54 protein-coding genes (1 of these 54 running past the window's edge) are annotated in these 54,446 nt (G+C 70.0%); 13 read left to right on the forward strand and 41 right to left on the reverse strand.

Annotated features, from left to right (window positions below; genetic code table 11):
* Positions 1-195: 195 nt before the first annotated feature.
* From VGN45_RS00895 to VGN45_RS00905, 3 genes are read right to left on the reverse strand one after another with little or no spacing between them, the layout of a single operon-like run.
* Positions 196-903: a 2OG-Fe(II) oxygenase gene (locus VGN45_RS00895; RefSeq protein ID WP_327458322.1), complete on the reverse strand. Its 708-nt coding sequence runs from the start codon at positions 901-903 to the stop codon at positions 196-198.
* Entirely contained in the window at positions 900-1,898 is a 999-nt protein-coding gene (locus tag VGN45_RS00900; protein WP_327458324.1) for an NADPH:quinone oxidoreductase family protein, read from the reverse strand. Before VGN45_RS00900 ends, VGN45_RS00895 begins: the two co-directional genes overlap by 4 nt.
* On the reverse strand, positions 1,899-2,681 hold the full coding sequence (locus VGN45_RS00905) for a 2OG-Fe(II) oxygenase (protein WP_327458326.1): 783 nt from the start codon (positions 2,679-2,681) through the stop codon (positions 1,899-1,901).
* 56 nt (positions 2,682-2,737) lie between these two features.
* On the opposite strand from VGN45_RS00905, the gene VGN45_RS00910 reads away from it, so the two are divergent.
* Positions 2,738-3,625 (forward strand): isoaspartyl peptidase/L-asparaginase family protein, encoded by an 888-nt coding sequence (locus VGN45_RS00910; protein ID WP_327458328.1) that lies wholly within the window; start codon positions 2,738-2,740, stop codon positions 3,623-3,625.
* On the opposite strand, the gene VGN45_RS00915 is transcribed toward VGN45_RS00910, so the two are convergent.
* From VGN45_RS00915 to VGN45_RS00930, 4 genes are all read right to left on the reverse strand, one after another.
* On the reverse strand, positions 3,622-4,443 hold the full coding sequence (locus VGN45_RS00915) for a serine protease (protein ID WP_327458330.1): 822 nt from the start codon (positions 4,441-4,443) through the stop codon (positions 3,622-3,624). The two genes, VGN45_RS00910 and VGN45_RS00915, sit on opposite strands and share 4 nt — an antisense overlap.
* 4 nt (positions 4,444-4,447) lie before the next feature.
* Entirely contained in the window at positions 4,448-4,888 is a 441-nt protein-coding gene (locus VGN45_RS00920; protein ID WP_327458332.1) for a DUF350 domain-containing protein, read from the reverse strand.
* A 125-nt stretch (positions 4,889-5,013) separates the two neighbouring features.
* Entirely contained in the window at positions 5,014-6,168 is a 1,155-nt protein-coding gene (rlmN, locus tag VGN45_RS00925; protein ID WP_327458334.1) for a 23S rRNA (adenine(2503)-C(2))-methyltransferase RlmN, read from the reverse strand.
* A gap of 61 nt (positions 6,169-6,229) precedes the next feature.
* Positions 6,230-6,628, reverse strand: a complete 399-nt coding sequence (locus VGN45_RS00930) for a YkvA family protein (protein ID WP_327458336.1) — start codon at positions 6,626-6,628, stop codon at positions 6,230-6,232.
* Positions 6,629-6,682: 54 nt separating this feature from the next.
* Here VGN45_RS00930 and VGN45_RS00935 point away from each other — a divergent pair, with 54 nt between their 5' ends.
* Entirely contained in the window at positions 6,683-7,465 is a 783-nt protein-coding gene (locus VGN45_RS00935; RefSeq protein ID WP_327458338.1) for an SDR family oxidoreductase, read from the forward strand.
* Between the two features lie 155 nt (positions 7,466-7,620).
* Here VGN45_RS00935 and VGN45_RS00940 read toward each other — a convergent pair whose 3' ends face one another.
* The 5 genes from VGN45_RS00940 to VGN45_RS00960 form a co-directional block, all read right to left on the reverse strand.
* Positions 7,621-7,953, reverse strand: a complete 333-nt coding sequence (locus tag VGN45_RS00940; RefSeq protein ID WP_327458340.1) for a DUF2794 domain-containing protein — start codon at positions 7,951-7,953, stop codon at positions 7,621-7,623.
* Between the two features lie 281 nt (positions 7,954-8,234).
* Positions 8,235-9,545 carry a trypsin-like peptidase domain-containing protein gene (locus tag VGN45_RS00945; RefSeq protein ID WP_327458342.1) on the reverse strand — a complete coding sequence of 437 codons (1,311 nt, stop codon included), beginning with the start codon at positions 9,543-9,545 and terminating at the stop codon, positions 8,235-8,237.
* Positions 9,546-9,569: 24 nt separating this feature from the next.
* Positions 9,570-10,982, reverse strand: a complete 1,413-nt coding sequence (locus VGN45_RS00950; protein WP_327458344.1) for a sensor histidine kinase — start codon at positions 10,980-10,982, stop codon at positions 9,570-9,572.
* Positions 10,983-11,777 (reverse strand): response regulator transcription factor, encoded by a 795-nt coding sequence (locus tag VGN45_RS00955; RefSeq protein ID WP_327458346.1) that lies wholly within the window; start codon positions 11,775-11,777, stop codon positions 10,983-10,985.
* A 71-nt stretch (positions 11,778-11,848) separates the two neighbouring features.
* Positions 11,849-13,039: an acyl-CoA dehydrogenase gene (locus VGN45_RS00960; protein WP_327458347.1), complete on the reverse strand. Its 1,191-nt coding sequence runs from the start codon at positions 13,037-13,039 to the stop codon at positions 11,849-11,851.
* Positions 13,040-13,168: 129 nt separating this feature from the next.
* Between VGN45_RS00960 and VGN45_RS00965 the strand changes: the two genes are divergently transcribed.
* The gene (locus VGN45_RS00965) at positions 13,169-13,435 is read left to right on the forward strand and encodes a DUF6356 family protein (protein ID WP_327458348.1); all 267 of its coding nucleotides are present in this window, start codon (positions 13,169-13,171) and stop codon (positions 13,433-13,435) included.
* A 1-nt stretch (position 13,436) separates the two neighbouring features.
* Here the strand turns inward: VGN45_RS00965 and VGN45_RS00970 are convergent, their stop codons facing one another.
* Positions 13,437-14,183 carry a DUF2461 domain-containing protein gene (locus VGN45_RS00970; RefSeq protein ID WP_327458349.1) on the reverse strand — a complete coding sequence of 249 codons (747 nt, stop codon included), beginning with the start codon at positions 14,181-14,183 and terminating at the stop codon, positions 13,437-13,439.
* A gap of 78 nt (positions 14,184-14,261) precedes the next feature.
* On the opposite strand from VGN45_RS00970, the gene VGN45_RS00975 reads away from it, so the two are divergent.
* A complete protein-coding gene (locus VGN45_RS00975; protein ID WP_327458350.1) occupies positions 14,262-15,446 on the forward strand; it encodes a CaiB/BaiF CoA-transferase family protein in 1,185 nt (394 codons plus the stop codon).
* On the opposite strand, the gene VGN45_RS00980 is transcribed toward VGN45_RS00975, so the two are convergent.
* From VGN45_RS00980 to VGN45_RS01040, 13 genes are all read right to left on the reverse strand, one after another.
* Positions 15,443-15,892 carry a hypothetical protein gene (locus tag VGN45_RS00980; protein ID WP_327458352.1) on the reverse strand — a complete coding sequence of 150 codons (450 nt, stop codon included), beginning with the start codon at positions 15,890-15,892 and terminating at the stop codon, positions 15,443-15,445. The genes VGN45_RS00975 and VGN45_RS00980 overlap by 4 nt on opposite strands.
* A 48-nt stretch (positions 15,893-15,940) precedes the next feature.
* Entirely contained in the window at positions 15,941-16,342 is a 402-nt protein-coding gene (locus tag VGN45_RS00985; RefSeq protein WP_327458354.1) for a VOC family protein, read from the reverse strand.
* A 13-nt stretch (positions 16,343-16,355) separates the two neighbouring features.
* A complete protein-coding gene (odhB, locus tag VGN45_RS00990; protein ID WP_327458356.1) occupies positions 16,356-17,573 on the reverse strand; it encodes a 2-oxoglutarate dehydrogenase complex dihydrolipoyllysine-residue succinyltransferase in 1,218 nt (405 codons plus the stop codon).
* Positions 17,574-17,618: 45 nt separating this feature from the next.
* Complete coding sequence (locus VGN45_RS00995) at positions 17,619-20,615, reverse strand: 2-oxoglutarate dehydrogenase E1 component (RefSeq protein WP_327458358.1); 2,997 nt, start codon at positions 20,613-20,615, stop codon at positions 17,619-17,621.
* A gap of 124 nt (positions 20,616-20,739) precedes the next feature.
* Positions 20,740-21,111, reverse strand: coding sequence for a hypothetical protein (locus VGN45_RS01000; protein ID WP_327458360.1), 372 nt, complete (start codon positions 21,109-21,111; stop codon positions 20,740-20,742).
* A 75-nt stretch (positions 21,112-21,186) separates the two neighbouring features.
* Entirely contained in the window at positions 21,187-22,074 is an 888-nt protein-coding gene (gene sucD, locus VGN45_RS01005; RefSeq protein WP_327458362.1) for a succinate--CoA ligase subunit alpha, read from the reverse strand.
* Positions 22,075-22,245: 171 nt separating this feature from the next.
* Complete coding sequence (locus VGN45_RS01010) at positions 22,246-22,857, reverse strand: hypothetical protein (protein WP_327458364.1); 612 nt, start codon at positions 22,855-22,857, stop codon at positions 22,246-22,248.
* A gap of 93 nt (positions 22,858-22,950) precedes the next feature.
* A complete protein-coding gene (locus tag VGN45_RS01015) occupies positions 22,951-23,592 on the reverse strand; it encodes a hypothetical protein (RefSeq protein ID WP_327458366.1) in 642 nt (213 codons plus the stop codon).
* Positions 23,589-24,149: a hypothetical protein gene (locus VGN45_RS01020; protein ID WP_327458368.1), complete on the reverse strand. Its 561-nt coding sequence runs from the start codon at positions 24,147-24,149 to the stop codon at positions 23,589-23,591. Before VGN45_RS01020 ends, VGN45_RS01015 begins: the two co-directional genes overlap by 4 nt.
* 22 nt (positions 24,150-24,171) lie before the next feature.
* On the reverse strand, positions 24,172-24,741 hold the full coding sequence (locus tag VGN45_RS01025; protein ID WP_327458370.1) for a hypothetical protein: 570 nt from the start codon (positions 24,739-24,741) through the stop codon (positions 24,172-24,174).
* Entirely contained in the window at positions 24,741-25,934 is a 1,194-nt protein-coding gene (sucC, locus tag VGN45_RS01030) for an ADP-forming succinate--CoA ligase subunit beta (RefSeq protein WP_327458372.1), read from the reverse strand. The genes VGN45_RS01025 and sucC overlap by 1 nt, the downstream gene beginning before the upstream one ends.
* 89 nt (positions 25,935-26,023) lie before the next feature.
* Positions 26,024-27,328, reverse strand: a complete 1,305-nt coding sequence (locus VGN45_RS01035; RefSeq protein WP_327458374.1) for an MFS transporter — start codon at positions 27,326-27,328, stop codon at positions 26,024-26,026.
* A 110-nt stretch (positions 27,329-27,438) separates the two neighbouring features.
* Entirely contained in the window at positions 27,439-29,631 is a 2,193-nt protein-coding gene (locus VGN45_RS01040; protein ID WP_327458376.1) for a TonB-dependent receptor, read from the reverse strand.
* 176 nt (positions 29,632-29,807) lie between these two features.
* Between VGN45_RS01040 and VGN45_RS01045 the strand changes: the two genes are divergently transcribed.
* Positions 29,808-30,521 carry a TetR/AcrR family transcriptional regulator gene (locus VGN45_RS01045; RefSeq protein WP_327458378.1) on the forward strand — a complete coding sequence of 238 codons (714 nt, stop codon included), beginning with the start codon at positions 29,808-29,810 and terminating at the stop codon, positions 30,519-30,521.
* Between the two features lies 1 nt (position 30,522).
* Here the strand turns inward: VGN45_RS01045 and VGN45_RS01050 are convergent, their stop codons facing one another.
* From VGN45_RS01050 to ftsY, 3 genes are all read right to left on the reverse strand, one after another.
* On the reverse strand, positions 30,523-31,134 hold the full coding sequence (locus tag VGN45_RS01050) for a helix-turn-helix domain-containing protein (protein WP_327458380.1): 612 nt from the start codon (positions 31,132-31,134) through the stop codon (positions 30,523-30,525).
* Positions 31,135-31,214: 80 nt separating this feature from the next.
* A complete protein-coding gene (locus VGN45_RS01055) occupies positions 31,215-31,829 on the reverse strand; it encodes an inner membrane-spanning protein YciB (RefSeq protein WP_327458631.1) in 615 nt (204 codons plus the stop codon).
* Between the two features lie 5 nt (positions 31,830-31,834).
* A complete protein-coding gene (gene ftsY / locus VGN45_RS01060; RefSeq protein ID WP_327458382.1) occupies positions 31,835-32,776 on the reverse strand; it encodes a signal recognition particle-docking protein FtsY in 942 nt (313 codons plus the stop codon).
* Between the two features lie 156 nt (positions 32,777-32,932).
* Here ftsY and VGN45_RS01065 point away from each other — a divergent pair, with 156 nt between their 5' ends.
* Positions 32,933-34,984 (forward strand): NAD(+) synthase, encoded by a 2,052-nt coding sequence (locus VGN45_RS01065; RefSeq protein WP_327458384.1) that lies wholly within the window; start codon positions 32,933-32,935, stop codon positions 34,982-34,984.
* A gap of 163 nt (positions 34,985-35,147) precedes the next feature.
* Here the strand turns inward: VGN45_RS01065 and VGN45_RS01070 are convergent, their stop codons facing one another.
* Both VGN45_RS01070 and VGN45_RS01075 read right to left on the reverse strand, forming a co-directional pair.
* Positions 35,148-36,023 (reverse strand): alpha/beta hydrolase, encoded by an 876-nt coding sequence (locus VGN45_RS01070; RefSeq protein ID WP_327458386.1) that lies wholly within the window; start codon positions 36,021-36,023, stop codon positions 35,148-35,150.
* A 31-nt stretch (positions 36,024-36,054) separates the two neighbouring features.
* Complete coding sequence (locus VGN45_RS01075; protein WP_327458388.1) at positions 36,055-36,579, reverse strand: HAD family hydrolase; 525 nt, start codon at positions 36,577-36,579, stop codon at positions 36,055-36,057.
* Positions 36,580-36,720: 141 nt separating this feature from the next.
* On the opposite strand from VGN45_RS01075, the gene VGN45_RS01080 reads away from it, so the two are divergent.
* Both VGN45_RS01080 and VGN45_RS01085 read left to right on the forward strand, forming a co-directional pair.
* Positions 36,721-37,887: a DegT/DnrJ/EryC1/StrS aminotransferase family protein gene (locus VGN45_RS01080; RefSeq protein ID WP_327458390.1), complete on the forward strand. Its 1,167-nt coding sequence runs from the start codon at positions 36,721-36,723 to the stop codon at positions 37,885-37,887.
* Between the two features lie 16 nt (positions 37,888-37,903).
* Complete coding sequence (locus VGN45_RS01085; protein ID WP_327458392.1) at positions 37,904-38,839, forward strand: Gfo/Idh/MocA family oxidoreductase; 936 nt, start codon at positions 37,904-37,906, stop codon at positions 38,837-38,839.
* 376 nt (positions 38,840-39,215) lie between these two features.
* On the opposite strand, the gene VGN45_RS01090 is transcribed toward VGN45_RS01085, so the two are convergent.
* Genes VGN45_RS01090 through VGN45_RS01105 form a run of 4 tightly spaced genes read right to left on the reverse strand, consistent with a single transcriptional unit; the run spans position 39,216 to position 41,339 of the window.
* Positions 39,216-39,599, reverse strand: a complete 384-nt coding sequence (locus VGN45_RS01090) for a type II toxin-antitoxin system VapC family toxin (protein WP_327458394.1) — start codon at positions 39,597-39,599, stop codon at positions 39,216-39,218.
* A complete protein-coding gene (locus VGN45_RS01095) occupies positions 39,596-39,862 on the reverse strand; it encodes a type II toxin-antitoxin system prevent-host-death family antitoxin (protein WP_327458396.1) in 267 nt (88 codons plus the stop codon). Before VGN45_RS01095 ends, VGN45_RS01090 begins: the two co-directional genes overlap by 4 nt.
* Before the next feature lie 38 nt (positions 39,863-39,900).
* Positions 39,901-40,356: a MaoC family dehydratase gene (locus VGN45_RS01100; RefSeq protein ID WP_327458398.1), complete on the reverse strand. Its 456-nt coding sequence runs from the start codon at positions 40,354-40,356 to the stop codon at positions 39,901-39,903.
* A complete protein-coding gene (locus VGN45_RS01105) occupies positions 40,353-41,339 on the reverse strand; it encodes a threonine/serine dehydratase (RefSeq protein ID WP_327458400.1) in 987 nt (328 codons plus the stop codon). Before VGN45_RS01105 ends, VGN45_RS01100 begins: the two co-directional genes overlap by 4 nt.
* Before the next feature lie 44 nt (positions 41,340-41,383).
* Here VGN45_RS01105 and glpK point away from each other — a divergent pair, with 44 nt between their 5' ends.
* Positions 41,384-42,877: a glycerol kinase GlpK gene (gene glpK, locus VGN45_RS01110; protein WP_327458402.1), complete on the forward strand. Its 1,494-nt coding sequence runs from the start codon at positions 41,384-41,386 to the stop codon at positions 42,875-42,877.
* Positions 42,874-43,953, forward strand: a complete 1,080-nt coding sequence (locus VGN45_RS01115; protein WP_327458404.1) for a phosphotransferase family protein — start codon at positions 42,874-42,876, stop codon at positions 43,951-43,953. Before glpK ends, VGN45_RS01115 begins: the two co-directional genes overlap by 4 nt.
* 106 nt (positions 43,954-44,059) lie before the next feature.
* Here VGN45_RS01115 and VGN45_RS01120 read toward each other — a convergent pair whose 3' ends face one another.
* From VGN45_RS01120 to VGN45_RS01145, 6 genes are all read right to left on the reverse strand, one after another.
* Positions 44,060-45,772: a CHAT domain-containing protein gene (locus tag VGN45_RS01120; protein WP_327458406.1), complete on the reverse strand. Its 1,713-nt coding sequence runs from the start codon at positions 45,770-45,772 to the stop codon at positions 44,060-44,062.
* On the reverse strand, positions 45,772-46,410 hold the full coding sequence (locus tag VGN45_RS01125) for a hypothetical protein (RefSeq protein WP_327458408.1): 639 nt from the start codon (positions 46,408-46,410) through the stop codon (positions 45,772-45,774). The genes VGN45_RS01120 and VGN45_RS01125 overlap by 1 nt, the downstream gene beginning before the upstream one ends.
* An 86-nt stretch (positions 46,411-46,496) precedes the next feature.
* Positions 46,497-47,231 carry a DUF1223 domain-containing protein gene (locus VGN45_RS01130; protein ID WP_327458410.1) on the reverse strand — a complete coding sequence of 245 codons (735 nt, stop codon included), beginning with the start codon at positions 47,229-47,231 and terminating at the stop codon, positions 46,497-46,499.
* Positions 47,232-47,315: 84 nt separating this feature from the next.
* Positions 47,316-49,571: a prolyl oligopeptidase family serine peptidase gene (locus tag VGN45_RS01135; protein WP_327458412.1), complete on the reverse strand. Its 2,256-nt coding sequence runs from the start codon at positions 49,569-49,571 to the stop codon at positions 47,316-47,318.
* 199 nt (positions 49,572-49,770) lie between these two features.
* Positions 49,771-51,933: a prolyl oligopeptidase family serine peptidase gene (locus tag VGN45_RS01140; RefSeq protein ID WP_327458414.1), complete on the reverse strand. Its 2,163-nt coding sequence runs from the start codon at positions 51,931-51,933 to the stop codon at positions 49,771-49,773.
* Positions 51,934-52,021: 88 nt separating this feature from the next.
* Entirely contained in the window at positions 52,022-52,825 is an 804-nt protein-coding gene (locus VGN45_RS01145) for a potassium channel family protein (protein WP_327458416.1), read from the reverse strand.
* A gap of 59 nt (positions 52,826-52,884) precedes the next feature.
* Between VGN45_RS01145 and dapF the strand changes: the two genes are divergently transcribed.
* The 3 genes in view from dapF to VGN45_RS01160 are tightly spaced (at most 5 nt apart) and all read left to right on the forward strand, a layout consistent with a single transcriptional unit that may run on beyond the window.
* Positions 52,885-53,715: a diaminopimelate epimerase gene (gene dapF / locus VGN45_RS01150; protein WP_327458418.1), complete on the forward strand. Its 831-nt coding sequence runs from the start codon at positions 52,885-52,887 to the stop codon at positions 53,713-53,715.
* Positions 53,712-54,308 carry a signal peptidase I gene (gene lepB, locus VGN45_RS01155; RefSeq protein WP_327458420.1) on the forward strand — a complete coding sequence of 199 codons (597 nt, stop codon included), beginning with the start codon at positions 53,712-53,714 and terminating at the stop codon, positions 54,306-54,308. The genes dapF and lepB overlap by 4 nt, the downstream gene beginning before the upstream one ends.
* A 5-nt stretch (positions 54,309-54,313) precedes the next feature.
* A protein-coding gene (locus tag VGN45_RS01160; protein ID WP_327458422.1) for a very short patch repair endonuclease crosses the window boundary here: on the forward strand, positions 54,314-54,446 show its 5' portion. 299 nt of this gene lie beyond the right edge of the window; only the first 133 of its 432 coding nucleotides appear in the window; it begins with the start codon at positions 54,314-54,316; its stop codon lies off the right edge, out of view.

A 54,446-nucleotide genomic window follows, 5' to 3' on the forward strand; every position in this document is an offset into this window, starting at 1 on the left:
CGAAGCCGAAACGGTAAACTCAATCCTCATCCGGGCTCCGCGCCCGGCGCTCCGCCCGCCCGCCCCAACTCCGCGTGTGAACGACGGAGCGAAGACGCGTGCGCACGTTCAAAGGAGCGCGGACCTCCAGGTCCGCGAAACACCTCCCAACCGCAAGACGCGGGCGTGGACGTCCGCGCTCCTTGCTCATGACCCTCACCCCGGCGGCGGGGTCGTGCGCCACCAGCCCGTCACCGACAGGCGCGGCTCCGGCGCGAAGTCGGCGACCTGGGTCACCAGGTGGGGCTGGGGCACGCGGAAGACGTTCAGCGTGCCGAAGGCGGGCACGAAGGTCTGCGTCACGTCGCCGGCCTCGTCCGTGAAGGCCAGAAGCCCGCCCCACTCCGGCCGCCAGCGCGGCGTCAGGTTCAGGACGTAGGCGTACAGGCGCCCGGCGTCCTCGTGCCGGTCGTCGTGGCCGTTCAGGAAGTGGCCCGGCAGATAGCGCGTCGCCTGGGCGTCGACGTAGGCGATGCGGTCGTCGCCGGTCAGCGCCCTCGTCCAGTCGAGCCAGGCCGAGTCGTTGAACAGGGCGTGCAGCCCGTCCAGCGGCGCCGGCAGCGGCAGGCCCAGAGTGCGGGCCAGTCCCAGACGGAGCCGGTCGTAGATGAACTGGAACCCCTCGGCCGCCTCCTCATGCACCATGGCGATCAGGCGCGCCTTCTCGGCCGGATCCTGGGCGTCGAAGACGGCGGCGGGCACGTCGGTCCCGAAGGGCGTGCGGATGGCCCGGTTCCAGACCATGTCGGTGCCGGCGAGCGCCCCATGCAGCCCGCGCGTCGTCTCCTCGCCCAGCGGCATCTCGACCCGCACGCGGCCCGTTTCGGCCAGCCGCGCCGCCGCCTCGGCGGGCGGCGGCGTCATTCGACGGTGACCACGATCTTGCCCAGGGCCGAGCGGTCGCCCAGCGCCTGGATGGCGTCGGCCGCCTTCTCCAGCGGGAAGGTGCGGCTGACGCGCGGCTTGATCCTGCCCTCGCTCCAGAACCGCATCAGGTCCGCGACGTTGGCCGCATGACCGGCCGGATCGCGCATCACCGCCGCGCCCCAGAAGACGCCGACCACCGACACCGACTTCAGCAGGGTCAGGTTCAGCGGCAGGCTGGGAATGCCCGCCGGGAAGCCGACCACCAGATAGCGCCCGCCCCAGTCCATCGCCCGCAACGCCGGCTCGGCATAGTCGCCGCCGACCGCGTCGTAGACCACGTCGGCGCCGTCGCGCCCGCTGGCCAGCTTCAGCTCGCCCGACAGCTCCTTCTGCGCCGCCTTGTCCATCGGCCCGGTCGGATAGATCAGCCCGTTGTCGGCGCCCGCCTCCAGCGCGAACTGCACCTTGTCGTTGGTGCTGGCCGCCGCGATCACGTGCGCGCCCATGGCCTTGCCCAGCTCGACCGCCGCCACGCCCACGCCGCCGGCGGCGCCTAGCACCAGCAGGCTTTCGCCGGCCTGAAGCTGGGCCCGGTCCTTCAGGGCGTAGTAGCTGGTGCCGTAGGTCATCAGCAGGGCCGCCCCCTCCTCGAACGACATGCCGTCCGGCATCTTGACGACCGAGGCCGCCGGCACGGCGATACGCTCCACCAGCCCGCCCCAGCCGGGCACGGCGATCACCCGGTCGCCGACCTTCAGCCCGGTGACGCCTTGGCCGAGCGCCTCCACCACGCCCGCCAGTTCGGCGCCGGGAGAGAACGGCCGCGACGGCTTGAACTGGTATTTGTCCTCAATGATCAGGGTGTCGGGGAAATTGATCCCCACGGCCTTCACCTCGATCACCACTTCGCCCTTCAGCGGCGTGGGGTCCAGCGTCGATTCGACCACCAGGGTCTCGGGCCCACCGGGCGCTTTGGACAGGACGGCGCGCATTCAGACGGACTCCTTGCGGGACGGATCCACCTGGCGGATCCAGCCGGTTATGGACAGGCGGGCGGCGCCCGCGAAAGGGACCACGCTGGACACGGCGTGGGCGCAGGGCACCCGGAAGAGGTTCAGCGCGTTCCAGGCGGGCGTATAGGCCTCGGCCACATGGCCGTCGTCGTCGATGAAGGTCAAAAGCCCGCCCCAGTCGACGCGCCACCGCGGCGTCAGGTTCAGCACATAGGCGTAAAGCCGCCCCGCCTCCGGCTTCCGGTCGTCGTGCTGGGTCAGATAGTGGCCGGGCCGGAACCGGGTCGCCTGGGCGTCGACGAAATTGGGCCGGTCGTCGCCGGTGACCCTGCGGACGAAGTCCAGAAAGCGGGGACCGTTCAGGAAGCCATAGGCCGCCGCAAGCGCCTCCGGCAGGGCCTCGCCCCGGGCCGCCATGTCGCTGACCCTCAGATTGTCGAACATGTAGTGGAAGCCGTCGCGCGCCTCCGCATGGGCGAGGTCGATCAGCCTGGCCTGAGCGTCCGCGGGCATCGCCGCCAGTTGCTCGATCGGCACGTCGACGGTCTGACCTCCGCCCAGCGTGGACAGCCACCAGAGGGTCTCCGCATGCAGCGCGGCATGGACGCGCTGCGCGGCCGATTGCGTCAGGAATCCCGGCACATGGACCCGTCCCGCCCGACCGAAGGCCGCGGCGACCCCATCGGGAGACAGGGTCGGATCGATCGAGATCGGCGATTCGCCGACGGGTCGGGCTTGCACGTCGGTTCCCTGCTCGCGCATGACGGGCCTCATCGACGGACGCTAGCGGGCGGCGAGGCCGCGCGAAAGGGGCTGCAATGGGCGGAGCACTGATCCTGCACGGCGGCGCCGGCGCGCGGCGCAGCCGGGACTATACGACCGAGCGGGCGCACATGACCGAGGTCGTCGCCCGCATGGCCGAGCGGCTGAACGCCGGCGCGGCGGCGCTGGACGTGGCGGTAGAGGCCACCGTGCTGCTGGAGGATTCCGGCCTCTACGTCGCCGGGCGAGGCGGCTCGCCCAACCTGGCTGGGGCGTTCGAGCTGGACGCCAGCCTGATGGACGGCGCGACCGGCCGCGTCGGAGCCGTCGCGGCGCTGCAGGGCTTCCGAAACCCCGTCGTCGCGGCCCGCGCCGTCATGGACCACACGCCGCACGTCCTGCTGGCGGGCGAGGGCGCGGCGCGGTTCGCCGGGGAGCGCGGTCTGGACCGGATCGAAGACGTCGACGCCTGGTTCACACGGGCCGGACAGGGCGAGGACAACCATCCGCCCGGGACGCTGGCCCACGGCACGGTCGGGTGCTGCGCGCTGGACGCGAACGGCCGATTGGCCGCCGCCACCTCCACAGCCGGGGTCTTCGGCAAGATGCCGGGCCGGGTCGGCGACAGCCCGGTGGTGGGCTGCGGCGTCTGGGCCGACGCGCGAGTTGCGGTGTCGTGCACCGGCCAGGGCGAATACTTCCTGCGCACCGTCGCCGCCGCCCGCATCGGCTGGTCGGTCGAGGCCGGGGCTTCCATCGGCGACGCCGCCCGCGCGGCCGTGAACGCGGTCGGGGCGCTGGGCGGCGACGGAGGCCTGATCGCGCTGGACGCCCGGGGCCGCGTCGCCCACCCGTTCAACAGCCAGGGCATGAAGCGCGCCTGGCTGACGCCCGAGGGCGAGGTGCACGTGGCGGTGTTCGAGGACGACGCGGCAGGCCGCTAGGCCGAAAGACAGACCACCTGCGCCACCCGCAGGTCGCGGCGCAGGGCGTCGGCCACGCGGCCGTAGTTGTCGGGCGTCACGGGCTCGCCCAGCATCGGCTCGTCGGCGCGCTGGATGCCGCGCACGGCGGGCAGGAAGGTGTCCGGCGAGGTCGTGTAGACCCGCCCACGCCGCGGCGCCTCGGCGATGGTCACGCCCACGACCCGACCATATCGGTCCAGGGCCGGCGCGCCGGACAGGCCCGACAACGTGCCGCGCAGGCCGTCGGTGCGGGCGATCTCGGCCCAGGCCAGAACGGGCTCGTCCCGCGCGCCCCGGCCCCGCACCTTGAACGTCTCGCGCCCCAACAGGCGCGTCGTCACCTCGCCGGGCCGTCCCTGCGGATAGCCGGGGTGGAAGGCCCTTTGGCCCAGCCGCAGCGGCAGGTCGCTCGGCACGTGAAGCGCCGGCGGGCCGCCGTCGGTCAGCAGCAGGGCCACGTCCGCCCGGGGCGCCAGCCGCACGTCGGCCGCCACGGCTCGCCCGCCGCCGACCACGATGGCCGGCCGGCGGCAGCCCTCGACCACGTGTCTCGCGGTGACCCAACGGCCCTCGCCCGCAATGGAGAAGGCCGTGCCCGCCGCCGGCTGAAACGGGATGTCGGGCGCAGTGACGGTGACCGTGTCGTCGAACGGCGTGACGGGGCCCAGCAGGGCGCCCTCCGCCTCGGCGGGCGGGGGCGGGGCCGGCGGGGTGTAGACGTCCTCGCGCGCCTGCACCGCCGCGACGATCAGGACCCCGACGACCGCGACGTAGACCAGCCAGTCGGGCAGGCGCATGGCGTCAGGCCGCCAGGGCCGAGGCCAGGATCAGCGCCGTCGCCAGCTTGGCCCCCACCAGCAGCACGGCGGCGGACACCTCGCCCTCGCGGATGCGTTGCGGCAGGCCGTTCAGGATCGCGTCCACCACGCGGAAGGCCAGCAGCTGGATCGCCACGGTGGCCGCGCCCCAAAGCCCGATCTCCCGCAATGAGGTGGACGACGTCAACGACACCGCCAACGGAATGGCCAGCCCGACCAACACCCCGGCGAAAGCCACCGCCGCCGCGGCGTTGCCGTCGCGGATCAGCTCGATCTCCTTCCACGGCGTCAGCGCGGCATAGATCACCGCGCCCAGCACCAGCAGCCCCAGCGTCGCCGCCAGATGCAGCAGCATGACGGGGAACCCCGCCGCGAAGGCCTGAACCTCGGCGCTGGCCAGCAGATCGGAGAGAAAGGATTCCATCGGAACGGGAGCCGCGGCGCCCCATGCGCCCGATCCGCCGTGTGCCCCAATCGCGCCCCAATCCGCAAGCGCACCGGGGACACACCCGGTGACCGAAGATTACAGCGGGCGGATCAATCGGCGGCTCAGGCCGCGTCCCGCTCCGCCTTCCTGAGCGCGGACGCCCGCACCTTCTCACTCTCGGACTTCAGCTGGCCGCAGGCGGCCAGGATGTCCCGTCCCCGCGGCGTGCGGATGGGGCTGGCGTAGCCGGCCTTGTTCAGGATGGCGGCGAAGCGTTCGATGGTGGCCCAGTCGGAGCACTGGTAGTCCGTGCCCGGCCACGGGTTGAACGGGATCAGGTTCACCTTGGCCGGGATGCCCTGGATCAGCTTGACCAGGGCGCGGGCCTCTTCCGGGCTGTCGTTGACGCCCTTCAGCATGACGTATTCGAAGGTGACCCGCCGGGCGTTGGACAGGCCGGGATAGGCGCGGATGCCGGCCATCAGCTGGTCCAGCGAGTATTTCTTGTTCAGCGGCACCAGGACGTCGCGCAGCGCGTCGTTCGTGGCGTGCAGGCTGATCGCCAGCATGGCCGCGGTGCGGTCGCCCAAGGCCGGCAGCTGGGGCACCACGCCCGAGGTCGAGACCGTGATCCGCCGCCGCGACAGGGCGATGCCCTCGTTGTCGCTGATGATGTCGATGGCGTCGGCGACGTGGTCCAGATTGTAGAGCGGCTCGCCCATGCCCATGAAGACGATGTTGGACAGGCGGCGGTCTTCCTTGGGCGACGGCCATTCCTCCAGATCGTCGCGGGCGACCTGGACCTGGGCCACGATCTCGGCGGCGGTCAGGTTGCGGACCAGCTTCTGGGTGCCGGTGTGGCAGAAGGTGCAGTTCAGCGTGCACCCCACCTGCGACGACACGCACAGGGCGCCCGCGCGGCCCACGTCGGGGATGTAGACGGTCTCGATCTCGATGCCCGGCGCGGTGCGGATCAGCCATTTGCGGGTGCCGTCCTTCGACACCTGACGCTCGACGATCTCGGGCCGGGCCAGGGTGAAGGAGTCGGCCAGCTTGGCCCGCGTCTCCTTGGCGACGTCGCTCATCATCGCGAAGTCGGTGACGCCGTAGTGGTGGATCCAGCGCCACACCTGACTGGCCCGCATCTTAGCCTTTTCGGGCGGACAGACGTCCGCTTCGATCAACGCCTGACGCAGGCCCTCGCGCGTCAGACCGGTCAGGTTGACGGGGGCGCTCGGCGCCGGCGTGGCGCGCGTCAGGTCGAGGGTCAGGCTCAAGGCAAGTCGATCCGTGTTCGGGGAGGACCGGGCTTATAGCACGAAAGGCGGCGAAGGCGTGTCAGCCTCCGCCCAGCCGCTTCAGCGCCTCGCGCGCCAGCTCGTGATGCCGCTTGCGCACGTTGGCGCCGACGGTGGCCAGAAGCGCCGCGATCACCGCCGCGTCGTCGGTGAAGCCGATGCCGGCGAAGACGTCGGGAATGGCGTCCGCCGGCATGACGAAATAGGCCAGGGCCGCCAGCATGATCCCCTTGGCCGCCGTCGGCGTCTCCGGATCGCGCGCGGCATACCAGACCGACAGGGCGCGGTCGGCGAAGGGCACGCGGCTGGCGACGCGGCGCATCTTGGGCCAGAAGCCCTTGGTCACGCGGGTCTCGTTCACCCGCTGGACGGACGGGACCAGCGCCCGCTGGGGGTCCAGCACGGCGTCCGGATCGATCGGTTTGGCATCGGCGGTCATGGCCGCTAAACCCTCGCGCAACTCAACGGTTCAGCCAACATAGGGACTGCCTCCATGAAACTCGACGGGTCGATCGCGGCGGTGGTGACGGGCGGGGCCTCGGGCCTGGGCGAGGGCACGGCGCGCGCTTTGGCGGCCAGGGGCGTGAAGGTCGCCATCTTCGACCTGAACGCGGAACGCGGCGAACAGATCGCGAAGGAGATCGGCGGCGTCTTCTGCGAGGTGAACGTGACCTCCGACGAGAGCGTCGCGGCCGGCTTCGCCAAGGCCCGCGCCGCCCACGGGCAGGAGCGCCTGACCGTCAACTGCGCCGGGATCGCCACGGGCCAGAAAACCGTCAGCCGCAACCGCGAGACGCAGGAGCCGCGGGCCCACGACATGGCCCAGTTCGAGCGCACCGTCTCGATCAACCTGTTCGGCACCTTCCGCGTCCTGTCGCAGTCGGCGACGGGCATGGTGACGCTGGATCCGATGGAGGACGGCGAGCGCGGCGCGATCGTCAACACCGCCTCGGTGGCGGCCCAGGACGGCCAGATCGGCCAGGCCGCCTATTCGGCGTCCAAGGGCGGGGTCTACGCCATGACCCTGCCGATCGCGCGCGATCTGATGAACGAGGGCGTGCGGGTCAACACCATCCTGCCCGGCATCATGTGGACGCCGATGATGGCGGGCATGGACAAGAAGGTTCAGGACGCGCTGGCCGCCATGATCCCCTTCCCCAAGCGCCTCGGCACGCCGCAGGACTATGCGAACCTGGCCCTGCACCTGGCCGAGAACACCTACATCAACGGCGAGTGCATCCGCCTCGACGGCGCGATCCGGCTGGCGCCGCGGTAGCGTTCCTTCCCCGCTCGCCGGGGAAGGTGGCTTGCGGAGCAAGACGGATGGGGTGGCTCGCGGGGCCTCGATCATAGTCCGACGGTCAGTCTGGTGACGCAGCCACCCCATCCGAGCGCTTCCGGCGCCCACCTTCCCCGGCGAGCGGGGAAGGATCAATCGACGACCGTGAACTTCCTCGCGTCGAACACCTTCAGCACGACGTCCAGCTCGCGCCCCCGCTTCAGCACCTGACCGCCGGAGCCGTAGACGGCCCACTGGCCCTGGCGGCGCTGCAAGGCCGGCCGCTTTTCGATGCGGTAAAGCGGCGCGTCGCCGGAGCGGTGGAAGATGGCGAACTCGGCCGCGTCGTCGTGGCTGAGGACCGAATAATCGCGCCACTGGCCCGCCGCGATGCCCCGGCCATAGACGCGCAGGATGCGCTCCAGTTCGCGTCTGTCGAAAAAGACGGGGCCACGCTGCGGTTCGGTCAGGGCCTCGAGGCTCATGCCTTGAGAGTGGGCACGATTCCCCCGCGGCGCCAGCCCTTCGCGCCTGACACGAAATGGCCCCGTTTCGGACTTTCACGCGCCGCCTTGGCCGATGAATGTCCCCTCATCGGCTCGCCGGGGTTCGGAGTGAACCTGGATCCTGAACAGCCCCCCCAGCCCCCCGGTTCACACCGCTTAGGGCTCCGGCGGGCCGATGCTTCCTCCAAGCGAGACGTCCGCCCCGCCACCCCTCCCCCCTCCAGGCGGCGGCGGGCGTCTTCGTTTCGGGGTCTGCCTCCCTACAGCGTGATCTGAACCTCGCCCTCTCCGCGACGGACCGTCAGCGCGCGCACGCCCTCGGCCGACAGCGCGACCGAGGCGCCGGCCAGATCGGCCACGCCAGCACCGTCAATGCCCACGATCAGATCGCCGGCGCGCAGGCCCGCCGCCGCGGCGACCGAGCCGCTCTCCACCGATTCGACCCGCAGGCCCGGCACGTCGCCCGACGCCGCCGCCAGGGTGGCGCCGCGCGCCAGCAGGCGGTCCTGCCCCATGACCACGCCCTGCGGCGTCGCCATGCGAACCTGCACCTCGCCGCCCATCTCCACGCCGTCGCGAAGCCAGGCGACGTTCAGGCGGCTGTCGGGCGCAGCGACGCCGACGGTGGCGAGGACCGAACCGGCGTTGGCCACCGGGCGCGAGTGGATGCGGGTGATGACGTCGCCGGCGCGCAGACCCGCCTGCTCGGCCGGCGATCCGGGCGCGACGTCCAGCACCACGGCGCCGCGGACGATGCCCAAACCCAGCTCCCGCGCCCGCTCGGCGGTGAGCGATCCCAGGACGGCGCCGATCTCGCCGCGCCGCACCTCGCCGAAGTCGCGCAGCTGGCCGACGACGACCAGCATGATGCGGGTCGGGACGGCGAAGGCGATGCCGTCGTTGCCGCCGCCGCCGCCCGACAGGATGGAGGTGTTGATGCCGATCAGCCGGCCCCGGCTGTCCAGCAGCGGCCCGCCGGAGTTGCCGCTGTTCACCGCCGCGTCGGTCTGGATGTAGTCCTCGACCGCGTCGCCCAGGCCCGACCGGTTCAGGCCGGAGATGACGCCCATCGTCACCGTCTGGTCCAAGCCCAGCGGATAGCCCACCGCGAACGCCACGTCGCCGGTGCGCAGGGTGTCGCTGTCGACGATCTCGACCTGCATCAGGCCGGGAGCCTCGATCTTCAGCACGGCGATGTCGGTGGCCTTGTCCGCGCCGATCAGGGTCGCGTCCAGCAGGCGCCCGTCCAGCATGTCGACGGTGAATTTGGTGCCGTTCTCGACCACGTGCTGGTTGGTGACGATGATGCCCTGTGCCGCGTCGATGATGACGCCCGAGCCGGTGGCGATCAGCTTGGGCTCGCGCGAGGCCGAGGACGGGCCCTCGGACTGACCCAGCGTCGTGACCTGCACCACGGCCGGCAGCGACTTCTCCAGCCCGCCGGCGAAGGTGAAGACGCCGCGCCGCTGGTCATAGGGGGCCGGCGCCGTCTGGGCCCAGGCCAGACCGGCGGGCGCGGCGACGGTCAGGACGGCGGCCAGGCCGAGCGAGAGGCGGACGGTGCGACGCATGAGGTTCCCCTGTTCGGCTCCACGCTAGCGCGTGAAGCGGGCCGTGACGACCGTGCCCGGATCGGCGGCGGAAATCTCCAGACTTCCCCCATGGCGACGCATGACCGCCCGGACGAAGGGCAGGCCCATGCCGTGGCTCTCTTCGCCCTGCGGGGCATCCGCACCGAAGCCCGGCCCCTGATCGGCGACGGCCAGCACGGCGCCGGGTCCGTCGGCTTTGACGGACAGGCGGATTTCGCCGCCTTCGGGCGAGAACTTCACCGCGTTGTCCACCAGATTGACCAAGGCGCGCTGCAGCAGGGAGCGGACGCCGAGCACGACCGCGGGCCCGGCCTCGACGCGGAGGGTCACCGCGCGCGCCTCGGCCAAGGGCTCGTACAGCTCGGCCGTCGCCTGGATCAGCTGGGCCAGATCGACCCGTTCGAAGGCCCAGGCCTGGCCGTCGCGCAGCATCAGGGTCTCGGCCATGGCCTGGCTGAGCCGCGCCAGATCGGCCCTGGCCTCCCCCAGCAGGCGGCGGCGCTGGGCGGCGTCGGGCGCGTCCTCCAGGGCTTCCAGCCGGGCGGTCGCGCGGGCCAGGGGCGTGCGGAAGTCGTGGGCCAGCTGGTCGGAGGAATCGCGCAGCCAGGTCAGCAGGTCGTCCAGCCGGTCCAGCGTCAGGTTCACGTGGCGGGTCAGCGGTTCCAGCTCAGGCGCCACGCCCTCCTCCGGCGCGCGACGGGACAGGTCGCCGACCGCCGCGCCTTCCAGCGCGCGACTGACGGCCGCAAGGGCCGTCGTCAGCCGGCCGCGCGCCACCACGGCTCCCGCCAGCGCGGTGATCAGGATCAACGCCGCCGCCGCCGCGACCGCCAGCACGGCGCGGAACCAGGCGTCGCCCAGCGGCGCCACCACGCGGCCCACGCGCACGTCCAGCGCCCCCACGGACTTGGCCACCACCACCACGTCCACGGCGCGGCCGGGGCACAGCTCGCCCGCCGCCAGACGGACCAGTTGCACGTCCTCGCCCAGCCCCGGCAACGGCGTCGCCGGCCGCTCGGCCAGCGCCGACAGGCCCGCCGGCTTGCCGACCGGCGCGCGGATCAGGCGCACGCCCGCCCCGCCCCGGCCCGTGCGGCAGGTCTCCTCGATCGTGACCGCGTTCTGGGCGGCGCCGGGCCCGTCCTGGAAGGCCGCCAGCCAGGTCGAGAAATAGGCGGCGTCGGCGGCGGTGACGGCGCCCTCGGCCAGGCCGGCCTCGGCGCCCAGTTTCGACGCCATGGCGGCATAGTCGGCCAAGGCCGCCAGCGCGGCCTGTTTCCGCTGCTCGGCGCGCACCGCCATGCCCGTGACGATCAGCGAGCCGGTCAGGGCGATCGCCGCCAGGACGCCGACCCCCACCGACAGCTGCGCCAGGGTGCGCCGCCCCAGCCAGGCCCGGATGCGCCCGCCCGTCACCTAGGCCGCCGGCCCCAGATCACGAAAGACGAGACTCTGGCTGCGGGCCGAGACGATCAGGGGGTGCATGTCGTCCGGCACCTCCGGACACTGCTCCTTCAGCCGCTTGCGCAGAGCCGAGATGCGGGCGTCGATGATGTTGACGAAGTTGTCGGGCAGGAAGTTCCACTCCACCCAGCAGCGGTCCCACAGCATGGTCTTGGTCACCGGCTGACCCCGCGCGCCCATCAGTTCGGACACGATGGCGAACTCCAGCGGCGACAGGTCGACCACCCGGTCATGGCATTTCAGCGTACGGGCGCCCGGCGACAGGCGGAACGGGCCGTTGGCCATTTCGGTCGGCGCGGCGGGAGCGGCCTTGCGGGCCGAGCGGCGCAGCTGGGCGGCGATGCGGGCCAGCAGCTCCTCGTCGCCGACCGGCTTGGCCAGATAGTCGTCGGCGCCGGACAGGAGCCCGTCGACCTTCTGCCGCTCGCCCCCCAGCGCCGTCAGCATCAGGGCCGGGGCATCGGCGGAGGGGCCGGCCGAGGCGCGCACGCGCTTCAGCGTCTCCAGCCCGTCGAGACCCGCCGTAAGCCGGTCCAGGATCAGCACATCATAGGCGTGGCCGGCTGCGGCCTGAAGCGCGCCCTCGCCCGCGTCGAACCGGTCGACCCGCGCGAACCCCGCCCGCCGCAGCCGCGCCTCGACGTGCTCGGCCAGCGCCGGGTCGTCCTCCAGCAACAGGGCCGAGCGCCCGGCGAACACCGGCCCCAGCAGGGCGAAGGCGTCGTCCTCGATCGCGGCGTCGGTCATGCGGAACTCCCCTGAGGCTCGCGGAACGATGACGCGGGACGGTCAGGCGGGCAAGCAGACGGTTCCTGACGTCAGAACGCGCTTTCCCCCGTGATCGCGCGGCCCAGGATCAGGGCGTGGACGTCGTGGGCGCCTTCGTAGGTGTTGACGGTTTCCAGGTTCATGGCGTGGCGCATGACGTGCATCTCGCCGGTGATGCCGGCGCCGCCGTGCATGTCGCGGGCCTCGCGCGCGATGGCCAGGGCCTTGCCGCAGTTGTTGCGCTTCATCATCGAGATGGCTTCCGGGCACCAGTCGCCGGCGTCCAGACGACGGCCCAGAGCCAGCGCGCCCTCGAAGCCCAGGAAGATCTCGGTCTGCATGTCGGCCAGCTTCTTCTGCACCAGCTGGCGCGCCGACAGCGGGCGGCCGAACAGGGTGCGCTGGGCCACGTAGTCGCGCGTCGCGTGGAAGCAGAATTCGGCCGCGCCCATGGCGCCCCAGCTGATGCCGTAGCGGGCCTTGTTCAGGCAGGAGAACGGGCCGCGCAGGCCCTTCACGCCGGGCAGCAGATTGTCCTCCGGCACCAGCACGTCGTTCAGACCGATGTCCCCGGTCACGGAGGCGCGCAGGCTCAGCTTGTCGCCGATCTTGTCGGTGGTGAAGCCGTCCATGCCACGTTCGACGACGAAGCCGCGGATTTCCCCGTCCAGCTTGGCCCAGACCACGGCCAGGTCGGCGATGGGGGAGTTGGTGATCCAGTACTTGGCCCCGTTCAGGCGATATCCGCCCGCGGCCTTCTCCGCCTTGGTCTTCATCGAGGCGGGGTCGGAGCCGCCGTCGGCCTCGGTCAGGCCGAAGCAGCCGACCAGTTCGCCCGCCGCCATGCGCGGCAGCCAGCGCATGCGCTGCTCCTCCGAGCCGAAGGCGTAGATCGGGTACATGGCCAGCGAGCTCTGCACCGACATGGCCGAGCGATAGCCGGAATCCACCGCCTCGATCTCGCGCGCGATCAAGCCGTAGGCGACGTGCGACGCGCCCGCCCCGCCGTATTGCTCCGGCAGTGTCGCGCCCAGAAAGCCCATCTCGCCCAGCTCGGTCATGATGGCGCGGTCGAAGGTCTCGTCGCGGAAGGCGGCGACGACGCGGGGCAGCAGGCGATCGCGGGCATAGCCGCGCGCGGCCCCCTGGATCATCCGCTCGTCGTCGGTCAGACGACCGTCCAGGTCCAGCGGGTCGTCCCAGCGGAAGCCTTTTGCGGGGGAAGCGGCGCCGTCGGCCATGGGCGATGTCTCTCCGATTCGAGCGGATCGGGCCGCACGAAGCGCCGCCCGACCGGGGTTGCGCGCGGTTTAGGCCAGAACGGGCTCCACGGGTAGAGGGCGGCCCCGCTGCGCGCTATGGTGCGGCACATGATCCGGACCCTGAATCGTCTGTTCGCCGAGCACCCGCGGGAAGTGGGCGAAACCTATCTGCATCACATGACCGCGTCGGGCCGGTTCGGCCTGAGGCTGATGAAACTGGCGGGGTGCGCCTTCCTGCACGCCCTGGTGCCGGGGGTGCACAAGGCGACGGTGTCGCGCTCCATCTGCCGCATGGCCGACGAGTTGGACGGTCGGGCGCGTGAGGCGCGCGAATGCCGGATGCGCGACGCGGGGGTTTGGGATCCCGGCCTCTAGATCAGCGACCGTCCAGGGCCTTCCATCCGAAATCCAGCAAAGGCCGCGCAGACGCCACGAAGTCGGCGATGAGGCGCGGCAGGTCCGGCGATCGGACCTCCGCGTCGGTCAGGGGACGGCTGACGATCCAGCGGGTGCGCTTCAGCGCGGGCTCCAGCGCGCCGCCCGCGTGGTCCTCGAACCCCTTGGGCATGCGCTTGACCGGAGCGCCGGGGTCGAGACGCAGGCCCGCCGCGGCCAGGGACGTTTCCACGCGGCCCCAGCCGGCCGGATCGGCGGCGATCGCGGCGCGCACGGCGTCGATGTGGGGGCGTTCGTCCAGATAGAAGCCGGCGGCGGCGAAGGGGCCATGGCCGTGCGGATCGTCGTGCAGGGCGTCGGGGTCGGGCCCGGGCGCGGCCGGTTCGATGTGGACGTAGGCCATGCCGGGCGCCATGCGGTCGTGCGACCCGTCGGGCTTGACGCGGGTCAGGGTGGCCGAGACGTGGGTCTTGTAGGGCCGTTTGTCCTTCGAGAAACGGGTGTCGCGATGAAGGCGGAACTGGCTGGCCCGGGGGTCGCCGGACAGGGGCACGCCGCGAGCGGCGAACTCCGCCGACAGGGCCGCGATCAGGGCGCCGAGCGCGGGCTTCAGGCCGTCGTCATAGGCCGCGCGGTGGGCGGCGAACCAGTCACGGTCGTTGTTCGCTCGAAGATCGGCCAGAAAGGCGAGGTCGCGGGACGTGAAGCCGGCGAAGGTCGTGTCCATGGCCCTCACCGTACGCCGCAGCCCTGAGGCCGTCGAGGCGCCCTTCTCGACCCGGCGCGAACGGTCTAGTCAGGCCGGATGACCCAGGGCCCTCTTCACGGCGTGCGCGTTCTGGACCTGTCCCGCGTTCTGGCGGGGCCGTGGGCGACGCAGACGCTGGCGGATCTGGGCGCCGAGGTGATCAAGATCGAGCGGCCGGGCGCGGGCGACGACACCCGGCTGTGGGGCCCGCCGTTCACGACGAGGACGGACGGATCGCGCGGCGACGCCGCCTATTTCCTGTGCGCCAACCGGGGCAAGAAATCCGTCGAGCTGGACATCGCGACGCCGGAGGGGGCCGAGGCGGTGCGGAAGCTGGCCGCCACGTGCGACGTGGTGGTCGAGAACTTCAAGACCGGCGGGCTGAAGAAGTACGGGCTGGATTGGCCTTCGCTGGAGAAGGTCAATCCCCGGCTGGTCTATTGCTCCATCACCGGCTTCGGACAGGACGGGCCGGACGCGCGCCGTGCGGGCTACGACTACATGATCCAGGCCATGGGCGGGCTGATGTCGATCACCGGCCAGCCTGACGGGGCGCCGGGGGCAGAGCCCATGAAGGTGGGCGTGGCGGTGGTCGACCTGTTCACCGGCCTGTACGCGTCCAACGCCATCCTGGCGGCGCTGATGCACGCGCGGGCGACCGGCGAAGGGCAGCACGTGGACGTCGCCCTGTTCGACGTGCAGGCGGCCATGCTGGCCAATCAGGCGACCAATTTCTTCGTCTCGGGCAAGGCGCCGACGCGGATGGGGAACGCGCACCCGAACCTCGCTCCATACCAGCCCTTTCCGTGCACGGACGGCGTCGTCATCATCGCGGTGGGCGCCGACGGCCAGTTCCGGGCGCTTTGCGGGGCGCTGGGCGCGCCGGGCATGGGATCGGACCCGCGCTTCTCGACGAATGCGGCGCGTATCGAGAACCGCGCGACCCTTACCGCCGAGCTGTCGGCCCTGACGGCCGGGCACGAGATGAAGGCGCTGATGGCCCTGCTGGAGGGCGCCGGGGTGCCGTGCGGACCCGTGAACACGGTCGATCAGGTCTTCGCCGAGCCGCAGGCCCTGCACCGCGGGCTGGAGGTCGAGCAGACCCGCGCGGACCTGTCGGCCCCGGTGCGCACCGTGGCCAGCCCCATCCGCCTGTCGAAGACCCCCGTCCGCTACGACCGCCCGCCGCCCGCGCTGGGCGCGGACACGGAAGAGGTGCTGGGCGGTCTGAAGGGCGCCTAGCCCCTCGGCGGGTCGAGCAGCACCTTGCCGATCAAAAAGACCGCCAGCATCACGGCGACGACCAGAAGCGCCGAGAGCAGCATGCCCTGCCACGCGAGCGGCCGGAGGCGGCGCGGCAGGCTGCTGCCCCAGAAGCCGCCTGTCGCCCACGCCGCGACCGCCAACGCGCCGCCCACGCCACGGGCCAAAGGCGTTGCGTCGGGCAGATCGTCCTCGTCCGCCTCGGCGAACTCGCCAGAGCGAGCGCGGGCCAGAAGATCTCGCGCCATTGCAGCTTGTGACGCAGGGGCCATGAGGCGGATGCCAAGCGCCCTCTGCATCAGAGGATCGACGGTGGTCTGGAAGCGCTCGGTGACCGACACTTCAACGTCGTGCGACGCCAGAAAGGCCGCGGCCAGATCGGCCTCATAGACGTCGGTGAAGCGGGCGATTTCGACGAGGGCCATGTGCGAGCTCAGTTCTCCAATCGCCTGCTTGATGGAACGGCGCCACATTCACGACCAGGGCCGGGCCAGGGCGGCGACGTCGGCGTAGGCCTTGATCTCGATCACATAGCCGTCCGGATCGGAGACGTAGAGCTTGGCGACGTCGGCGTCGCGGCGGGGCGGCATGGCCATGGGCGCCGAGGCCCGCTCGAGCCGCGCCAGCCAGTCCGGCCAGTCGTCCCAGCCGACGGTCGCGCCGAAATGCAGCGCTTCGCGGTACGGCGAGGGCGTCACGGCCTTGGGCATGCGGTGCAGGGTCATCTGGACGCCGAACAGCCAGACGTCGATCCAGCCCGCCGTGCGCCGTCCGACGGTTCCGCCCAGCAGGCCGGAATAGAAGGCCTCAGCCGCGTCCAGATCGGACACGGAGATCGAGAGGTGCGGGATCGACGCGGCCGGTTGGTGCGTCATCCGCCCGCCCCGATCACAGATCCAGCAGGAACCGCTGCGGGTCTTCCAAGTGCTCCTTGATCCGCACCAGGAAGGTCACGGCCTCCTTGCCGTCGACCAGGCGGTGGTCGTAGCTGAGGGCCAGATACATCATCGGGCGGATCACCACCTGACCGCCGATCGCCACCGGACGCTGGACGATGTTGTGCATGCCCAGGATGCCGGACTGCGGCATGTTCAGGATCGGCGTCGACATCAGCGAGCCGTAGATGCCGCCGTTGGTGATGGTGAAGGTGCCGCCCTGCAGCTGGTCCAGCGTCAGGTCGCCGTCGCGCGCGGCCTTGCCCAGATCGGCGATGCCCTTCTCGATGCCCGCCAGCGACAGCTGGTCGGCGTCGCGCAGCACCGGCACGACCAGGCCCTTGTCGGTGCCGACGGCCACGCCGATGGCGTAGTGGTTCTTGTAGATGACGTCGGTGCCGTCGATCTCGGCGTTGACGGCCGGGATCTCCTTCAGGGCCTCGACCACGGCCTTCACGAAGAAGGACATGAAGCCCAGCTTGATGCCGTGGCGCTTCTCGAAGGCGTCCTTGTATTTGGTGCGGATGTCCATGACGGCCGTCATGTCCACCTCATTGAAGGTGGTCAGCTGGGCGGCGGTGTTCTGGGATTCCTTCAGCCGGCGCGCGATGGTCTGGCGCAGGCGGGTCATCTTGACCCGCTCCTCGCGCGGGCCGAGGTCGCGCGGGGCCGACGGCGCGGCGGCGGCGGGCGCGGGCGCGGGCTTCGGCGCAGCAGCGGCGGCGACCGCGTCCGCCTTGGTCACATTGCCCTTGGGCCCGGTCGGCGTGATCGACTTCGGATCGACGCCCGTTTCCGAAACGACGCGCTGGACCGCCGGCGACAGGTGCGGGTCTTCGCCCGACTTGATCTGGGCCGAGCCGGAGTTGGCCGAAGCGGCGGCGGGCTCGGCCTTGGCTTCGGCCTTCGGCGCTTCGGCCGGCTTGGCGGCGGCGGCGCCTTCGGTCACGACGCCCAGGACCGTGCCCGGAACGACCGTGGCGCCGGCCTCGGCCTTGATCTCGGCCAGCACGCCGTCGGCGGGGGCCACGACCTCCAAGGAGACCTTGTCGGTCTCCAGCTCGACCAGGATCTCGTCCTTGGTCACCGCCTCGCCCGCGGACTTGGTCCACTTGGCGATGGTGGCCTCGGTGACGCTTTCACCGAGGGCGGGGGTCAGGATGTCGGCCATGGTCGGGTCTTTCGGTTTCGTTCTGTTGTCATCCCGGAAACGGCGTCAGCCGTTGTCCGGGAGGGCGAAGGCGTCGGTCAGGAAAGCGTCGAGTTCCTTCAGGTGGCGGCTCATCTGGCCGGCGGCCGTGGAGGCCGAGGCCGGGCGGCCGACGTAGCGGGCGCGTTTCGACTTCACGTCCAGCTTCTCCAGCGTCAGCTCCAGCCACGGATCGACGAAGGTCCAGCCGCCCATGTTGCGCGGCTCTTCCTGACACCAGACCAGTTCGGCGTTGGGGAAACGGGCCAGTTCGGTCATCAGCGACTTCATCGGCCACGGATAGAACTGCTCCAGCCGCATCAGATAGACGTCGTCGATCTGGTCGCGCTCACGACGTTCCAGCAGGTCATAATAGACCTTGCCCGAGCACAGGACGAGGCGACGAATCTCGGCGTCGGGCTTCAGCGTGACGCCCGCCACGTCCGGACGGGTCTGGGCGTCGTCGTGCAGGACGCGGTGGAATGAGCTGCCCTCGGCCAGATCGGCCAGGGTCGAGGTCGCCTTCTTGTGCCGCAGCAGCGACTTGGGCGTCATCAGCACCAGCGGCTTGCGGAACGGCCGCTGCATCTGGCGACGCAGGATGTGGAAATAGTTGGCGGGCGTCGTGCAGTTGGCGACCTGCATGTTGTCCTCGGCGCACGCCTGCAGGAAGCGCTCCAGACGCGCCGACGAATGCTCCGGGCCCTGACCTTCATAGCCGTGGGGCAGCAGCATGGTCAGACCGCACATGCGCAGCCACTTGCGCTCGCCCGAGCTGATGAACTGGTCGATCACGACCTGGGCGCCGTTCACGAAGTCGCCGAACTGGGCTTCCCACAGGACCAGGGTGTTCGGATCGGCCAGCGAGTAGCCGTACTCGAAGCCCAGCACCGCCTCTTCCGACAGGGCCGAGTCGATCACCTCGAACGGCGCCTGGCCTTCCCGCAGGTTGTTCAGCGGGACGTAGCGACGTTCCGTGGTCTGATCGACGACGCCCGAGTGGCGCTGGGAGAAGGTGCCGCGCACCGAATCCTGACCCGACAGGCGCACCGGGAAGCCTTCGTCCAGCAGGCTGGCGAACGCCAGGCTCTCGGCCGTGGCCCAGTCCAGCCCCTCTCCGCTCTCGATCGCCGCGCGGCGGCCGTCGAGGACCCGCTTCAGCGTCTTGTGCACGTCCACGTCGGCGGGCATGGTCGTCAGGCGGTCGCCCAGCGACTTCAGCGTCTCCATCGGCACGGCGGTCTTGCCGCGCCGTTCGTCGTCCTCGGGCAGGCCGACGCCCTTCCACTGACCGTCCAGCCAGTCGGCCTTTTTGGCCTGAAACGCCTTGCCGGCGTCGAACTCGGCGTCGAGGAAGGCCTCGAAGCGAGCGATCTCGGCCTCGACCTCCAAGGCGGTCAGGACGCCCTCCTCGACCAGGCGGCGGGCATACAGTTCGCGCGTCGAGGGCTGCGCCTTGATCTTCGAATACATCAAGGGCTGGGTGAAGGTCGGGTCGTCGCCCTCGTTGTGGCCGAAGCGGCGGTAGCAGAACATGTCCACGACCACGTCCTTGTGGAACTTCTGGCGGAACTCGGCGGCCACCTTGGCGGCGAAGACGACCGCTTCAGGATCGTCGCCGTTCACGTGGAAGATCGGCGCCTGGACCATCAGGGCCACGTCCGACGGATAGGGCGAGCTGCGGCTGTTCCGCGGCGCCGTGGTGAAGCCGATCTGGTTGTTCACGACGAAGTGGATCGTGCCGCCGGTGCGATAGCCCTTCAGCCCCATCAGGGCGAAGCATTCGGCCACCACGCCCTGACCGGCGAAGGCGGCGTCGCCGTGGATCAACAGCGGCAGCACCTTGGTGCGGTCCAGCGTGCCCTGCGGTTCGGTGACGCCGGCGTGCGCCTCGCGGATGTCGAAGGCCTGCTTGGCCCGCGCCTTGCCCAGCACCACCGGGTTGACGATCTCCAGGTGCGACGGGTTGGCGGTCAGCGACAGGTGCACGCGGTTGCCGTCGAACTCGCGGTCCGAGCTGGCGCCCATGTGGTATTTGACGTCGCCCGAGCCCTCGATGTCCGACGGCACGGACGAGCCGCCCTGGAATTCGTGGAAGATGGCGCGATAGGGCTTGCCCATCACCGCGGCCAGCACGTTCAGACGGCCCCGGTGGGCCATGCCCAGCACGATCTCGTCGACGCCCAGCGCGCCGCCGCGCTTGATGATCTGCTCCAGCGCCGGGACCATGGCCTCGCCGCCGTCCAGACCGAAGCGCTTGGTGCCGGGGAAGCGCTTGTGCAGGAAGCGCTCGAAGCCCTCGGCCTCGATGAGCTTGTTCAGGATGGCCAGCTTGCCTTCCTTCGAGAAGCCGGTGCGCGCCTGCGAATCCGCGCCCTCGAAGCGCTGCTGCAGCCAGGCCTTCTCCTCCGGCTCGGCGATGTGCATGAACTGCACGCCGACGTTGCCGCAATAGGTGGCCTTCAGGATGGCCAGCACCTCGCGGATCGTGCCGGTCTGCATGCCCAGCACGCCGTCCAGATAGATCGGGCGATCGAGGTCGTTCGGACCGAAGCCGTGGAACTCGGGCGTCAGTTCCGGGTTCTGCACCGGCGGCTCGATGCCCAGCGGGTCCAGATTGGCCTGCAGGTGCCCGCGCACGCGATAGCTGCGGATCAGCATCAGGGCGCGGATCGAATCCCGCGCGGCGTCGCGCACGGCGTCGGCCGAAGGCGCGGCGGGGACCGGCGCTGTCCGGGCCGCCTTCGGATCGGGCTTCGGCGCAGGCCAGCGGCCGTCGAACGGGGCGGTGTCCTCGCTGGGCTCACGCGTGACGGGGCGGCCCCAGGCGCCGGCGCCGGCAGAGGCCTTCACCGCATCGGCATGGTCGCGCAGCTGGTCGAAGAAGGCGCGCCATTCCTCGGACACCGACGACGGATCGTCAGCCCAGCGGGCGTGCAGGTCCTCGATGAAGGCGGCGTTCGAGCCGTACAGGAAGCTGGTCTCGGCAAAGACCTGGTTCAGCCGTCCGGCGTCGTCAGCCATCGTCTCTTCTGTCGTCCCATGGGCCCGCGCACGGCGCGTCCGCGCCGGGCCGGCGCTCATATAAGCGCCAATTGCTCACGGGTCATGACCGAAGCTTGGCGAAATGCGCGGAATTTCGCGCAAGTCACTCGGGATGGAGGGCCTCGATCTCGCAGCCGTCGAAAATGAGCGACGCCGACTTGAACGGGGCGACGGCCACGTCCCGCTCCCATGCCTCCGGACAGCCCTCGATCACGACCCGCAGCCGGGCGGCGCCCGCAGGGCCCCAGCCGACCGTCAGCCGGTCCTCGGCCCCCGGCGGCGGGAAGGTGAAGCGCCGCTCCTCGATCATCCGGCCGTCGGCGGCGATGCCGATCTGCTTGCCGACGTAGGTCCCCCTCAAGGTGACGTACAGGGGCCCATCTTGCCTTGGAGGCGTGGCGGGCGGATCCTGGGCGAGCGCAGGCGCGCAGGCGGCGACGGCCGGCAGGAGAGCGGCGAGAAGCAGGGTGCGCATGGGCGTCCTCCCGGTTTCGATGCCGGGATCAGGCAACAGACGCCCGACCTCGTCAACCGACGAAGCCTGACGACGTCAGCCCTTCAGCGCCGCCAGCAGGGTCTCCCCCAGCGCAGCCGGCGACGGCGAGACTCGGATGCCCGCCGCCTCCATGGCCGCGATCTTGTCGTCGGCGCCGCCCTTGCCGCCCGAAACGATGGCGCCGGCGTGGCCCATGGTGCGGCCGGGAGGGGCGGTGCGGCCCGCGATGAAGCCGGCCATGGGCTTCTTGCGGCCCTTCTTCGCCTCGTCGATCAGGAACTGGGCGGCGTCTTCCTCGGCAGAACCGCCGATCTCGCCGATCATGATGATGGATTCGGTCGCGTCGTCGGCCAGGAACATCTCCAGCACGTCGATGAACTCGGTGCCCTTGACCGGGTCGCCGCCGATGCCGACGGCCGTGGTCTGGCCCAGACCGGCGTTGGAGGTCTGGAACACCGCCTCATAGGTCAGGGTGCCCGAACGCGAGACCACGCCCACCGAGCCCTTCTTGAAGATGCTGCCCGGCATGATGCCGATCTTGCATTCGCCCGGCGTCAGCACGCCCGGGCAGTTCGGCCCGATCAGACGCGAGCTGGAGCGGTCCAGGCGCGCCTTCACCTTGACCATGTCCAGCACCGGGATGCCCTCGGTGATGCAGATGATCAGCGGCACCTCGGCCTCGATCGCCTCGAGAATGGCGGCGGCCGCGAAGGGCGGCGGCACATAGATGGCCGAAGCGGTCGCGCCGGTCTTCTCCACGGCCTCCTTGACGGTGTCGAACACCGGCACGTCCTCGAGCACCATCATCCCGCCCTTGCCGGGCGTCACGCCGCCGACGACCTGGGTGCCGTAGGCGATGGCCTGTTCCGTGTGGAAGGTGCCCTGGGCGCCGGTGATGCCCTGGGTGATGACCTTGGTGTTCTTGTCTACGAGAATGGACATTCGGGGCCTTCGGATCGCGGCGCGGGGAGGTCGGCGACCAGCGCCGCCGGGCGGGTGAATAAGCGAAGGCGGCGGCGCGCGCCACCCCGTCGGCGCAAACGAAAAGGGGCGGCGCCCATCGACGCCGCCCCTTCCTTCATGATGCAGACGCGATGGCGCGCCCCGCTCCGATCACTGGGCTTTGGGCTCCATGTACATGGCCATGGCGACGCCGCCCTGTTCGCCGACCATGAGGATGCGCAGCTCGCCGGTCATCAGACGGGCGCCGAGACCTTCCGTCGTGATGTTGGGATCGACCGGCACCGGCCGGCCGCCGTCGATGGCCACCACATAGCCGCGGAACTCCGGGGTATCCATGTCGGGCGCCGGGGCCTGGGCGCCGGTGAAGCGCTTGATCTCGGCCTCCAGGGCCGCCGCGTCGGCCGGCTGGGCGCCGACGGCGCAGACGGTCATGTTCATTTCCATGCCGACCATGCCGTCCATCGGCTCGGACATGTCGCCGGTCATGACCAGATTGAAGCCGGCCCCCGCGGGCTTCATCCAGGCCTTCAGGTTTTCGAACGGCGCGTCGGATCCGAACATGGCGGGGTCCAGCGTCATCCAGCCGCCGTCGGCCTCCACGACCGAGGCCGCCTTGGCGGCGTCGCCGTCGCCGGCGATGCAGATGTCGCGGAAGGTCTCGAAGGTCGGATCCTGGGCGGCGGCGGGAGCGGCCACGGCCAGACAGGCCACGGCGCAAGCGGTCAGAACGCCCGTCTTCAGGGGCGCGCGAAGAGAAAACATAGGAACAGCCTCGATGATGATTGCGAACCGGTCCCCCCGGTCTGCCGCCACTCTAACCGTCCACAGGCCCGCCGCAAAGCGGAGCCGTTGCGCTCACTCCGCGGAGAGACGCATCAGGGCCAGACCCGCGTCGCCGTCGGCGCCGACAAGAGTCAGCATCAGGATGGGGCGATCGAGACCCAGCGCCATTCCCGCTTCGGCCGAGCCGGCGGCCGCGAAGGCCGCCCGCTCGTCCCGGAATCCCGCTCGCGCGTCCCCCGACAGGATCCAGACCACATTGCCGCCCGAGGGCGTGCCCGGCAGGCCGATCGCGGTCGTCGTCGTCGCCTGAAGCCGCGAGCGCGGACCCGCCGAGCCGCCGGCGGGCTGCAGGATGCACGTCCGGACGATCAGGCCGTCGGCGACGTCTCCGGGCCGCGACGCCGAGGTCAACAAGGTCGCGCCGTCCCCGCCCGGAGCCCTCCAGGCCGCCAGATCGACGGCCTCATCGCTTTGGAAGGCGTCGGCGGGGACCTCGCCCCAACCGGCCGCCGACACCGCCGCGCGGACCGCCGCGCGCTCGCCCGCGGTGTCCAGACACAGCCTGGTGAAGTCGGCCAGGTAGCGCGCGGTGGCGGCCTCATCGACGGCCGGCGCAGGGCCGATCCTGACGGGCGGCGGAGGCGAAACCTCCTGCGACCGGACAGGCGCCGCGGCCAGGACGGAGGCGATCACGGCGAGAAGAACTCGGGTCATTTCAGGGTTCCGTACATCAGGCCGGCGCCCTGCCCCACCGGCAAGACGGCGAAGATGGAGACCGGGCGGGCCCGGGCGACCGCGGCGATGCCCGCGTCGTCGGCCCCGACCAGCTGAGGCTCCGACCGCCACGCGTCCGGCCCGCCGGTCAGATACCACATCGGCGCGTCCGCCGCGCCGTCGGTGAAGGCGGGGAAGCCCAGCTTGGTCTCCAGCCGCGCCTCGGCCGAGCGCGCGTCCAGCCCCGGGGCCACGACGATGCAGGTCGTGCCGGTCATGGCGCCGAAGTCCGGCCGGGGCGCCGTGCCGGCGACGAAGATCTCCATGGCCGCGCCCTCTCCCCGCATCAGGGCGACGGCGTCGGGGAAGTCCGGCAGGCGGAAGGTCTGGGCCACTTCGGCCGGGGCGTCGGCGAACCCGGCCGCGCGGGCCTTGCCTTGCGCCGCCGCCACGTCGCCCGCGGGGGCCACGCACAGCTCCAGAAAATCGTCGTACGGATCGGCCGCAGCGGGCGTGGCCAGCAGCAGGGCGGAGAGGGTGAGAAGGGGAAGTCTCATGTGTCGAATCCGGACCGTGAACTCAGTCGGTGGACACAAGGGGAAGGAAAGTCGTCATTTCCACGACGAAGGTGCCATCGGCCCGTTCGTAAGCCAGCAGGACGCGACGGCCCGGCTCACCCCAGATCTTGGCAACAGCGGCGCTCCGGACATCCGGCCGCATCGCAGATATGGGAACACCTGAGGGGGCGAGGTCCAGACGATCGGCTTCGTCCGCGAGACGCGTCTCCCAGTCTGACGGCGTGGTTCGCGCGTCAACGGCGCAGACTACATTGCGCTGTTGAGTGCCCGCTCGCCCCGAAGGATCGGTGCGTCGGACTTCATGATCACGTCCGGCCAACATGACGCGCGCCCAACTCAGATCATAGCCAAGCCCCCAGTCTGGGCCACCCGGGCCGGCGCTGAACGGCAGAGGCGCCCAGCCGCTGCGCTCAGCGAGTTCGGCCAGGCGCGCTTTGTCCGACGTTGTCCCCACGCAGGCCGCCGTAAAGAGCTCAATGCCGTCGGCGGGATCCTGGACGGAGTCGTTGGCGGGGGCCTGTGAGCAACCGCCGCACAGGAGGCCGACGACGAACAGGCCGGCCCGGAGCATCACCCCTTCACCGCCGCCACGATCTTCTCCGCCGCGTCGGCCAGGTCGTCGGCCGGGATCACGTTCAGGCCGCTGTCCCGCAGAATCTGCTTGCCCAGCTCCACGTTGGTGCCTTCCAGACGGACGACCAGCGGCACCTTCAGCCCGACTTCCTTGACCGCGGCCACCACGCCCTCGGCGATGATGTCGCAGCGCATGATGCCGCCGAAGATGTTGACCAGGATGCCCTCGACGTTCGGGTCGGAGGTGATGATGCGGAAGGCCGCCGTGACCTTCTCCTTCGACGCGCCGCCGCCGACGTCCAGGAAGTTGGCCGGCTCGGCGCCGTACAGCTTGATGATGTCCAGCGTCGCCATGGCCAGGCCGGCGCCGTTGACCATGCAGCCGATCGTGCCGTCCAGGGCGATGTAGGCCAGGTCGTGCTTCGAGGCCTCGATCTCCTTGGGATCCTCCTCGGTCACGTCGCGCAGTTCCTGGACGTCCTTGTGGCGGAACAGGGCGTTGCCGTCGAAGCTGACCTTGGCGTCCAGCACGCGCAGACGGCCGTTCTCCATGACGATCAGCGGATTGACCTCCAGCATCGACATGTCCTTCTCGACGAAGGCCTTGTGGAGCGCCGGGAACAGCGACTTCGCATCCTCGGCCGCCGCGCCGTCCAGTTTCAGCGCCGACGACAGGGCCGCCACGTCGGCGTCGGTCACGCCGGCGGTGGGGTCGATCACGACCGTCTGGATGCGCTCCGGCGTGTCATGGGCGACCTGCTCGATGTCCATGCCGCCCTCGGTCGAGACCACGAAGGCCACCTGGCCGTGGGCGCGGTCGACCAGGATCGACAGATACAGTTCACGGGCGATGTCGGCGCCGTCCTCGACATAGAGGCGGTTCACCTGCTTGCCGGCGTCGCCGGTCTGGGCGGTGACCAGGGTCGAGCCCAGCATCTCGCGGGCGTTCTTGACCACGTCCTCGATCGAGAAGGCCAGCCGGACGCCGCCCTTGGCGTCGGAACCCAGCTCCTTGAACCGGCCCTTGCCGCGCCCGCCGGCGTGGATCTGGCTCTTCACCACCCACAGCGGCCCGGGCAGCTGCTTCGCGGCGGCCTCGGCCTGGTCCGCGGAAGTGATGGCGACGCCCTCGGCGACGGGCACACCGAAGCCCTTGAGGACCTGCTTGGCCTGGTATTCGTGGATGTTCATGGAATGCGCCGCCGATCGGGGAGGAGGAAGTCGGGGCGCTTATAGGCGGCGGGTCGAGAGCGGCGCAACCGCCCCCGACCCGGTCCGGCTCAGTCGACCCAGTCGCGCCGCAGGCTGCGCGCCGCGACGATCAGCAGGATGGCGGCGAGCGCGTAGAACCACTGGCCGACGTACAGCGAATAGCGCAGGGCCTCTTCGGCGAAACGCGGCGTCAGATAGTCCGAAACGGCGCCGAGCAGATAGATGCCCAGGCCGATGCCGACGAGGTTGTTGATCAGCAGGAAACTGGCCGAGGCGGTCGTCCGCATGTGCGCGGGCACCAGGTGCTGGACAGCGGTCACGACCGGGCCCAGCCACGCCAGGCTGAGCGCCTGGGGGATCAGGAACAGGGCGAAGGCCAGCCACTTGTCCTCGACGTTCATGGCCAGGAAGAACAGCGGCACGGCGATGATGAAGCCGATCGCCGGGACCAGGGGGTAGGCCGCGCGCCGGACGCCCCGGCCCAGCTTGTCGGCCAGCCAGCCGCCCAGCCAGATGCCGACGGTGCCGCCCAGAAACGCGATGCCGGCGATGTAGAGGGCCCGCTCCTCGCCCTCCATTCCCATGGAGCGCTGGAAGAAGCTGGGCAGCCAGAAGGCCGCGCCGTAGCCGTAGACGGACGAACAGGCGGCGCCGAACGACAGGAACCAGAAGCTGGGCTTGCGCAGCAGAACGCCCCAGACCTGGCCGAAGCTTGCGGCCTTGGGGGGCGCGGTGGCCGGGACGCCCTCGGCCGGGGCGACCCGGTCGAAGCCGCCGCGGATCGGGTCCTTCACGGTGAACTTCAGCAGCGGCGCCAGCAAAACGCCCACGCCGCCCACGATCATGAAGGCCATTCGCCAGTCGATCCGCTCGGCCAGAAGGCCGCCGAACAGATAGCCCAGGGCCGTGCCGATCGGCACGCCGAAGGAATAGAAGGCCAGCGCCCGGGCGCGCTGCGACTTGGGAAAGTAGTCGGCGACGAGCGAGTAAGACGGCGCCACGCCTCCCGCCTCGCCCACGCCCACGCCCATCCGGGCGCCGAACAGGCCCCAGAAACCGGTCATCGCCCCGCACAGCGCGGTGAAGCCGCTCCACACAGCCAACGACACCGAGACGATCGAGACGCGGCTGATGCGGTCGGCCAACCATGCGATGGGCAGGGCGAGAGTGGAATAGACGACGGCGAAGGCGGGGCCGCCCAGCAGGCCCAGTTGGCCGTCGGTGAACTTCAGGTCCGCCTGGATGTAGGGGACCAGAATCGCCAGGATCTGCCTGTCGATGAAGTTGAAGGTGTAGACCACCATCAACAGCGCCAGCACATAGACGCGATGGCCGGGGTTCGCGGCGGGATCTTTGGCGGCGGCGTCGGTCATGGGCGGCCCCTCCCCGGGCACTTCGTCGGAACCCTAGCAAGCGGGTCCGGAAAGAAAAATGGGCGGCGATCCGGAGATGCGCCGCCCAGTCGTTCAGGATGGTCGAAGGATCAGAAGTTGACCGTGACCGAGGCGGTGACCGTGCGCGGCGGGCCGTAGTAGCCGATCACCGAGTTGTCGAAGAGCGCGCCGGGGAAGTTGTAGCCGCCCACGCGGTACTCCTCGTCCGTCAGGTTCTTGCCGTAGACGCCGAAGGTCAGCCGGTCATAGGTCCAGGTGGCCGACAGGTCGACCAGGGCGAAGCCCTCCTGGTCCAGGATCGGGTTCGGGAACTCGAACTGGCTGTAGTCGTCGCGCCAGCTGACCGACGGGATGACGGTCAGATCGCCGCCCGCGACCTGACTGTTCCAGGTCAGGCCCAGATAGCCCGTCCATTCCGGCGCGTTCTGCAGGACGACCTGGCTGGAGATGTCCTCGAAGGTCATGGTGCCGAGGTTGTAGCGCAGGAACTCGTCGAACTCGGAGTTCAGATAACCGACCGCGAAGTTGGCGGTCAGGTTTTCCGTCAGGAACAGCGAGCCTTCGAACTCGGCGCCGTAGAAGGTCGACTGACCCACGTTGTCGACGAAGCTGGCGATGCCGCCGACGGCCGGGACCTGGGTCGTGACCTGCTGGTCCTGATACTCGTTCATGAAGATGGCCGAGCTGAACGACAGCGGACCGACCCGGCCCTTCAGACCGGCCTCATAGCTGTCGACGGTCTCCGGATCATAGCCGTTGACGGTGTTCGGCGTGAACACCGCGTCGCCGCGCATGTCGAAACCGCCGGACTTGAAGCCCTGCGAGAAGGACACATAGCCGGTGACGTCGTCCGAGAAGTCGTAGGACAGCGCCACCTTGGGCGTGAACTGATCGAACTGCTTGGAGGCCGTGTAGTCCGTGCGGACCAGCAGCGGCGCCCGGACCGTCCCGCCCAGCAGCGGCGACCGCGTGGCCCCCAGATAGTTGGCGCGGAACACGTCGCCGGTCTTGTCGTCCAGCGTGTAGCGGCCGCCCAGCGACAGGTGCAGGCGATCGGTCAGGTCCAGGTTGACGTCGACGTAGGCCGAGATCGAGGTCGTGTCGACGAAGCCGCCGGTGCCGATCACGATGCCGGCGTTGCCCAGGATGGTGTCGAAGGCGCCCTCGGCGTGGCCGTCCAGGTAGAACAGACCCATCACGCCCTGGATGCGGTCGTACTCGAACAGGCCCTGGAACTCGAGCGTGGTCTGTTCGTCCTCGTAATAGGCCGGGATGTCCAGCGTCGGACGCGGCGTGTTGTCGAAGTCGATGACGGTGTCGGTGCGGCCGTCGCGGCGGGCGGCGATCGCCTTCAGCGTCCAGTTGTCCGAAACTCGGCCCTGGATGGTCATCGACCAGCCCTTGGTCTCGACCGAGTTGACGTCGCCGACGCCGGCGTTGGTGTCGTAGACGCTGCCCTGCACGGCGCCGTCCGGCAGGGCGCCGGCCAGCTCGCGGTGGCCGTGCCGCGGGTTGGAATCGTCGTTCATCAGGTCGTAGGCCACGCGGACGAAGACGTCGTCGTTGGGGGTCCACTCAGCCGAGAAGCGGAAGGCTTCGACGTCCTTGTCGTAGTGCTCGGCGCCGGTGTTGACGTTCGTGCCGTAGCCGTCGCGCGTGTATTTGGCGAAGGCCCCGCCGACGCGCAGCGTGTCGGTCAGCGGACCGCTGCCCATGGCCAGGAAATCGACCTGGTTGAAGCTGCCGAACGAGCCCTTGAGGCTCAGCTCGTTCTCCGGAGCCAGACGCTGGGTGACGTATTTGATGGCGCCGCCGACGGTGTTGCGGCCGTAGAGGGTGCCTTGCGGACCGCGCAGCACCTCGATGCGCTGCACGTCGAACACGTCCAGCACGGCGCCCTGCGGACGGGCGATGTAGACGTCGTCGACGTACAGGCCGACGCCGGGTTCGAAGCCCCACAGCGGATCCTGCTGGCCGACGCCGCGGATGAAGGCGATCAGGGTGGAGTTGGAGCCGCGGGCGATCTGGACGGTGGCGTTCGGCGTCTGCTGCTGCAGGGCGGTGATGTCGGCCGCGCCCGTCTGCTCCAGTTGCTCCGCCGACAGGGCCGAGACGGCGACCGGCACGTCCTTCAGCGCCTCGTCGCGGCGACGGGCGGTGACGATGATCTCGTCGACCGTGGCTTCCGGATCCTGCGACGGCGCGTCCTGTGCGGCGGCCATGCCGGCCATGGCGCTCCAGGCGGCGCCCGCGAAGAGGGCGGCCTTGACGAATTTTCTCATGATGAACCCCAGTTCCTGATGTTTCAGCCCATGACGCTTTTATTCAGCGTTCAATGATTTTCGGCGAAAGTAACCGCTTTCCGGGGTCTGTCAAACGGCCGAGGTTCCGTTGCGGCATGAGCCGGGCGGGGTGTGGCGCCGTTGCACACCGCCGGTCGGCGGGCCAAGCTGGCCCCATGACCAAACTCGACGCCCCGCCCGCCGACGCGCCGACCGGCAAGCGCGGACGCCCCCGCAAGGCCCAGGCCGCGGCCGGCGACACGTCGGAATCCATCCTCGACGCCGCCGAGGATCTCTTCTCCAAGCACGGCTTCTATGGCGTCACCATCCGCGAGGTGGCGCGCGAGGCGGGCGTCGACACGGCCCTGGTGCACTACTACTTCGGATCCAAGCGCGAGCTGTTCGACGCGGTGTTCCAGCGCCGGGCGGAACTGTGGAACAACGAGCGGGTCGCGGCGGTGGACCGCTATGCGCGCGATCCCGGCCCCGATGGAATGACGCTGGAGGGTCTTCTGGAGGCCTTCCTGCGCCCGCCGTTCCAGTGGTCGCTGAAGGGCGGGCCGGGGTGGAAGCACTATTCGGCGCTTGTGGCCCAGACCAACGCCAATCCCACCTTCGGCGGCGAGACCATGGCCCGCTATTTCGACCCCGCCATCCGTCGGCTGATCGAGCTGATCAAGCAGGTTCTGCCCGACGCCCGGGAAGTCGATCTCTATTGGGCCTATCACAACCTGTCGGGCGCCCTGACGCTGACGCTGGGCGAGACCGGGCGGCTGGATCGCCTGTCGGGCGGCCTGTGCCGGTCCGGCGATCTGGAGAGCGCCTGCGACTACATGGTGCGGTTCGCGGCGGCGGGATTCCGCGCCGTCTGCGCGCCGAATCCGGCCTAGATCAGGCCGCCTGATCGACCGGCTTGGCGGCCTTCTTGGGCTTCTTCGGCTTTTCAGTCTTGCCGGGCCTGTCCGACTTCTTCGCGGCCTTCTCGGCCTTGCGCTGGTCCTTCAGCCGCTTCTTCTCGGCCTTGGCGGCCAGTTTCGCCTGCTCCGGCGCGGCGTCGGCGGCGGCGGCCAGTTCGGACAGCATCTCCAGGAAGGCCTCGCGCTTGCCCTTGGGCAGCAGGCCCATGATGCGCTTGTCCGCCGCCAGAACGCGGGGCCGAGCGGCCTCCAGCATCGCCGCGCCGGCCGCCGACAGGCGCACCGCCATGGCGCGGGCGTCCAGCGCCGAACGCTCGCGTTCCAAAAGGCCCTTGGCCGTCATCCGCGACACCAGGTCGGCCAGGGTGGAGCGGTCGATGCCGGTGGCCTTGACCAGGTCGGTCTGGGTCAGCCCGGCCTGGACCGACACGGCCTCCAGCACGGCGAACTGCCGCTGGGTCGGGCCGTCGGCGCCTACTTCTTCGGCATAGACGTCCAGCGCCAGCTGCAGCGCACGATGCATCTGATGGCTGGGCGAGTCGGCCAGGGCCCCCTGCCGCCGCGCCTGTTTGCCGGACTTCACCATCACGCGCACCCCTGAACCCGAGTCGTCAGAGGGTTAGCAGTCGCGTTTTACGGTTTGACGACGGACGAACCGCGGAAAGATCAAAGACCCGGATCGGGCGCCGTGGGCGGAACGTCGTCGTCCTTGATCAGATGCTTCATGATGAAGAACACCTGCCAGATGCCGAAGGCGGCCGAGGCGATCCACAGACCGCCGCGGAAGGCGACCCAGACGTCGTCGGTCTGGGTGCGCCAGACAATTTCGTTCACGATCGCCACCGCCGCGAAATAGAGGCCGTAGCGCAGGGTCAGCCCGCGCCAGCCCTCTTCCGTCAGGCGGAAGGCGCTCTCCAGCAGGTATTTGAACGGGTATTTGCCGAACGGCAGCGAGCCCAGCAGAACGGCGGCCAGAAGGCCGTTCTGGATCGTCAGCTTGATCTTCAGCAGAACGGGATCGTTGAAGATCAGCGTCAGCGCGCCGAAGATCAGGGCGAAGCCGCCGGCCAGCAGCGGCAGGGGCGCCAGACGCCGCTCCACGATCCAGCCGACCAGCAGCGCGATCGCCGAGGCGCCGACCAGCACCCAGGTCGCCTGGACCAGCGCCTGGTCCCCTTCCAGTCCGCGCACGAACCGGTTGACGGCATAGGCCGCCATGAAGGCCAGCAGCGCCCCGAAATCCACCAGCTGACGCACGGTCGACGCCGGCTTGTTCGCCATCTCGCTCACGCCGCGTCCTCCAATCCGACCAGCGAGCGGGAAAAGGCCCGCGCGTCGAAGGGTTGCAGATCCTCGATCCCCTCGCCCACCCCGATCAGCTTGATCGGCGCGTCCGAGGCCTGGGCCACGGGCACCAGAACCCCGCCGCGCGCCGTGCCGTCCAGCTTGGTCATGACCAGGCCGGAGACGTAGGCCGTGCGGCCGAAGATCTTCTCCTGCTCCAGCGCATTGCGGCCCACGGTCGCGTCCAGCACCAGCAGCGTCTCGTGCGGGGCGTCCGGATCGACCTTCTTCAGCACGCGCACGATCTTCAGCAGCTCGTCCATCAGGGCCGACTTGTTCTGCAGCCGACCGGCGGTGTCGATCAGAACGACGTCGAACCCCTCCGCCTTGGCCCGGGTGAAGGCGTCGAACGCCAGACCGGCCGCGTCCGCGCCGTCGCGGCGGCTCTCGAAGGTGGCGCCCGCGCGCTCGGCCCACACTTTCAGCTGTTCGCGGGCGGCGGCGCGGAAGGTGTCGCAGGCCACGATCATGACCTTGGCCCCCTGCCCCGTCAGGTCGGCGGCGATCTTGCCCAGCGTCGTCGTCTTGCCCGAGCCGTTGACGCCGACGAACAGGGTCACGAAGGGCTTCGGCCCCGTCAGCGGCTCATAGGAGGCCTGATGGTTCGCCAGTTCGGCGTGCACCGCGTCGGCCAGCGCCTCCTTCACTTCGCGCTCGTTCGCCCCGGCGTTGAAGCGCAGCTCGCGGAAGCGGGCGACGATCCGATCGGTCGCGGCCGGACCGAGATCGCTTTCCAGCAGATGCTCCTCCAGCCCCTCCAGCGCGGCCTCGCTCAGCGGCTCCTTCACGAAGGCCGAGACGACCTGGTCGGTCATCTGTTTCGAGGAGCGGGAAAGCCCCTCCGTCAGCCGGGAGAGCCAGCCCTTCTTGGGTGCGTCGGTCATGCTGACTGCACCTAAACCACCGCTCATCCCCGCGAAAGCGGGGACCCAGTCCTTTGGCGTCGCTGTTTGTGCCTGTATGAGCAGAAGTCGCGGCCCGAGGCCGAGCGAGTTGCTCTCACTGGGTCCCCGCTTCCGCGGGGATGAGCGGAAAGTTTGATGGCGAGCCCCCACCCCTTCTTCAGCCCGCGCACCCACGGCTTCGTGCGCGTGGCCGCCGCCACGCCGGTGGTGCACACGGCCGACCCCGTGGCCAACGCCGACGAGCACATCCGCCTGATCGAGCAGGCGGCCAAGCAGGGCGTGGACCTGATCGTCTTCCCCGAACTGAGCCTGAGCGGCTATGCGCTGGACGATCTGCACATGCAGGCGGCGCTGCTCGACGAGGTGGAGCGGCAGGCGCTGCGGGTGGCCGAGGCCGTTCGGGTCGCGGGGCTGGTCGCCGTGCTGGGAGCGCCCGTTCGCGCCGGCGACGCCCTCTACAACTGCGCCTTGGTGATGGCGAACGGGAACATCGACTCGGTCATCCCCAAAACCTACCTGCCGAATTATCGCGAGTATTACGAGAAGCGGTGGTTCTCGCCGGCCACCGAGCTCGCGTTCGATGCCGAGCTGAGTTTTGCGGGCGAGTCGGGCGTGATGGCCCAGAACGCGGTCTTCTTCGACGAAGATCGCCCCGGCTTCACCTTCGGCGTGGAGATCTGCGAGGACTTTTGGGCTCCGATCCCCCCATCGACCCGCCAAGCCCTCGGGGGCGCACGCATCCTCCTCAACCTGTCCGCTTCCAACATCGTGATCGGCAAGGCGGAGGAGAGGGCGATGCTTTGCGCCAGCCAGTCGGCCCGAGCCATGGCGGCCTATGTCTTCACCGCCTCCGGTTGGGGGGAGAGCACGACCGATCTGGCCTGGGACGGCCAGTCGACCGTGCACGAGCTGGGCGCCAGGCTGGCTGAAGGCGACCGCTTCAGTCTGACGGGCGGGCTCACGATCTGCGACGTGGACGTGGATCGCATCGGGGCCGACCGCCTGCGGAACGGGACCTTTGCGGACGCCGCGCGACGGGAGTTGGAGCCGGGTGAAATCCAGCGCGAGGCGTTCAAGCTCCCGTACCGCCTCATGGCCTCCGACCTCCGCCGTCCCCTCGACCGCTTCCCCTTCGTGCCCGACGACCCCAAGCGACTGGATCAGGACTGTTTCGAGGCCTTCAACATCCAGGTTCAGGGTCTGATGCGGCGGCTGAAGGCGACTGATGGAAAGACGGTCGTCATCGGCGTCTCGGGCGGGCTGGATTCGACGCAGGCGCTGCTGGTCTGCTGCCGCGCCTTCGATCGGCTGGGCCTGCCGAGGACGGGCATCCGGGCCTACACCCTGCCGGGCTTCGCGACATCGGACGGGACAAAGGCGAACGCCTGGGCGCTGATGCGCGCGCTGGGCGTCACGGCCGAGGAGCTGGACATCCGTCCGACGGCCGAGCTGATGCTGAAGGAGATCGGCCATCCCGCCGCCGAAGGGCAGGCGGTGCACGACGTCACGTACGAGAATGTGCAGGCGGGGCTGCGCACCGACTATCTGTTCCGGCTGGCGAACCTGCACGGCGGCTTCGTGGTCGGGACCGGCGACCTGTCCGAACTGGCGCTGGGCTGGGCCACCTATGGCGTCGGCGACCACATGAGCCACTACGGCGTGAACTCGGGCGTGCCGAAGACGCTGATCCGCCACCTGATCCGCTGGGTCGCCGACACGGGGCTGGTCGGCGAGGCGGCGACCCCGACCCTGCGCGCCATTCTGGACACCAAAATCTCGCCGGAACTGGTGCCGGCCAGGGACGGGAAGATGCAGTCGACGGAGGAGACCGTCGGCCCCTATGCCCTGAACGACTTCTTCCTGTTCCACATCAGCCGCTACGGCTTCACGCCGTCGAAGGTCGCCTTCCTGGCCTGGCAGGCGTGGAAGGACCGGACGACCGGCCACTGGCCCGCCGGCACGCCGGAGGACGAGAAGGTCGAATACGACCTGGCGACCATCAAGCACTGGCTGCGGAAATTCTTGGTCCGCTTTTTCCAGACCAGCCAGTTCAAACGCTCGGCCCTGCCCAACGGGCCGAAGGTGGTGACGGGGGGCTCGCTGAGCCCGCGCGGCGACTGGCGCGCCCCGTCCGACGCCAGCGCGCGGGTCTGGCTGGACGAGCTGGAGGCGAACGTGCCGGGCTGACGGGCGACGTTCGCTACGACCGCTTCTGACGCGGGCGCATGCCAGTCTGACCGGATGCCGCCTCCGTCCCCCGCAAATGTGCACTATGTGCACTCTGTTTTTTGGAGTGCACATTTCGGGAATGTGCACGGGGCGCCCGCTTTTTTCAGGTGCCCGTCTCGCTTCACGCCACTTCCGCCAGGAGCTCGAAGATCGCCCGCTTCGCCTCGGGCTCGTCCAGCATCGGGGCGTGGCCGACGCCCGGCACCTCGGCATAGGCCATGGTCGGCGCGCGCTTGCGCATCTTCGCCGCGATCTCGGGACTGAGCAGGTCGGACGTGGCGCCCCTGATCAGCAGGGTCGGTCGCCCCTTCGCCAGTCGGCCGAACATGGGCCACAGGTTGGGGACCAGGCCCTTGGCCCCCATCGCCCGGATCGGCACGGAGATGTCGGGGTCGTAGTCCAGGATCGGCGCGCCGTCCGGCCCCTCGCGGAAGACGCGGCGGGCGAAGGCGTCCCAGTCGGCGTCGGAATAGTGCGGCAGGGCCACCGCATTGTGCCGCTTCGCATACTCGGCCGCCGCCGCCCACGTCGGCGTGTCGACCGGCTGGCCGGCATAGGCGGCGATGCGGGCCAGGCCCTCCTTGGCCACCTCAGGGCCCACGTCGTTGATGACGGCTGCGGCGATGACCTTGGACCGAACGGCCGCCAGGGCCATGGTGATCAGCCCGCCCATGGAGGTGCCCAGGAAGACCGCTCTTTCGATCCCCGCCTGCTCCATCAGGGCCAACACGTCCTTCGCATAGACCGCCGGCTGATAGGTCATGGGGTCCGGCGCCCTGTCGGACAGCCCGCGCCCCCGCACGTCCACGGCCAGCACCCGACGGCCCGCCCGCGCCAGCTCCGGCGCGATGGCGCCGAAGTCGGCGGAGTTGCGGGTCAGGCCGTGGATGGCGATCACCGGAAGCTTCGTCTGACCCGCGCCCGGCGCGTAGTCGCGGGCAAAGAGGCTGAGCCCGTCGGGGCTGGTGAAGCGGCGGTCGACGTAGGGCTGGGTCATGACCCCACCCTATTTCATCACTCGCTGAAATCTAGCCGCCGAACAGCTCGTGGACGTAGTCGTCCAGGTTGCCGCCGTCGAACCGGAACCCCGGAATGCCCGCCCGGCGGGCCGCCTCCTGGTCCGAAGGCTGGTCGCCGATCATGAAGGACCGGGACTGGTCGATGCGGTGTTCGGCCATGGCGCGCAGGATCATGCCGGGGTTGGGCTTGCGCTCCGGATGATCGGGGTGCCGCCATTCGTCGACGGTCGCCTCGGCGTGATAGGGGCAGGCATAGACCGCGCCGATGACCCCGCCCTTGGCCGCCAGTCGCCGCACGATCAGGGCGTTGAATGCGTGCATCTGATCCAGAGAGAACATGCCGCGCGCCACGCCGGACTGGTTGGTCACGATGACGCAGAGGTATCCGAGCCGGTTCAGCCTCCGCACCGCCTCGGCCGCTCCCGGCATGAAGCGCAGCTGATCCTCCCGATGCGGATAGCCCACGTCCTCGATCAGGACGCCGTCTCGGTCCAGAAAGGCGGCGGGAACCACCGCCGCGTCGGTCGACTGCAAACTCTACGCCCTCGGGCCGCACCGCGCGGCCCCCGGTCCTAACGCGGACCGTTGCAACCCGCAACGCGATGTGACGCCCCCGGATTTGGCGGGGGGAACCCGGTTCGCTATAGCCGCGCCGGAACCTTGGAGACTTCCGGCATGACGATCGCCTTCATCGACCTTCAGGCCCAGCGCCTTCGCCTGAACGGCGCCATCGAGGCGGCGGTCCAGGACGCCGTGACCGGCGGGGCCTGGGTCATGGGCCCGCAGGTGAAGCAGTTCGAGGAACAGCTGGCGGCCTTCGGCCAGGCCAGGCACGCCCTGGGCTGCGCCAACGGCACGGACGCCCTGATCCTGCCGCTGATCGCCTGGGGCATCCGCACCGGCGACGCGGTCTTCGTGCCCAGCTTCACCTTCACCGCGACCGGCGAGATCGTGCCCTGGCTGGGCGCGACCCCGATCTTCGTCGACGTCGACCCCGACACCTACAACATGGACCCGGTCAAGCTTGAAGCCGCCGTCGCCGCGGTGAAGGCCGAGGGCAAGCTGACGCCCAAGGTCGTGATCGCCGTCGATCTGTTCGGTCAGCCGGCGGACTATCCGGCCATCAAGGCCGTCTGCGACCGCCACGGGATGAAGCTGATCTCCGACTCGGCCCAGGGTTTCGGCTGCACGATCGACGGCGACCACCCGATCAAATGGGCCGACGTGACCACCGCCAGCTTCTTCCCGGCCAAGCCGCTGGGCTGTTACGGCGACGGCGGCGCGGTGCTGACCGACGACGAGGATCTGGCGCAGGAGATGGACAGCCTTCGCGTCCACGGGAAGGTCGTGGCCAAGGATCTGAAGGCCGGCGCAGCGGCGTTCGAGCACGACCCGAAGTACCTGGCCATGCGCATCGGCATGAACAGCCGCCTGGACACCATCCAGGCCGCCATCCTGATAGAGAAGCTGGCGGTCTATCCGCAGGAGATCGAATGGCGGATGCGCATCGCGGCCCGCTATGGTGAGCTTCTAGCCCCGCACGTGACGGCGGTGCCGCGCGTGCCGGCGGGCAACGTGTCCAACTGGGCCCAGTACACGATCGAGCACGAGAACCGCGACGGCCTGGCCTCGCACCTGAAGGCCCAGGGCGTGCCGACCGCAGTCTATTATCCGATCCCGCTGCACCTTCAGCCGGCCTATGCGCGCTTCCCGCAGGGCGCGGGCGGCCTGGAGGTGACCGAGCGGCTGAAGGACGTCGTCATCAGCCTGCCCATGCATGCGGACCTGGACGAGGCGACGCAGGACAAGGTGGTCGCCGCGGTCGCCAGCTTCGCCGGCTGAGGCTAGAAGGGTCGCCATGACCGCTTCGCATCCCCCCTTGAAGGTCGGCGTCGCCGGCGCCGGCGTCATGGGCCGCAACCATGCGCGCGTCCTGGCCGACATCCGCGACTTCGACCTGACCCACGTCTTCGACGCCGACGCGTCCACGGCCCGGGGGGTGGGCGAGGTCTATGGCGCGACGGGCGTGGACACCGTCCAGGCGTTCGCCGACGCCGGGCTGGACGCCGCCGTCATCGCCACCCCGAACCGGACCCACGGCGACGTGGGGGTCGCCCTGCTGGAACGCGGCGTCCATGTGCTGGTCGAAAAGCCGATCGCCGCGACGGTCGCCGACGCCCAGCGCCTGATCGACGCGGCCAAGGCGAACGACCGCGTGCTGATGGTCGGTCAGGTGGAGCGGTTCAATCCTGCGGTCGAGGCGGTCAAGCGCGCCGTGGCGGACGAGCAGATCATCTCCATCCAGATCACCCGCGTCGGCCCCTTTCCGCCGCGCATGGGCGAGGTGGGCGTGGTCATCGACCTGGCGGTCCACGACATCGACATCATCCGCCATCTGACCGGCAGCGAGATCGTCGAGATCCAGCCCCAGCTGGCCCGCACCAAGGCGGACCGCGAGGACACCGCCCTGCTGCAGTTCCGGCTGGCGTCCGGCGCCATCGCCCACATCACCACCAACTGGGTCACGCCCTACAAGACCCGCACCCTGCAGGTCGCCACGCCGAACAAGTTCGTGGTCGCCGACCTGATGACCCGCCAGGTCACCGAATACTTCGGCCAGCAACCGGACGGGTCCTACTCCACCCGCGGCGTCATGAGCTGGCCCAACGAACCGCTGAAGAAGGAACTCGAAGCCTTCGCCCACGCCATCCGCACGGGCGAGACCCCGGCGGTGACCGGCGAGGACGGGCTGCGGAACCTGGAAGTGGCGCTCAGATGTTTAGGCGAGGGATAAGGCAAGGATTCAATCGACGGCTTGGCGCGCCGTTCTGGCGCTTTCCCGTGATCTTCCTGGCGACTGGTCCCGCGGTCGGCGGCGTGCTCGTCGGGGCTCCCGTAGTGGCGAGCGAGGTCGGCAGCCACGGCATTCAAGCCGGTGTGATGGGCGCGCCTCTGCTTCTGATGATGGCCTATGTTTTCGGCTGTATCCCAGCGACGCTGACGGGCGTCGTTGCCGGCCTCATGGCTCGTATGACTGGCTCGGCGGCGATCTGGCTGATTTGCACCGCTATCGTCGGCGGCCTTGTATCAGGGTTGATCCTCAGCAGCGCGCCCCTTCTGGTCCACTGGCTCTGTGGCTGCCCTCGTATCCGGAGCCGTGCTTCTGTGGCTTACCCCAGCGCGCTCCTGACGTCCGTCCGGGCGAAGTCGTCGCCGACGTAGAGCAGCGGGCAGCCGTAAAGTTCCGCCAGGGCATAGCTGAAGCAGTCGCCGTAGTTGAGGCCCGCGGCGTGGAAGCCCTTGCCCCAACGGCCATAGGCGTTGGCCGCCAGCTCGGCGAACTCCACGTCCACCTCCACGATGGTCAGTTCCAGCGCGGCCAACAGCTCGTCAAGTTCTTGGGACACCCGCTTGCGACGGGCGACGATCAGCGCCTCGGTCAGCGTCGCGGCCGACATCACGAAGACGCCGCGGCTCAGAACCTCGGCGCAGGCCTCTGCGGAAGGCTGCTGCGCCAGGACCTCGATCAGCGCCGACGTGTCGAGGACGATCACCCCGGCATGCCGTCGTCGCCGTAGAGAAAGTCCGCGCTGCGGGCCGCATCGATGCCGGGCTCGAACTTGCCCCTGGCCATCGCCTGAGCCTTGCGGATCACCGCCATCCTCTCATCAGGCGTCAGCACCCGGCGGGCCGTCTCCGCCGTGATCTTCGCCACGCGGCGACCGTTGCGGGTCAGGTAGATGTCCTGACCCTCTTCGGCCTGTCGAACGAGGGCGGTCAGGCGGGCCTTGGCTTCGGAAACGGCGACTTCGATCATGGATCGATCATGGACCAAGCGATGGTCCAATTCAATGATTAGCCGCCCACCACCTGCATCCCCAGCCATTCCGCGATCAGGGCGGGCTTGTCGGCGCCGTCGATCTCGATGGTCAGCTCGTGCTTCAGCAGCCAGCGCCCGCCGCCCTTGTCCTCGGCGGACAGAAGCTTGAACCGGCCCCGGACCTTGGACCCGGCGGGCACGGGAGCGAGGAATCGCAGCTTGTCGAAGCCGTAGTTGACGCCCATCACCACGCCCTCCAGCGGCTTCACCGCGTCGTAGCTCATGGCCGAGGCCAGGCTGAGGGTCAGGAAGCCGTGGGCGATCGTGCCGCCGAATGGCGTGGCTCTCGCCGCTTCGGGGTCGACGTGGATGAACTGCCCGTCCTCCGTGATCTTCGCGAAGGCGTCGATGCGGGCCTGGTCGACCTCGAACCATTTCGAGACACCGACCTCATGGCCGATCAGGGATTGCAGCTCGCTGGGCCTGGTCATGGGACGAACCGCTCCTGGATGATGTCGGCGAACAGGCCGGGGTCGACGTTGCCGCCGGACAGGACGAGGGCGGTGGTGCGGTCGCGGGCGTCGATCCTGCCGGCCAGCAGGACCGCCAGCGACACCGCGCCGCCGGGCTCGACCACCATTTTCAGCGTGCGGAAGGCGACGCGCACCGCCTCGGCCACCTCGGCGTCGGACACGGTCACGACCTCCTTCAGGCGGCGGTTGATGGGAAAGGTCAGCTCGCCCGGACGGTCGGTCATCAGGGCGTCGCAGATGGAGGGGTTGTCGACCGGCGGATGGGTCATGCGTTCGCCGGCCTCCAGCGACCGGCGGGTGTCGTCGTAGGCGGCGGGCTCCACCCCGATCACCGGCACGTGGGGCAGGAGCGCCGCCATCGCCAGGTTGATGCCCGCGATCAGGCCGCCGCCGGAGGCGCCGCAAAGCAACTGGTCGATGTCGGCCCCGATCTCCGCCGCCTGTTCGAGGATTTCCAGCCCCGTCGTACCCTGCCCCTCGATGATGAAGGGGTCGTCGAAGGGGCGGACCAGCACGCTGCCGCGTGTGGCGGCGATCTCCTCGCCGATCGCCTCGCGGCTTTCGCGATAGCGGTCATAGCTGCGCACCTCGCCGCCGAACGACAGGACGCCCTCGACCTTCACCCGCGGGCTGTCGGCCGGCATGACGATGACGGCGGACGTGCCCATCATCCTGGCCGCCGCGGCCACTGCCTGGGCGTGGTTGCCGGAGGAGTAGGCGACGACGCCGCGCTTCAGCTCGTCCGGGCTGAGGCGGCTGATGCGGTTCCAGGCGCCGCGGAACTTGAAGGCGCCGGCGTGCTGCAGGTTCTCGCACTTCAGCAGCACCCGGCCACCGAGCCGCTCATTGAGCGCAGGGCTTTCGATCAGCGGGGTGCGGACGGCGACGCCGGCGATCTGACGGGCGGCGTCGCGGACGCCGTCGAAGGAGGCGGTGTGCATGGGCCCACTTAACCCGACCGCGAAGCCGCGCGTAAGGTGCCGAAATGAGCAAACTGATCCTCGCCATCGACCAAGGCACGACCTCGACGCGGGCCATCGCCTTCGAACCGGCGCCGGAGGGCGGGCTTCGCCCCGTCGCAGTCAGCCAGATCGAACTGGCGCAGCACTTTCCGCATCCGGGCTGGGTCGAGCACGACGCGGCGGAGATCTGGAACGCCACGCTGCAGACCTGCCGCGAGGTGATCCGCAAGGCCGGGGGCGTCGGCCGCTTCGCCGCCGTGGGCATCACCAACCAGCGCGAGACGTCGGTCATGTGGGACGCGGCCACCGGCGAGCCGCTGCACAGGGCGATCGTCTGGCAGGACCGTCGCACGGCGGAGGCGACGGGCAAGCTGGCGGCGGCGGGGCACGAGCCCATGGTGCAGGCCGCGACCGGCCTGATCCTCGATCCCTATTTCAGCGCGTCGAAGTACGCCTGGCTGCTGGACGCCGTGCCGGGCGCGCGGGCGCGGGCCGAGGCCGGCGAGGTCAAGCTGGGCACCATCGAGTGCTGGCTGATCTGGAAGCTGACGGGCGGGGCCAGTCACGTCACCGACGCCACGAACGCCGGCCGCACCTCACTGATGGATCTGACGAGCCGCGAATGGCGACCTGATCTCGCCGAACTGTTCGGCGTCCCCATGGCGGCCCTGCCGGAAATCCGGGGCTGCGCCGACCTGCTGGGCAACTGCGAACCGTCGGTGCTGGGCGCGGCCCTGCCGATCCATGGCGCGGCGGGGGATCAGCAGGCGGCGCTGGTCGGCCACGGCGCGCTGAAGCCGGGCGAGGCCAAGATCACCTATGGCACCGGGGCGTTTCTGGTGGCCAACGTCGGCGCGACGCCCGTGGCCTCGACCAGCCGGCTGCTGGGCACGCTGGGATACGACGCGGGCGGAGACGTCGCCTATGCGCTGGAGGGGTCGATCTTCTCGGCCGGGTCGGCGATCCAGTGGCTGCGCGACGGGCTGGGCGTGCTGGAGGAGAGCCGCCGCTCCGAGGCGATGGCTCAGGGGCTGAAGGACAACGGCGGCGTCTATCTGGTGCCCGGGTTCACGGGCCTGGGCGCGCCGTGGTGGGAGCCGGACGTGAGGGGGGCCGTGGTGGGGCTGACGCGCGATGCGGGCCCGGCCCACTTCGTGCGGGCGGCGCTGGAGAGCCTGGCCTATCAGACACGCGACCTGCTGGACGCGCTGGAAAAGGACGGGGCGCCGCCGCTGGAGGTGCTGAAGGTCGACGGCGGGGTCACGGCCAACGCCTGGGCCATGCAGTTCGTGGCCGACGTCTGCGGCGTCACGGTCGAACGGCCGGCATTTCAGGAGATGACGGCGCTGGGCGCGGCCAAGCTGGCGGCCCTGGGCGTCGGCCTGATCGCCGACCTGGAGGACCATCCGGTGGAGGCGCCCGCGCGGTGGGAGCCGCGCATGGGGGCGGACGAACGCGAACGCCTGCTGAAGGGCTGGCGCGCGGCGGTGAAGGCGGCCATCGTCGCCGTGCCATGACCGACGCCAGCCAGACCGACGCCCAATCGACCTTCTCCGGCACCCGCGAGGTCGATCCGCGCCATGCGCTGGACGCCGCGGCGCTGGACGCCTGGATGGCGGCGAACGTCGAGGGCTATGCGGGGCCGCTCACGATCCGCCAGTTCAAGGGCGGCCAGTCCAATCCGACCTATGAGCTCACCACGCCGGGCCGGACCTATGTCCTGCGCCGAAAGCCGCCCGGCACGCTGCTGGCCAGCGCTCACGCGGTGGACCGGGAGTTCACGGTGATTTCCGCCTTGCACGCGCAGGGGTTTCCGGTCGCGCGGCCCCATGCGCTGTGCACGGACGACGCGGTCGTCGGCTCCATGTTCTACGTCATGGAGAAGGTCGAGGGGCGCGTGCTCTGGGACCTGAAACTGCCCGGCATGGCGCCCCCGGAACGCCGCGCGATCTACGAGGCCCAGGTCGACACGCTCGCGGCGCTGCACGCCTTCGATCCGGCCGCGATCGGGCTGGCCGACTACGGCAGGCCGGGCAACTATTTCGAGCGCCAGGTCGGGCGCTGGACCAAGCAGTATCGGGCGTCGGAGATCGATCCGATTCCGGCGATGGACCGGCTGATCGACTTCCTGCCCGCCACCCTGCCGCCGCAGGGGCCGACGCGGATCGTCCACGGCGACTTCCGGCTGGACAACCTGATCCTCGCTCCGTACGCGGCCGAGGTGCGGGCCGTGCTGGACTGGGAACTGTCGACGCTGGGCGATCCGATGGCGGACTTCTCCTACCTGCTGATCGCCTGGGTGATCCCGGCGACGCAGCGGAACGGGCTGGCGGGCGTGGACGTCGCGGCGCTGGGCATCCCCTCGGTCGAGGAGACCGCCGCCCGCTATGCCGAGAAGGCCGGCGTCGCCGCGCCCACCAACCTCGACTGGCTGTTCGCCTACAACCTGTTCCGCCTGGCCGCCATCTGCCAGGGCATCGCGGGCCGCGTCCGCGACGGCACCGCCGCCAGCGCCCACGCGAAGTCCATGGCCGCGCAGGTGCCGCTGCTGGCCGAGGCGGCGTGGAGTTTCGCGAAGAAGGCGGGGGCGTGAAGCCAAGGCAGTAGGCAGTAGGCAGTAGGCAGGCGTGTTGCTCGCGCTCCAGCCGATCGGTCAATCTCCCGTGCGCTCCCTATTGCCTACTGCCTACTGCCTAAAACTAAGGCGCCCCCACCAGGGTGAACGCCGCCCAATAGGCCGGATGCCGCCAGCGGGGCTCGGCACGCACCGCCAGCGAGGCGTCGCGCAGCGCGCGGGCGCGGGCGGCGGGGTCGGCGCCATACGCGTCGAGGCCGGAGAAGGTGCGGCCGATCAGGGCCTGGGTCGCCTGATCCGACACGGCCCAGTGCGACACCAGGACGGCGCGGCCCCCGGCGTAGAAGAAGGCGCGGGCCAGACCCGACAGGCCCTCCGCGCCCGGACGGCCGTCGGGCGCGGCCGTGTTGCAGGCGGACAGGACGACGAGATCTGCGTTCAGGCGCAGGCCCGCCGCCTCCGACGCCGTCAGATAGCCGTCGTCGATCTCCGTCGCCGTCTCGGGCGGCGTCAGGACCAGTCCGGGCTCGGCGAAGGCTGCGCCTGCCATCAGGCCGTGGGTGGAGAAGACGACGAAGCGGGCGCGCGACAGGGCCTCGGCGTCGGTCGCCTTGACGGCCGTCTCGGTGGCCGCCGCGCCGATGCGGACGACGCCCGACGGATAGCCGGCGGCCAGGGCCTCCAGCTCGGCCTTCGATCCGGGCAGGGACGGCAGGGCGCGCAGCTTGGCCGGGTCGGCCAGAGCCCCCTCTCCGCGCACGGCGTCGGCGTCGGTCGGCGCGCCCCGCGGGCCGGACACGGCGGCCCCGCCCAGCGTCGGCGCGCCATAGGCGACCAGCGGCAGGCGAACGCCCGTCTCGCGGACCTCGGCACGCGCGGTCAGGGCCGGGGGACACCCCGGGTGCCGGGCCGCGCCGACGACCAGGTGGCAGCGCAGCGACTTCAGGCTGGACGCCGCCGGCAGGGTGGCGAGGGCGTAGCGGTCGATCAGCCAGCCCGCGTCGTCGGCTCCGCCCGGCGCGGCGGTCGACAGGACCGCCAGCGGCAGGCCGGTCAGGGGCCCGGAGACTACCGACAGCAGGGTGGTCTTGCCCTCGAAGGCGCTCTCGACCGGCTCGATCAGGGACTTGTACAGCCGATGCGCCTCGGCCCGGTCGAAGCTGAGCCCGCCGCGGCCGGCCCAGATCATGGGATCGACGACCGGATCGCCCTCGTCGCGCCGCGCGCCGGCGGTGGTCAGGGTCGAGCGCAGTCGCCCGACCGACCGCGTCAGCTCAGCCTCGCCCAGATCGGCCGCGCGGGCCCAGACGATCCGGTCACGCGAGATGCCCCAGACGTAGGTCGCCTCCGGATTGACCAGCACCAGCAGCAGGGCCTCGTCGGGGTTCAGCAGCGCTTGCGTCTCGGAGACCGACAAGGCGCGCGGGGCCACCAGTTCGGCATAGGCGGGGAAGCGGGCGTCCAGCTCGGCCTCGACGGCCTTCAGCGCGTCCAGCCCCGCCTCATAGGCGTCGGTCAGTTCGGCGCGGCGCGTGCGGGCGGCGTCGCCGTCGACGCCGTACAGGGTGGCCAACTCCCGCTCCTGCGCGTCGCGTCCGGCCAGCAGGCGTTCGCGCCGTTCCGCCAGGGCTCCCAGCTCGCCCTGCCCCTCCGCATAGCGGGCCGAGACCCGGGCCAGGGCCTCGGCGGCGTCGGACGACATGGCCCACTGCGCCGCCTCATAGGCCTCGGCGCGCAGGGCCTCGGGGCTGTTCGCCGGATCCTGCGTCGCCGCCGCGCCGGCAAGCGCCAAGGCGGCCCCAATGATCAGGCCGAGACGGATCAGAGGGCCGCGCATCAGTTGCTCAGGATCTGGACGCGGCTCCAGACGCCGCCGCCGTTGGTCACCTCGATCCGCACGCGCCCGACGCGGGGCCGCACGGTGCAGACCGGATAGTGATCGACCACGCCGCTGCGGCACAGAACCCGACCGGCGGAATCGCGGACCGAAAGATCCAGCGGCACGTCGCCGTCGCCGATGGCCGCCACGCGCAGGATCTCGTTCGGGCGAGCGATCACGTCGAAGCCGTAGGCCTCTCTCGCGCGCATGGTCTTCACCGTGGCGATCGGCCCGCGGCCATAAGGGCTGGTGACCACGCCGCGCGTCGGATCCTGGCGCACCACGGCGATGGCGGCGGCATAGGCGGGGTCGTCGCCCGACATGGCCAGCGCCTCGTCCAGCAGGGCGTCCGCGGTGAAGAAGGGGGCGGCGTCGCCCTGGGCCTGCAAGGGCACCTCGGCCACCATGCGGGCGGCCAGGATCAGGGCGCCGGGGTCGTCGCGCTCGCGGCCCCAGTCGGCCAGCTGGGCCGCGGTGGCCAGACGGGCCACGCCCTGGGCGGCGCCCGGCTCCTCCTGGGCGATCGCGCCGACGGCGCCGGCGACCCACAGCACGGCCGCCGCCATCCCGGCCCTCAGACCCGCGCGCACGCCCATGCCCCTGCACTCCCGTTCACCGACCATCATGCCGTGACAGCCGAGGGGCGCAAGCCGCGCCAGTGATGGAAGCTGATTTGGACGGCTCAGCGCCGGGCGGCGCCCAGGATCCGGCGGTCCGCGCGGGACTGGACCAGAACCGCCACGCCGTCGTCCGCATCCAAGCCATCGGGCAGGGCATAGACTTCGGGCCGGCCGGTCCAGGCGCCCAGGCGGGCGACGCTGCGGACCACGTTGACCTGACGCACCGTCTTGCCGCGGTTGTCGCCTGCGCCGACGCGCACGCTCTGGACGCCCGACGTGAAGATCACGGCCACCACCTCGGCCCCGCCCTCGGGCACGCGGCCGGAACCGACGCCCACGCGATCGGCGCCCTCGCGGAACTCGACCTCCGGCGGCCAGTCGCGGCGCGCGGCCTCCTCGGCCACCACGGCGTCCAGCGGGCCCGCGGCGGCGGCGACGGTGCGGCGGCCGTCGACGATGACCTGGGGCGTCGCCGGCGCTCGCAGACGCAACGCCTGCACGTAGTCCCGCTGGCGCGCGCTGAAGGCGGGTCTGGCCAGGGTGTCCTTCCAGCCCAGCCAGTCCCAATAGTCGACGGGCCAGGTCAGCAAGATCACCCCGGCCTCGTCCGCCAGCCGCTCGACCACGCCGTTGGCTTCCGGACAGCCGGCGCAGCCTTGGGCGGTGAACAGCTCGACCACGACGGTCTCGGTCGCCGACGCGGCGGCGCGCGGCCGCGCGTCCGTCTGGGCCGACGTCTGCGCGCCCCCCAGAACCAGCGCGGCGCAGGCCGCGGCGATGACGCCCCCGATCCTCATGGGGCCGGACCCTATCGCCCCGGGCGAAGCGCGCCGCTCATATTCCCGTGAGCGGGACGTGAGGCCTGTGGACGAAGCCGGGGATCAATCCATCAGCTGCTGGGCCAGATAGACGTAATGCCGGGCCCAGCGCCGAGCGTTGGCCACCGGATCGGCGTCGTTGGAGTGGCCGCCCGCGGTGTCCTCGAAATAGAGGTGGTCGTGCCCCTGCGCCGCCAGCCGCGCCGCGAACTTGCGCGAATGGCCCGGATGCACCCGGTCGTCGCGGGTGTTGGTCGTGATGTAGACGCGCGGGTAGTCCGCATCCGGACGAAGCCGCTGATAGGCCGAGTACCGCGCGATGTACTCCGCCTCCTCCGGGATGCGCGGGTCGCCGTATTCGCCGATCCACGAGGCGCCGGCGGGCAGCAGGTGATAGCGCAGCATGTCGATGAGGGGGCTCTCGATCACCGCCGCGTTGAACAGGTCGGGGCGCTGGGTGATCGACACCGAGGTCAGGACGCCGCCGTTTGAGCGGCCGTAGATGCCCAGCCGGCGCGGCGAGGTGATGCCGCGATCGATCAGGTCCTGCGCCACCGCCGCGAAGTCGTCGAAGGCCAGCTGGCGGTTCTCCTTCAACGCGGCCTGATGCCAAGCCGGGCCGAACTCGCCGCCGCCGCGGATGTTGGCCTGGACGAAGACCCCGCCGTTCTCCAGCCACAGCTTGCCCATCTCGGGCTTATAGGCGGGCGGGAAGCTGACCTGGAACCCGCCGTAGCCGAACAGGATGGTCGGGGCGGAGCCGTCCATTCGCAGACCGCGCGGCATGACGACGAAATAGGGAATCTTCGTCCCGTCCGACGAGGTGGCCTCGAACTGCTCCACGACGTGGGTGGAGGCGTCGAACTTGGGCGGGGCGGCACGGAGGGGGCGAGGGGCGGCATCCGTCGGCGTCAGCAGACCGAGGGACGGGGGCGTCAGAAAGCCTTGCGCCGAGACGAACACGCGGCCGGATTTTCTTGAAGAGTCGCCAAGCCCGATCGCGCTGCTGGCGGCGACAGTGACTTCCTGGCGTTCCCAAGCGAACTCGCCGCGGTCCTGAAACCGCGCGACACGGCCCACCACGTTGTCGGAGTAGGCGACCAGCACGTGGTCGTTCATCACGCGCACGTCCTCGACGGATTGCCTCGGTCCCGGCTCGAAGATCACCTCCGAGTCCAGGGTGACCGACTCGACGACCTCGCCGGTTTCGGGCGATTCCAGCGGCACCAGATTCTCAAGATCGACGGAGAGGAGGGCGCCAGCCGGAACTGCTTCACCTTCGGTGGGCATCTCGGACGACTGGAACATACGATATGTCCAGGCCTCTTCGGCGGTGAAGACGAGCTCTGCGCCCTCGCCTTGCCCCATGACCCCGTGCAGCGAAGCGCGCTCCGGCAGCCCCAGCTTGACCGGTTGGCCGTCGCGCCACCACCAGCGCTCGCTGCGAAAGGTGTCCAGCGGGCGGTTGAAGATCACGGCCTGCACGGCGCCCTGGGCGTCGCGGAAGACGGAAGCGGAGACGCCGTAGCCGCCGTCGGACTGGGCGCCGCGATAGACCTCGGTCGCCTGGGCCAGCGTCTGGCCGCGCTTCAGGGATTTGACGATGTAGGGATAGCCGCTCTCGGTCAGGGTCCCGGGGCCGAAGTCGGTGGCGACCAGCAGGGTGTCGGCGTCCAGCCAGCTGATCCGGTGCTTGCCCTCGGGCAGGACGAAACCGCCGTCGACGAAGGTCTTCGTCGTCAGGTCGAACTCGCGCACGACCACGGCGTCCTTGCCGCCGTCGGACAGGGAGATCAGGCAACGGGTCTCGTCCGGGGCCAGGCAGGAGGCCCCCTTGAACACCCAGTCCTTGCCTTCCGATCGCGCGAGAGCGTCGACGTCCAGCAGCGTCTCCCAGCGCGTGTCGGCGGAAGCGTAGCTGTCCAGCGTCGTGCGCCGCCAGACGCCCTTGGGATTCGTGCCGTCCTGCCAGAAGTTGCCGATGCCGTCGCCGAGGAAGGACGGCGCCGGGATGCGGTCCGTGGCGGTCAGGATCGCCTCTGCCTCGGCGCGGAAGGTCTCGTAGCGCGGGTCGCCGGTCAGGACGGCCAGCGCCTTTTCGTTCGACGCCCGCACGAAGGCCATCGCCTCGGCCCCGTCCACCTGCTCCAGCGCCAGATGGTCGTCGGCGGCGGCGACACCCTCTGGCGAGAGGTCGGTGGGGAGGTGGGGCGGGCGGGTGTGCTTCGTCGTGACGACGATCTCGTCGCGGGGCTGGAAGACCGAAGCGCAGCCGGTAAGGGCCAAGGCCGAGGCGGCGATCAGGAGGGCGTGGCGCATGTCGAGTTCCGCTGCATCAAATCCTCCCCCACAGGGGGAGGAGGACCGCCGGCGCGAAGCGGCGGGGGTGGAGGGGGTCCGCCGCAGGCGCCGTCGATCATCACTGAAAACTCAGCCCGGGTCAGGCCCCCTCCACCCTCCTCCGCCCTGCGGGCTTCGGACGGTCCCCCTCCCCCGACGGGGGAGGATTTAAGCTCTCTCAATCCATCAGCCGGCGCGTCAGGTAGGTGTATTCCAGCGCCAGACGTCGCGCCGTCTCGCGCAGGTTGGCGCCGGCCGCGTGGCCGCCGTCGGTGTTCTCGTAGAACAGGACGTCATAGCCCAGCTCCTGCATCCGGGCTGCGGCCTTGCGGGCGTGGCCGGGGTGGACGCGGTCGTCCTTGGTCGAGGTGTGGATGAAGACCTGCGGATAGGGCCGGCCCGGAGCCAGATTCTGGTAAGGAGAGTACGCCGCGATCCAGGCGCGTTCCTCAGGGACGTCCGGGTTGCCGTACTCCGCGATCCAGCTGGCGCCGGCCAGCAGCTTGTGGAAGCGCAGCATGTCGAACAGCGGCACCTGGATGACCGCCGCGTTGATGAGGTCGGGCCGCTGGGTCAGGATCGCGCCCATGAAAAGGCCGCCCTGCGACCCGCCCATGACGCCGAGGCGGCGCGGGCTGGTGATGCCGCGCGCGATCAGGTCCATGGCCACGGCCTGGAAGTCCTCATGCGCGCGCTGGCGGTTCTCCTGCAGCGCCGACTGGTGCCAGTTGGGGCCGAACTCGCCGCCGCCGCGCGTGTTGGCGATGACGTAGACGCCGCCCCGCTCCAGCCACAGCTTGCCGACGTTGGCCGAATATCCGGGCAGCAGCGACGACTGGAAGCCGCCGTAGCCGTACAGCAGCGTCGGGTTCGACCCGTCGGTCGGCATGGCCTCGCGGCCCACCACGAAATACGGGATCTTCGTGCCGTCGGCGCTGGTCGCCTCGAACTGGCGGACCTCCAGCCCCGTGGCGTCGAACTTGGCCGGCAGGGACTTCACGCTGTTCGCCGCGCCCGTGGCGGCGTCGACCAGCCACAGCGACTGCGGCGTCAGATAGCCGGAGACGGAGGCGAAGACGCGGTCGTCCTGATCCGACGCCGAGCCCAGGTTGACCGACACGTTCTCCGGCAGGGCGACCCGGGTCGCCGTCCAGCCGCCCGAGCCGTCGGGCGCATAGGACAGCAGCCCGCCGCGCACGTTGTCGTACAGCGCCACGACCACGCGGTTGCGCGTGACGCTGACGCCCTCGATGGCCTGACGCTCGGTCGGACGCAGGATCAGCTCGACCGGCGCCTGGGTCCGGCCCAGCAGGCCGTCCAGGTCCCAGGCCACCAGATCGCCGGTCTTGAACGCGCGACCGCCGACGCTCCAGTCCTGCTCCAGCGTCAGGATCACCTTGCCGCCGACGAAGCCGGAGATGCCCGACTTGGCCGGCAGCGGCAGTTTCGCGGTCGTGCCGTCGGCGTTCAGGACGTGGGTCTCGCCCTCATAGAAGGTGACGCCGCGGTTGATCAGGGTGGCGCGCAGCGTCCCGTCCGGATCGCGCAGGGTGAAGCCCGAGGCCGAGACGTCGGTCGGCTGGCCGCGGAACACCTCTACCGCCTGATCCATCGGCGTGCCGCGCTTCCACACCCGCACCGTCATCGGATAGCCGGACGTGGTCAGTGTGCCCTCGCCGAAGTCGCGCGAGATCAGCAGGGTGTTCTCGTCCACCCAGGTCGCCCCGCCCTTGGATTCCGGCAGGACGAAGCCGCCCTCGACGAAGGTGCGGGTCGACCGGTCGAACTCGCGCACCGTGACCGCGTCCTTGCCCCCGTCCGACAGGGTGACCAGGCACATGCGGTCGTCGGGCGACAGGCAGTTGGCGCCGCGCCAGACCCAGTTGGCCCCTTCCGCCGCCGACAAGGCGTCGACGTCGATGATGGTGGTCCATTCCGGCTGGTCGGTCAGATAGCTGTCGACCGTCGTCATCCGCCAGAGGCCGCGCACGTTGGTGGCGTCCTGCCAGAAGTTGGAGATGCCCTGGGCCTCGCCCTCCAGCCCCATGGCGAAGCCCGGACCCGGGATGCGGTCGCGCGCTTCGAGGATGGCGAGCGCTTGGTCGTGCAAACCCTGATAGCGCGGGTCGCCCTGCAGCGTGCCGAGGGACAGGTCGTTCTGCTCCTTGACCCAGGCCATGGCGCGCTCGCCCTCGACCTCCTCCAGCCACAGGTAGGGGTCGGTGGCGTCCGACTGGGCGAAGCCGGCGGCGTCCTGCACGGCCTGGGCGAGAGCCGGCGCGGCGGCCGGGAGGGTGAAGGCGGCGGTCATGGCGAGAAGGGCGAGCCTGGTCTTGATCATGTGGGGTCCCCGGAACTTTCGGAGCGCACCTTAAGGACCGGCCGTCGCGCGGCAAGCGGACGGTCGGTCGCCTTACGGATTTGTCATGTCAGTGATGGCCCTCGTCGGGGATGCACAGGATCTGGCCGCAGGCCTTGCAGTGGACCGCGTCCGGATCGTGCACCTGAAGTCCGCAGCGGTCGCAGGGGAACCGCACCTTGTGCGGACGCAGCAGAGTCTGGCCCAAGCGCACGAACAGGGTCACCCCCGCCAGCATGATGACGATCGACACGATCCGCCCCCAGGCGCCGGGCAGCAGGATGTCCCCGTATCCGGTCGTCGTCAGGCTGGTGACCGTGAAGTACAGGGCGTCGACCCACCCCATGAGGCCTTCGGTCTTGCCCAGAAAGGCGGTGTAGACGAACCCCGTTGACACGAAGACGAAGGTGATCAGGGCGACCAGCGCCTTGGTCACCTCCTCCACCCGCGTGTCGTCATAGCGCCGTCCGACGGTGCGCCAGAAGAAGTCGGAGTTGATCAGGGTCCACAGCCTCAGCACCCGCAGGAAGCCGAGATTGAACAGCCAGGCGGGGAACAGCAGGGTCGCCAGGATGAACAGATCCATCCAGACGATCGGCTTCTTGAACCAGTCCTTCAGGTCGGAATAGCACCACGCCCGCGCCGCCAGGTCGGCCGCCAGCAGGGCCGCGATGACGTAGTCGATGACGTAGAAGGCCAGCGGCTGGTCGCGCAGCAGGGGGGCGGCGATGAAGAAGGCGACGATGACCAGGTCGACCACGAGCACCGCGATGCGGAACCGCACCGCCGTCTGCGACGTGCCGTGATACAGCGCCCTCAGCCGCGCCCGCAGGCGCAGGCCGTCTTTCTCCGTCGTCGCGTCGGTCGTCGCCATCGAACCGGCATAACGCGCGTCGCTCGCATCCGGTAGCGGGCGGCTCTATATCCCGCCACATGAACGGGCGCTCCTTCGTCAAGATGAACGGCTGCGGCAACGACTTCGTGGTCGTGGACGCCCTGTCGCGCCCGTTCGCCCCGACGCCGGACGAGGCTCGCGCCATCGCCGATCGCGCGACGGGCCAGGGCTGCGACCAGCTGATCGCCATCGAGCCGTCGGACACGGCAGACGCCTTCATGCGGGTGTGGAACGCCGACGGGGGCACGGTCGAAACCTGCGGCAACGCCCTGCGTTGCGTCGGCTGGATGCTGATGGAGGCCGGCGGGCGCGACCGAGTGACGATCGACACCTTGGGCGGGCCGACCACAGCGACGCGCGCCGGGCCGCGCCGCGTCATCGTCGACATGGGCCCGCCGCGTCTGGACTGGACCGAAATCCCGCTGGCGGAGGAGATGGACACGCGCGGCATCGAGCTTCAGATCGGGCCGATCGACGCGCCGGTGCTGCATACGCCGGGCGCAGTCTCGATGGGCAATCCCCACGTCGTTTTCTTCACCCCGGACGTGCCGGACGACGCCTTCGTGCGCGCCTCCGGCTCGTTGATCGAGCACCACCCCCTGTTCCCCGAAGGCGTCAACGTCGGCTTCGCCCACGTCGAGGCCCGCGACCGAATCCGCCTGCGCGTCTGGGAGCGCGGCGCCGGGCTGACCCAGGCCTGCGGAACCGGCGCCTGCGCCGCTTTGGTGGCCTGCGCCCGTCGGGGGCTGACGGGCCGCGCCGCGACCGTCGTCGTGGACGGCGGCGAGCTTCACATCTCCTGGGACGAGACGACCAGCCACATTCTGATGACCGGCCCGGTCGAGGTGGAACGGACGGGGATGCTGTGAAATCGTTGCTAGCTCTGCTTCTGACGCTGCTCTCTGTTTCTGCCGTTCAAGCCCAAGAACGACGCGTGCACGCCTACGTGATGCAATCGACCAGCATGGAGCCGACCTTACGAGTCGGCGAAAGAGTGATGGCCGACCGTGGGCCGGATGACTGCGGCGATGTCGAAGGCGTCGTGACGGGCGACATCGTCGTGCGCCGTCGTGGCTCAGATCACTGGATCAGCCGCGTGGTGGCCGGGCCCGGCCAGACAGTCGAACTACGCGCGGGACTGCTCGTCGTCGCGGGTCGAGAGACCCTTCAGACGGAGACCGGGCGAGTTCTTCTTGGCGGTTATGGAGGCCGTGTGTTCCGTGAGGAACCTGGTGAGGGCAAGCATCATCACATCTTCCTTCGCGACGGCCCCGCGCCAGATTCGATTCTCAACTACGGCCCTGTCCGACTCGGGCCGGACCAGTGGTTTCTGCTTGGCGATAATCGACTGAATGCGATCGACTCGAGAGAGGATGGACCAGTCGCGTCGGCCGACATCTGCGGAGTTCTGACGCACCTATTCCTTTCCACGGACCCCTCGCGCGTCGGGCCCCTCCGCTGACGCCCATGATCCCCCTCGACGCCCGGACCAGCCGGACGATGAGCCGGGTGCGGTCGACCGGGACGACGCCGGAGACGCGGGTGGGCCAGGCGTTGCGCGCGATCGGGCTGCGCTATCGGAAACATGTCCGCGCCCTGC

The organism is Brevundimonas sp. (genome assembly GCF_035999125.1).
Lineage (GTDB): Bacteria > Pseudomonadota > Alphaproteobacteria > Caulobacterales > Caulobacteraceae > Brevundimonas.

What these genes read in the sequence shown, in the direction of transcription:
- VGN45_RS01140 (WP_327458414.1), bottom strand. Translation starts at nt 51,933, where the DNA reads ATGATCAAGACCAGGCTCGCCCTTCTCGCCATGACCGCCGCCTTCACC.
- VGN45_RS01035 (WP_327458374.1), bottom strand. Translation starts at nt 27,328, where the DNA reads ATGACCGACGCCGCCGCCAAAGATCCCGCCGCGAACCCCGGCCATCGC.
- VGN45_RS01040 (WP_327458376.1), bottom strand. Translation starts at nt 29,631, where the DNA reads ATGAGAAAATTCGTCAAGGCCGCCCTCTTCGCGGGCGCCGCCTGGAGC.
- VGN45_RS01095 (WP_327458396.1), bottom strand. Translation starts at nt 39,862, where the DNA reads ATGATCGAAGTCGCCGTTTCCGAAGCCAAGGCCCGCCTGACCGCCCTC.
- VGN45_RS00965 (WP_327458348.1), top strand. Translation starts at nt 13,169, where the DNA reads ATGATCCGGACCCTGAATCGTCTGTTCGCCGAGCACCCGCGGGAAGTG.
- VGN45_RS01055 (WP_327458631.1), bottom strand. Translation starts at nt 31,829, where the DNA reads ATGGCGAACAAGCCGGCGTCGACCGTGCGTCAGCTGGTGGATTTCGGG.
- VGN45_RS00915 (WP_327458330.1), bottom strand. Translation starts at nt 4,443, where the DNA reads ATGCGCCTGCCCGACTGGCTGGTCTACGTCGCGGTCGTCGGGGTCCTG.
- VGN45_RS01100 (WP_327458398.1), bottom strand. Translation starts at nt 40,356, where the DNA reads ATGACCAGGCCCAGCGAGCTGCAATCCCTGATCGGCCATGAGGTCGGT.
- VGN45_RS01015 (WP_327458366.1), bottom strand. Translation starts at nt 23,592, where the DNA reads ATGACCCGAGTTCTTCTCGCCGTGATCGCCTCCGTCCTGGCCGCGGCG.
- VGN45_RS00980 (WP_327458352.1), bottom strand. Translation starts at nt 15,892, where the DNA reads ATGGCCCTCGTCGAAATCGCCCGCTTCACCGACGTCTATGAGGCCGAT.
- VGN45_RS00920 (WP_327458332.1), bottom strand. Translation starts at nt 4,888, where the DNA reads ATGGAATCCTTTCTCTCCGATCTGCTGGCCAGCGCCGAGGTTCAGGCC.
- VGN45_RS00985 (WP_327458354.1), bottom strand. Translation starts at nt 16,342, where the DNA reads ATGACGCACCAACCGGCCGCGTCGATCCCGCACCTCTCGATCTCCGTG.
- VGN45_RS01125 (WP_327458408.1), bottom strand. Translation starts at nt 46,410, where the DNA reads ATGGGCGTGCGCGCGGGTCTGAGGGCCGGGATGGCGGCGGCCGTGCTG.
- VGN45_RS00935 (WP_327458338.1), top strand. Translation starts at nt 6,683, where the DNA reads ATGAAACTCGACGGGTCGATCGCGGCGGTGGTGACGGGCGGGGCCTCG.
- ftsY (WP_327458382.1), bottom strand. Translation starts at nt 32,776, where the DNA reads ATGACCGACGCACCCAAGAAGGGCTGGCTCTCCCGGCTGACGGAGGGG.
- VGN45_RS00945 (WP_327458342.1), bottom strand. Translation starts at nt 9,545, where the DNA reads ATGCGTCGCACCGTCCGCCTCTCGCTCGGCCTGGCCGCCGTCCTGACC.
- VGN45_RS00895 (WP_327458322.1), bottom strand. Translation starts at nt 903, where the DNA reads ATGACGCCGCCGCCCGCCGAGGCGGCGGCGCGGCTGGCCGAAACGGGC.
- glpK (WP_327458402.1), top strand. Translation starts at nt 41,384, where the DNA reads ATGAGCAAACTGATCCTCGCCATCGACCAAGGCACGACCTCGACGCGG.
- VGN45_RS00955 (WP_327458346.1), bottom strand. Translation starts at nt 11,777, where the DNA reads ATGACCGACGCCGCGATCGAGGACGACGCCTTCGCCCTGCTGGGGCCG.
- VGN45_RS01070 (WP_327458386.1), bottom strand. Translation starts at nt 36,023, where the DNA reads ATGACCCAGCCCTACGTCGACCGCCGCTTCACCAGCCCCGACGGGCTC.
- VGN45_RS01080 (WP_327458390.1), top strand. Translation starts at nt 36,721, where the DNA reads ATGACGATCGCCTTCATCGACCTTCAGGCCCAGCGCCTTCGCCTGAAC.
- odhB (WP_327458356.1), bottom strand. Translation starts at nt 17,573, where the DNA reads ATGGCCGACATCCTGACCCCCGCCCTCGGTGAAAGCGTCACCGAGGCC.
- VGN45_RS01085 (WP_327458392.1), top strand. Translation starts at nt 37,904, where the DNA reads ATGACCGCTTCGCATCCCCCCTTGAAGGTCGGCGTCGCCGGCGCCGGC.
- VGN45_RS00910 (WP_327458328.1), top strand. Translation starts at nt 2,738, where the DNA reads ATGGGCGGAGCACTGATCCTGCACGGCGGCGCCGGCGCGCGGCGCAGC.
- VGN45_RS00995 (WP_327458358.1), bottom strand. Translation starts at nt 20,615, where the DNA reads ATGGCTGACGACGCCGGACGGCTGAACCAGGTCTTTGCCGAGACCAGC.
- VGN45_RS01025 (WP_327458370.1), bottom strand. Translation starts at nt 24,741, where the DNA reads ATGCTCCGGGCCGGCCTGTTCGTCGTCGGCCTCCTGTGCGGCGGTTGC.
- sucC (WP_327458372.1), bottom strand. Translation starts at nt 25,934, where the DNA reads ATGAACATCCACGAATACCAGGCCAAGCAGGTCCTCAAGGGCTTCGGT.
- VGN45_RS01115 (WP_327458404.1), top strand. Translation starts at nt 42,874, where the DNA reads ATGACCGACGCCAGCCAGACCGACGCCCAATCGACCTTCTCCGGCACC.
- VGN45_RS01010 (WP_327458364.1), bottom strand. Translation starts at nt 22,857, where the DNA reads ATGTTTTCTCTTCGCGCGCCCCTGAAGACGGGCGTTCTGACCGCTTGC.
- VGN45_RS01130 (WP_327458410.1), bottom strand. Translation starts at nt 47,231, where the DNA reads ATGAGGATCGGGGGCGTCATCGCCGCGGCCTGCGCCGCGCTGGTTCTG.
- sucD (WP_327458362.1), bottom strand. Translation starts at nt 22,074, where the DNA reads ATGTCCATTCTCGTAGACAAGAACACCAAGGTCATCACCCAGGGCATC.
- dapF (WP_327458418.1), top strand. Translation starts at nt 52,885, where the DNA reads ATGAACGGGCGCTCCTTCGTCAAGATGAACGGCTGCGGCAACGACTTC.
- VGN45_RS00900 (WP_327458324.1), bottom strand. Translation starts at nt 1,898, where the DNA reads ATGCGCGCCGTCCTGTCCAAAGCGCCCGGTGGGCCCGAGACCCTGGTG.
- VGN45_RS01020 (WP_327458368.1), bottom strand. Translation starts at nt 24,149, where the DNA reads ATGAGACTTCCCCTTCTCACCCTCTCCGCCCTGCTGCTGGCCACGCCC.
- VGN45_RS01135 (WP_327458412.1), bottom strand. Translation starts at nt 49,571, where the DNA reads ATGCGCCACGCCCTCCTGATCGCCGCCTCGGCCTTGGCCCTTACCGGC.
- VGN45_RS00905 (WP_327458326.1), bottom strand. Translation starts at nt 2,681, where the DNA reads ATGCGCGAGCAGGGAACCGACGTGCAAGCCCGACCCGTCGGCGAATCG.
- VGN45_RS01120 (WP_327458406.1), bottom strand. Translation starts at nt 45,772, where the DNA reads ATGCGCGGCCCTCTGATCCGTCTCGGCCTGATCATTGGGGCCGCCTTG.
- VGN45_RS00975 (WP_327458350.1), top strand. Translation starts at nt 14,262, where the DNA reads ATGACCCAGGGCCCTCTTCACGGCGTGCGCGTTCTGGACCTGTCCCGC.
- VGN45_RS01000 (WP_327458360.1), bottom strand. Translation starts at nt 21,111, where the DNA reads ATGCGCACCCTGCTTCTCGCCGCTCTCCTGCCGGCCGTCGCCGCCTGC.
- VGN45_RS01105 (WP_327458400.1), bottom strand. Translation starts at nt 41,339, where the DNA reads ATGCACACCGCCTCCTTCGACGGCGTCCGCGACGCCGCCCGTCAGATC.
- VGN45_RS01050 (WP_327458380.1), bottom strand. Translation starts at nt 31,134, where the DNA reads ATGGTGAAGTCCGGCAAACAGGCGCGGCGGCAGGGGGCCCTGGCCGAC.
- VGN45_RS01065 (WP_327458384.1), top strand. Translation starts at nt 32,933, where the DNA reads ATGGCGAGCCCCCACCCCTTCTTCAGCCCGCGCACCCACGGCTTCGTG.
- VGN45_RS00970 (WP_327458349.1), bottom strand. Translation starts at nt 14,183, where the DNA reads ATGGACACGACCTTCGCCGGCTTCACGTCCCGCGACCTCGCCTTTCTG.
- VGN45_RS01045 (WP_327458378.1), top strand. Translation starts at nt 29,808, where the DNA reads ATGACCAAACTCGACGCCCCGCCCGCCGACGCGCCGACCGGCAAGCGC.
- VGN45_RS00960 (WP_327458347.1), bottom strand. Translation starts at nt 13,039, where the DNA reads ATGGCCGACGGCGCCGCTTCCCCCGCAAAAGGCTTCCGCTGGGACGAC.
- VGN45_RS00940 (WP_327458340.1), bottom strand. Translation starts at nt 7,953, where the DNA reads ATGAGCCTCGAGGCCCTGACCGAACCGCAGCGTGGCCCCGTCTTTTTC.
- VGN45_RS00930 (WP_327458336.1), bottom strand. Translation starts at nt 6,628, where the DNA reads ATGACCGCCGATGCCAAACCGATCGATCCGGACGCCGTGCTGGACCCC.
- VGN45_RS01145 (WP_327458416.1), bottom strand. Translation starts at nt 52,825, where the DNA reads ATGGCGACGACCGACGCGACGACGGAGAAAGACGGCCTGCGCCTGCGG.